This window comes from Noviherbaspirillum denitrificans, assembly GCF_002211445.1.
In the GTDB taxonomy this organism is placed as follows: domain Bacteria; phylum Pseudomonadota; class Gammaproteobacteria; order Burkholderiales; family Burkholderiaceae_D; genus Noviherbaspirillum; species Noviherbaspirillum denitrificans.
On the sequence record NZ_LSTO01000001.1, the window covers coordinates 2,503,412 to 2,561,082 of the forward strand.

Here is a 57,671-nt window from a genome sequence, read left to right on the forward strand (position 1 = left end):
ACGGCTTGACGGGCATTGCCAACCGGCGCCGCTTCGACCTGCACCTGGAAGACGAATTCCGCCGCGCCAAGCGCAATGCATCACCGCTGTCCCTGATCATGATCGATGTCGATTCCTTCAAGGACTACAACGACAACTACGGCCACCAGCGTGGTGACCAGTGCCTGGCGCAGATCGCGGGCGCGCTTGGTGGCGTGCTGAACCGCTCCAGCGACCTCGTGGCGCGTTACGGCGGCGAAGAATTTACTGTCGTGCTTCCTGATACCAATGAAGATGGTGCGATGCAGATCGCCGAGGCGATGCGCGCCGAAATCGAGGCACTCAACATCGAGCACGCCCATTCCCGCGTTGCGAAATTCGTGACGATCAGCCTGGGTGTCAGTACGGTTGTCCCTGAACACCTGTCCAACACCGGCAGCCTGATCCACGCTGCCGACCGCGCGCTCTACCAGGCCAAGCGTTCAGGCCGCAATTGCGTGGTCACGTACAGCGACCGGAAAAACTAGCGCAGCGCGCTCGCCGTGCGCGCCAACTCGGTAATCAGTTTCCAGTCTCCCGACTTCACCGCATTCTTCGGCGTCAGCCAGGAACCGCCGACGCATGCCACGTTCTTGCAGGCGAGGAACTGCGCCGCATTCTCTTGCGAGATGCCGCCGGTCGGACAAAAGGTCACGTCCGGCAACGGACCGGCAATCGCGTTGAGCATGCCGACGCCGCCTGCAGGCACCGCCGGAAACAGTTTCAGCTGTCGGAAACCGGCCTCGCGCGCAGCCATCACTTCGGAAGGCGTCATTACGCCGGGCAGCAAGGGCAAGCCGGACAGCCTGGCCGCGTCGACAAGGCCAGGCGTGAGCCCGGGAGAAACGCCGAATACCGCACCCGCATCCCTCGCCGCAGCAAATTCATCAGGCTGGGTCAGCGTGCCGACACCGACGATGGCATCCGGCACCTCCTTCGCTATTGCGCGAATCGCCGGAACGCCGTGCTCGGTGCGCAGCGTCACCTCAAGCACGCGTATGCCGCCCTCGACCAGCGCCCTGGCAAGGGGAACGGCATGTTCCAGGTTGTCGATGGCAATCACCGGAATGACCGGCGAAGCACGCATGATGTCGAGCAGCGTCATGGCAGTTTTCCTTCTTATCGGCGCGTGACGAGCGAATCCTCGTCCGAATAGGCTTGTTCCTGGGGTACGGAGAGCGGGTTGCCCTGTTCCTGCGGCAGGTGCAGCGGCGGCGGCAGGCCGAAGGTCGCGCCCCCCTCTTCGGCTGCACTCACGTTGCTGCGGAATACGGCGAACAGTTCGCGTCCCATTCCGACATGGCTGGCGGACAGGTCCGCGGGATCGATGCCGCGCACGCTCCATTCCGCCTCGTCCACCAGCGCCCGCAATTCGCCGCTGTTGGCATCAACGCGAATCAGGTCGCCGTCCCGGACTCGCCCCAGCGGACCGCCGGCCAGCACTTCGGGCGACACATGGATCGCCGCCGGCACCTTGCCAGAAGCACCCGACATCCGTCCGTCCGTCACCAGCGCCACGCGACGGCCCGCATCCTGCAGCGTCGCCAGCGCCGGTGTCAGCGCATGCAACTCGGGCATGCCGTTCGCACGCGGCCCCTGGTAACGCACGACCGCCACGAAATCGCGGTCCAGTCGTCCGGCCTTGAAGGCAAGCATGAAATCTTCCTGCGAATTGAACACGATGGCGGGTGCCTCCACCACGCGGTGCTGCGGCTTCACGGCCGAGACCTTGATAACGGCGCGCCCGAGATTGCCGTTCAAAAGACGCAGGCCGCCATCCTTCGAAAACGGCTCCGTCGCCGGGCGCAGCACATCGAGATCGCTGCTCGCAGCCGCTGCCGGCCGCCACACCACCTCCTCGCCCTGCAGGAAGGGCTCGGAGCAATGCGCACGCAGGCCCTTGCCCATCACCGTGGTCACATCTTCATGCAGCAGCCCCGCATCGAGCAGCTCGCGGATCACGAAGCCGGTACCGCCGGCGGCGTGGAAGTGGTTCACATCGGCTTCGCCATTCGGATAGATGCGCGTAAGCAGCGGCACGACCGACGACAAGGCGTCGAAATCATCCCAGTCGATTACGATGCCCGCGGCCTTCGCCATCGCGACGAGGTGCAGTGTATGGTTGGTCGATCCGCCCGTGGCGAGCAGGGCCACGATGGCGTTGACGATAGCCTTCTCGTCGACCACATGGCCGACCGGGATATATTCCTTGCCCTGCGCGCTGATCTCCACGGCCCGGCGTGCGCCGGCCGCAGTCAAGGCATCACGCAGCGGCGTGTTGGGCGTAATGAAGGCCGTGGCGGGCAAGTGCAGGCCCATCACCTCCATCAGCATCTGATTGCTGTTGGCAGTGCCGTAGAACGTGCAGGTACCGGCGCCGTGGTAGGACTGTGCCTCGGACTCCAGCAGCTCCTCGCGTCCGACCTTGCCCTGCGCATACAGTTGGCGCACCTTGGCCTTTTCGGAATTGGAGATACCGGTCGTCATCGGCCCCGCCGGCAGGAACACGGCGGGAAGGTGCCCGAAATGCAGCGCGCCAATCACCAGGCCGGGGACGATCTTGTCGCACACACCAAGGTAGACCGCCGCATCAAACATGTTGTGCGACAGCGCAATCGCCGTCGCCATCGCAATCGTGTCACGGGAAAAGAGGGACAGCTCCATGCCCGGCTGGCCCTGCGTCACGCCATCGCACATCGCCGGCACACCGCCGGCAAATTGCGCCACGCCGCCCGCCGCGCGCACCGCCTCCTTGATGATGGGCGGGAAGCGCTCCAGCGGCTGGTGCGCCGACAACATGTCGTTGTAGGCGGAAACGATGGCGACCGACGGCGCCTTCTGCTCTTTCAGGCGAAGCTTGTCGTTCGCGGGAAAGGCCGCGAAGCCGTGGGCGAGGTTCGTGCAGGCCAGCGCGCCGCGCTGTACGCCTTTCAGCAGCGCGGCATCGAGACGCGCCAGGTAGGCAGATCGGTACGGCCGGCTGCGCTTGAAGATGCGTTCGGTCGTGGAAGCCAGTGCAGGGTGAATGGACATGATGCAATCCTTGACGGTGTTTTCGTAACTTTACTACATATTTTCAATGGACGCTTGATCGATCGCCAACCTTCAGCGCCCGAGAAAGCCCGGCCGCAATAACGCAAAGCCGCACCCATCCTATGCGGAAAAAGGCACCAATGAGCTAGCGCAAGAAAAGCGTGGGCAGGCAAATAAATGTAGTGAATTTACTTAAATCTGTTGTATAGTTGAACAAACTGACGATCCTTCAACATCGCCCCCACCGGAACAGCCAACGCCCACCATGCCACAGCCGAACCTGACCGATGCGCCCGCCTTCCAGGCATTGTCGAAGCATTTTGCCGATGCGAAGGATTGGCAGATGCGTACCCTCTTCACCAGCCAGCCCGACCGCTTCGAACGCTTCTCGATCGATGCTGCCGGCCTCATGCTCGATTACTCGAAGAACCGGGTCGATGGAACGACCTTGGACCTGCTGCTCCAGCTGGCGCGCGAACGCGAACTGGAACAGAAACGCGCGGCAATGTTTTCCGGCGAAAAAATCAACGCCACCGAGAACCGCTCCGTGCTGCATACCGCCCTGCGGCTGCCGCGAACCGCGTCGCTTGTCGTGGATGGACACGACGCGGTGCCGGAGGTTCATGCGGTCCTCGACCATATGCAGGCGTTCAGCGACCGCGTGCGCTCCGGCCAGTGGACCGGTTGCACCGGCGAACCGATCACCGACATCGTCAATATCGGTATCGGCGGCTCGGACCTCGGGCCTGAAATGACCTGCCGCGCACTGCGGCCTTTCGTGCATCCGCGCCTGTCCCTGCACTTCGTCTCCAACGTCGACGGCCACGACCTCGATGCCGTGCTCGCCAAAGTCCGTTCCGAGACAACCCTTTTCATTATCGCCTCGAAGACCTTCACCACACGCGAAACGATGCTCAACGCGCAGTCCGCGCGATCCTGGTTCCTGCGTCACCATGGCGAACGCGACCTGCCCCGGCATTTCGCCGCGGTATCGACGAATACCGATGCAGTGCGCGCCTTCGGCATTGATCCCGAGAACATGTTCCCCTTCTGGGACTGGGTGGGCGGCCGCTATTCGGTCTGGTCTGCCATCGGCCTGCCGCTGGCACTGGCGATCGGTTTCGATGGTTTTTCCGAATTCCTTGGTGGCGCACATGCGATGGACCAGCATTTCCAGACCGCGCCGCTGGACAGGAACATGCCGGTCATCCTCGGCATGCTGGGCATCTGGTACCGCAATTTCTTCGGCAGCAGTTCGGTGTCAATCGCGCCGTATCACCAGGACCTGAGCCAGTTCCCGGCCTATCTCCAGCAATTGGAAATGGAGAGCAACGGCAAGCGCGTCACGCTGGACGGCGCACCGGTTCCCGTAGCAACTTGCCCCATCATCTGGGGCGACGTCGGCACGAACGGGCAGCATGCGTATTTCCAGCTCTTGCATCAAGGTACGGACGTCACGCCGGTTGACTTCATTGCCGCACTGAAGCCGGCGCATGCCCTCGACGGCCACCACATGGTGCTGCTCGCCAATTGCTTTGCGCAATCGGAAGCATTCATGCGCGGCAAGACCGAGGACGAGGTCCGCAACGAGATGCAGGCGCAAAAGATTCCCGACGAGCAGATCCGCGCCGTGCTGCCCCACCGCGTCTTTCCCGGTAACCGTCCGAGCAATACCATCCTGATGGACAAGCTGGCGCCGGCCACGCTGGGCGCACTCATCGCCCTGTACGAGCACAAGGTATTCGTACAGGGCGTTGTGTGGGGCATTAACAGCTTCGACCAGTGGGGTGTGGAATTGGGCAAGGTACTGGCAAAGAACATCGAAACGGAATTGACCGGCCCCGCGCGTCCCGACGCGCACGACGCATCGACCAACGGATTGATTGCGCGTGCGAAAATGGCCCTGTCGGCATAATTTCTCGCGCAAGGCCGAACCCGCACCCGGCTTTGTCATCGAAATTCATTGTCACGCGGCCGTCGTCGGGCGCGGGTGCGTGTTTTCCTGGGTAATCTCTTCTCATCATCATGGCTCTTTCCGATTTCGACCTGGTCCTGTTCGGCGGCGGCGGCGACCTTGCAATGCGCAAACTGTTGCCGGCCCTGTATAACCGCGAACGGGCAAAGGACATTCCGCCGGACGCGCGCATTGTCTGCGTCGGACGGCATGATTGGACGCGCGAGAGCTTCATCGAGGAAGTGAACCGCAGCTCCAGGCCGCACACCGCGTCCGGGTCGCCCGATCCCGCGGTCTGGGACGCGTTCTGCCGCCGCATCGATTATGTGGCGCTGGATGCGACCGATGCCGCGTCCTACGAGCGCCTGGTCAACGCGATGCGCAAGCCTGACGCAAACCGTCCGGTGACGCGCGTGTTCTATCTCGCCACGCCGCCCAGCCTGTTCGCAAAGATCTGCCACAACCTGTCGCAAAGCGGATTGGCCACGCCCGAATCGCGCGTCGTGCTCGAAAAGCCGCTTGGCCGAGACCTCGCCAGCGCCCGGCAAATCAACGCCGAAGTCGGCCGCGTGTTCTCCGAATCGCAAATCTTCCGAATCGACCACTACCTCGGCAAGGAAACGGTCCAGAACCTGCTCGCGCTCCGCTTCGGCAACGTGCTGTTCGAGCCGCTGTGGCGGCGCGAGTGGATTTCCGACGTGCAGATCACGATCGCGGAAGAACTTGGCGTCGGCAACCGCATGGATTACTACGAAACGGCCGGCGCCCTGCGGGACATGCTGCAGAACCACCTTCTGCAGCTGCTGTGCATCGTCGCGATGGAGCCGCCGGTGTCGGCCACGCCCGATGCGGTACGCGATGAAAAGCTCAAGGTGCTGCGTTCGCTGAAACGTTTTACACCGAACAGCATCGCCCAGAACGTGGTTCGCGGCCAGTACCGCTCCGGCCATGTGCAGGGAACGCCGGTTCCCGGCTACCGAAAGGAGCCGGATGCCAACCCCAGCTCACGCACCGAAACCTATGTCGCGCTGAAAGCGGAAATCGATACCTGGCGCTGGGCCGGCGTGCCCTTCTACCTGCGCACCGGCAAGCGCATGGCGGACCAGCTCGCGGAAATCGTGGTGCGCTTCAAGACCATCCCGCATTCCATCTTCGCCCAGCCCAACCGCAGCTTCCAGGCCAACAGCCTGATCATCCGCCTGCAGCCGGACGAAGGCCTGCAGATGAACCTGATGGCCAAGACGCCCGGCGACGGCATGCGCCTGCGTCCGGTCGAACTGGAACTCGACTTCCGCGAAACCTTCAAGATGCCGCGCATGGAAGCCTACGAGCGCCTGCTGCTCGACGTCCTGCGCGGCCAACTCACGCTGTTCATGCGCGCCGACGAACTGGAAGCCGCGTGGGAATGGGTCGAGCCCATCCTCGAATACTGGGAGCAGGAAGGCGACGAACCCATGCCCTACACCTCCGGCACCTGGGGACCGCCCGCGGCAAGCGCGCTGATCGGACGTGACGGATTACAATGGCGGGAAGAAGCGCTGCCGGAGGAATGATGCGGGTGGCGCGGCACTGACTATTCCAATAAACGCCTATGCTGCTCGACTCGATCAAGACCCAGCTTGACGCCCTGTCCAAGTCGGAAAAGAAGGTGGCGATGGCCGTCCTCAAGAATCCCGACTTGGCCGTCTCCGGCAATATCACCGCCCTTGCAAAGAATGCACAGGTCTCCGAGCCGACCGTGGTGCGCTTCTGCCGCGCGCTGGGCTACGACGGCTGGCACGAGTTCAAGCTGAAGCTCGCGCAGACGCTGGCGCTCGCCCTGCCTCAGGCGGACGAGTCGCCGCTGCAGGACGACCTCGCCGCCGACCTCGTCAACAAGATCTGCAGCCGCTCGATCAACACCCTCCTCGACCTGCGCAACAACCTGCAGCCGGCGGCAATTGAAAAGGCGCTGGACGTGCTGGCCCGCTCGACCAAGATCGAGTTCTGGGGCCAGGGCACGTCGGGCATCGTCGCCGCCGATGCGCAGCACAAGTTCTTTCGCTCCGGCGTGCATACCGTCGCCTATGCCGATCCGCACATCCATGCGATCTCGGCTGCCTTGCTGACCAAGGGCGATGCCGTCGTTGCCATCTCACAGCGGGGAAACAGCACGGCCCTGCTGCACAGCGTCCAGCTCGCCCGCAAGGTCGGCGCCGATGTCATTGCGCTCACACCGAGCGGCACACCGCTTGCCGAAGAGGCAACCGTGCTGGTGCCGATCGACCTGAGCTTCAACATCGACCCGTACACGCCGATCTCGGCCCGTCTCGCCCACTTGGTGGTGATCGACATCCTCGCGGTCGGCCTGGCGCTCAAGCGCGGTCCGGAGTTCCGCAAGAAGATGCAAAACGCACAAAAGGCGTTGCAAAAACTCGACATGCAGTTCGATTCTTTCCTGAGGCATCCGCCTAAGCTGTAGATCAAACAGATAAGCGGGGGATGGGGGTATCATTGGCCTTTTTTGCCGCTGACCTTCCCCGTCATGACCCAGCTAGAACAACTCAAGCAGTACACCACGATCGTCGCCGACACCGGCGATTTCCAGTCGATGAAGGCCTTTGCGCCGCGCGACGCCACCACCAACCCCTCCCTGATCCTGAAGGCTGTCCAGAAGGATGAATACAAGCCGCTGCTGGAAAAGGCCGTGCGCGACAATGTGCGCCTGCCGACCGGCGACGTCATCGACCGCCTGCTGATCGCCTTCGGCCTCGAAATCCTGAAGCTGATCCCGGGCCGCGTGTCGACCGAAACCGATGCCCGTCTCTCCTTCGACACCCAGGGCACGATCGACAAGGGCAGCGCCCTGATCGCCCTGTACGAAGCCGCCGGCATTCCGCGCGAACGCGTGCTGATCAAGATCGCCTCCACCTGGGAAGGCATCCAGGCCGCGCAAGTGCTGGAAAAGGAAGGCATCCGTTGCAACATGACATTGCTGTTCGCGCTGCCGCAAGCGATCGCCTGCGCCGACGCCGGCGTGCAACTCATCTCGCCCTTCGTCGGCCGCATCTACGATTGGTACAAGAAGTCCACCGGCCAGGAATACACCGGCGCGGATGACCCGGGCGTGCAATCCGTGAAGCGGATCTACAACTACTACCGCAAGTTCGGCTACAAGACCGAAGTGATGGGCGCCAGCTTCCGCAATACGTCGCAGATCCTCGAACTCGCCGGCTGCGACCTGCTGACCATCAGCCCGGACCTGCTGCAGAAACTCGCCGAGTCCGACGCACCGGTCGCGCGCAAACTGAGCGTCGATGAAGCGCAAGCTTCCGACCTGAAGAAGCTGACGCTCGATGAAAAGGCATTCCGCCTGATGCTGAACGACGACGCGATGGGCACCGAGAAGCTGGCGGAAGGGATCCGCCTGTTCTGCGCCGATGCCGTGAAGCTGGAAAAGATGGTCGAGGCGCTGCGCTAAAACCACTGCGCCGCCGCATTCACCGGCGGCGCATCTTCACCTGCTGACGACAGCCTCGGCCATCACCAGCGCGACATCCCCGCCCTGCGCACGCAATGCGCGCGCCACGCCTTCGCGATTGACCGCCGGCTGGTTCTGGCTCACCTTCCACTTGCCCGCAATCCGCGTCACCGGTATTTCGATGCCGACGATCGCGCCGAGCATTTTTTCGATGTACTCCGGCGGCGCGTCCGAAATCTTCCACGGTTGCGCCTGCCCGGCTTCTTGTCGCGCACTAAGCCTTTCAAGCTGTGCGCGAATCCACTGCGCATCCTGGATGATCCTGAGCGGCCCGTACGCGTGAACAGTCATGTAGTTGTATGTCGGTACGGCACGCCCGTCTTCCTGCTTGGTCGGATACCACCCCGGACTGATATAGCACTGCGCCCCTTGAAAGACGACCAGCGCCTCCACATCCGAGGCGAAATCCGTCCAGAGCGGATTCGCCCGCGCAATATGTGCCCGCAAGGTGCCATGCTCGCCCGCTTCCGCATCGAACTCGAACGGGACATGGTTCGCATTGAGGCCGGATGCGGCAAGGGTCACAAGCGTGCCGAGCGGATGCGCACGCATCAGCGCTTGCAATACCTCGGGCCGCTGTTCGTCGAATTGCCTGGGAATGTACATACCTGCCTCCTCAACCTGCGGGTTCGATGACGATGTCCGATTTCAGGGAATTCGCAATGAAGCACTGCTCATGCGATTCGTGGTGCAGGTGGTCCAGCTCTTCCTGTGTGGGCCGGCGTTCGCCACCGAACACGACATCCGGACGCAAGGTGATGCGCGTCATCGCCATCCGTCCTTCGGCATTCTTTTCCATGACGCCAGATGCCCGGTCCACGTAACTGTCGATCACAAAGCCACGCTTGGCGGCAAAGCTGAGGAAGAACAGCATGTGGCAGCTCGACGTTGCTGCGATGAGGGCTTCCTCCGGATCGACGGCGGATTCGACGGACATCGGCAACGGCACGATGGACGACGATGAAGACGCCTGAATTTCGGCGCCGCCGTCGAATGCCCAGCGATGGCCCCGGCTGTAGCGGTTGTCGGTAAACAACTGGCCGTCACGCCGCCAGGTAATGGTCGCCTCGTACGTGTGCATTTCCGCCCTCTCCTTCGATATTGGGAAAAGCCAAGCGTAATGCCTGGATTGGCTTTTTAAAAGTACCAATAAGTGCTACTTTTAAGATACCAATTGAGGTTTTAAACCATGCACCTGGCCGATTCCCTTGCGACACTCATGCTCACCCCGGCAGCCGGAACCCCGATGTTCCGCCAGTTGTACGAGGGCATCAAGCAATCCGTCCTTTCCGGCAAGATCTCCCCCGGCGCGCAGCTACCACCGACCCGGGAGCTGGCCAGGCAACTCGGCATTTCGCGCCAGACGGTCCTGAACGCTTACGAGCATTTGATGGCGGAAGGCTACCTGTCCGGTACGGTCGGCAAGGGCACATTCATCAGCCGCACGCTTCCGCTGCCGGCACGACCACCGAAAGCCGGGAATCCCCGGGCCCTGCGTCCGTTGTCGGCGCGAGGAGAATGCTTCGTCGGTCCGCAGGCCGCGCTCAATACCCACGAAGGCGCACCCAAGGCTTTCCGCATCGGCATGCCTGGCCTCGACCTCTTCCCTTTCGATGTCTGGGCACGCCTTGAAGCGCGCCGTTGGCGCCACCCGCCGCACGAACTCGGTTACAGCGATCCGATCGGCTACCTTCCTCTGCGAGAAGCATTGGCCGGCTATCTCGGGGCGTCGCGTGGCGTGCACTGCGATCCCGGGCAGATCCTGATCACCGCGGGCTCGCAACAAGCGTTGTTTCTGATCGCGACCCTGCTCCTCGCCCCCGGCGACGCCGCATGGATTGAGGATCCTGGTTATCGGGGCATCAGCGCCTCCCTGCGTGCCGCGCAGGCACATGTTTGCCCGGTGCCCGTGGATGGCGAAGGCATTTCGGTATCGTCGGGGAGAACGTCCTGGCCCGAGGCAAAGCTGGCCTATGTCACACCTTCGCACCAATTGCCTCTCGGCACCACCATGTCATTGACGCGGCGGCTCGACTTGCTGGCATGGGCAAAGGAAAACAAGGCATGGATTGTGGAAGACGACTATGACAGTGAATACCGCTACACCGGCCCGCCGCTGGCTTCATTGCAAAGCCTGGACCAGACGGGCAGCGTGATCTATGTCGGCACGCTGTCGAAGGTGCTGTTCCCTGGCCTGCGGCTCGGCTACATGGTCCTGCCGCCTGCCTTGGTCGACGCCTTCGTGCAGGCCCGGGCAATCATGGACCGGCACGCCGCGATCGTCCCGCAAATCGTGCTCGCCGATTTCATCACGGAAGGACATTTCGGCCGCCATATCAAACGCACGCGCGAAGCATATGCAGAACGCAGGATCGCGCTTCTGGACGCCATCGGCACGCATCTGGCCGGTCATCTCGTGGCCGGCGCGGCGGATGCGGGACTTCAGTTGTCAGCGACCTTTATCAGGCGGAGAGATGACGAAGCGCTCGTACGGCGCGCACGCGAAAAAGGTATTGAATCAAGAGCGCTGTCCGGGTTTTACCTCGATCGCGACAACGCACGCCTGTCCGGGTTAGTGCTGGGCTTTGCGCCCATCTCGGTCGAAGACATTCGTCGCGCCGCGCCTGCCCTGCGTGATGTCCTTGACGAGTAAGCACAGATCGCGACGATCGACTTAAGAGAAGAGATTACTGTTGAAGGTGAAATAACCGGCAAGGAAGAGTACAAGCGCAATTGCGAACTGCTTCCAGAAGTTCTTGTTGAACATGTCGAGGCCTCTTAAATGACTTTGTCTTGCCGGAGTTGCGCAATATCCCGCTCATCATAGCCGAGCCCGCACAACACCTCGTCGTTATGTTCGCCAAGGCTAGGTCCGAGCCATTTCGTTTCACCCGGCGTTTCCGACAGCTTGGGCGTGATGGCTGGCAGCTTGACCGGCGTGCCATCCTTGAACGCATGCTGCTCGAACATGCCGCGCGCCAGGAACTGCGGATCGGTCATCATATCGCGCACCGAATAGATCTTCCCGACCGGGACGTCCGCTGCCTTGAGGATCGCCAGCGCCTCGTCGATGGTTTTCGTATCGCACCAAGCCTGGATTGCACCGTCGATTTCTTCCGTGCGCGGAACACGGCCGTCGTTACGCGCCAACTGCGGATCGTCGGCCATGTCCTGCCGCTCAATCGCTACCATGAGTCGCTTGAAGATCGCGTCGCCATTTCCGGCGATCACGATATTTTCGCCATCGCGCGTCGTATAGGTATTCGACGGCACGATGCCCGGCAGCGCCCCGCCGGTACGGGCACGCACGACACCTGCAAAGTCGTACTCCGGCACCAGCGATTCCATCATGTTGAACACCGCCTCGTACAGCGCCACGTCCACCATCTGCCCCTGGCCTGCGACACATGCCTCACCGGACTTGCCGTTCCAGCGCCCGCCAGTCACGTCGCGATGGCGGAGTGCCATCATCGCACCGATCACGCCATGCAACGCCGCGACGGAATCGCCGATCGACACCCCGATGCGCACCGGCGGGCGGTCGGGATGCCCGGATACATAGCGCATGCCGCCCATGGACTCGCCGATCGCACCGAAGCCGGGCAAATCCTTCATCGGTCCGGTCTGTCCGTAGCCCGACAGGCGAACCATGATCGTGGCCGGATTGACCTTCTTCAGGTCTTCGTAACCGATGCCCCACTTCTCCAGCACGCCGGGGCGATAATTCTCGATGATGATGTCCGCTTCAAGCGCGAGCCGCTTCGCAATCTCCTGCCCGCGCGCGTCCTTCATGTTCAGCGTCACGCTCTTCTTGTTGCGCGACTGGACATACCACCACAGCGAAGTGCCATCCTTCAGCACACGCCATTGGCGGATCGGATCACCACCGTCCGGCGCCTCGACCTTGATCACTTCTGCACCGAACTCCGCCAGCATGCGGGAACAGAACGGGCCGGCGATTAGCGTGCCGAGTTCAAGGACCTTGATGCCGGCGAGCGGGCCGGCCTTTTTTTGTTCTGTCATGTCTTCGGATGGATGTCAGGTCGAACGTCGGTCCAGCATGGCGCGGGCAATCGTGCCTGCATCCACATACTCCAGCTCGCCGCCCACGGGCACGCCGCGCGCCAGCCGGCTGACCTTCAGGCCGCGCGCCTTGAGCGTCTCGCTGATGTAATGGGCGGTTGCCTCGCCCTCGTTGGTGAAATTCGTGGCGAGCACGACCTCGGTCACGTACCCGTCAGTCGCACGCGCAATCAGCTTTTCGAGATGGATGTCCTTTGGGCCGATACCGTCGAGTGGCGACAAACGTCCCATCAGCACGAAATACAGGCCCTTGTATGTCAGGGTCTGCTCGATCATCATCTGATCGGCAGGTGTCTCGACGACGCACAGCAGGCTGGCATCTCGTGCACTGTCGAGACAGGTTTCACAGATCTCGTTCTCGGTGAAGGTATTGCACCTTGCGCAGTGGTGGATGTGTTCGACGGCCTGCGTCAATGCACGCCCGAGCATGGCCGCACCGTCACGGTCATGCTGCATCAGGTGGTAGGCCATGCGCTGCGCCGACTTCGGACCCACGCCCGGCAGGCGGCGCAATGCTTCGGTCAAGAACTCGAGACTGGAGGGAGATTTCACTATCGATCAGAACGGCAGCTTGAAGCCAGGAGGCAGCGGAAGGCCGGCAGTCATGCCCGACATCTTTTCCTGCGAAGTCGCTTCCGCCTTGCGCACAGCGTCGTTGAAAGCAGCCGCGACGAGGTCTTCGAGCATGTCCTTGTCGTCGCCGAGCAGCGACGGATCGATCGCCACGCGCTTGACGTCATATTTGCACGTCATCACAACCTTCACCATGCCGGCACCGGACTGGCCTTCGACTTCGATCGATGCCAGCTGCTCCTGCATCTTCTTCATGTTGTCCTGCATTTGCTGGGCTTGCTTCATCAGCCCTGCGAGTTGGCCCTTCATCATGGTCGTACTCCTTGTTTGTCAAATGGGTTTGATCGATCCCGGCACGATGGTGGCGCCAAATTCACGCATCATCGCCTGCACAAATGGATCACGTTGAAGTTTGTCTTCGGCCTCGCGCAGACGGGCTTCGCGATCGGCGACTGCCTGCGCGTTGGCGGTTTGCTCCACCGCGCCGATCTCCGTGCTCACGCGCGCGTTCTTGCCAAAATGCTCGGTGAGCGCGGCTGCAAGTTTATCGACGGAACCTGCGGAACGCAGCGTATCGAGCGGGATACGCAAGTGGATGGAAACACCTTCGCCCTGATCCTCGCATTTCAGCAGCTCGCTCTGTTGTGCGAGTTGCTGGACGACGCCGCGCAGAGACAGGGATGCAGCCAATGCAGGCCAGTCGCCATCCCAGTTGAGCGAAGGAACAGGTGTAGGCGGAAGTGCCTTCACCCGTGGCGCAGGCGGTTCGGGAGGTGGTGCTGCCGGCACCTCTTCTTCGACGACTGCCGTGTCGCCGAAGGCATCCTCGACCGGTTTCAGTTCAGTTTTTTTTTGAGCCGCTGCCGGAGGTGCAGAGTCGTAATCGCCCCATTCCGATGCCGGCGGCGGGGGATTGTCTTCCCAGGGCGGAACGGATGCAGCAGGAGCCGGTGAATGTACGGGCGCCTGGACCGGCGCGGGCGCCGCAGGACGCGCCGCAACCGGAGCAGACGGTGCCTTACCCGCATTGCGCGCAGCTTCAAGCGCCGCACGTGCCGGGCTCATTGCGCCGGCCGTACGTGACGGTGCCGCGGCAACTGGTGCCGCTTGAACTGGCGCGGCAGGACGTGCAGCAGGTGCCGGAGCTGCCGCGGGAACCGGCGCACGCGCAACCGGCTTCGCTTCTGCGCCACCAATACCCGGACGGAATGCAAGCATGCGCAACAGCGTCATGGAAAAGCCGGCATATTCGTCGGGCGCGAGGCCAAGTTCGTTCCGGCCATGCACAGCGATCTGGTAATACAGCTGGATTTCGTCAGCCTCGAACAAGCCGGCAAGTCGAATGATGTCCTCTCGCTCAGGCACGTCGTCCGGCAGCGCCGCAGGCACAGTCTGCGCAAGCGCGATCCGGTGCAACAGCGTGCCGAGATCCTGCAACGCGGCACTATAGGAAAGGCTGCGCGTCGCCATCTCGTCGGCGACCGTCAGCAATCCTGCCCCATCCTTCGCCGCAAGCGCATCAAGCACACGGATCAGGTAGGACTGGTCAAGCGCCCCGAGCATCCCCTGCACCGATTCAAGCGTCACCTTGCCGGCGGCATAAGCGATGGCCTGGTCCGTCAGCGACAGCGCATCGCGCATCGAACCGTGTGCGCCTTGTGCGAGAAGGCGCAATGCCGGCGGGTCGTAAGCAATGCTTTCCTGACCGAGGATGTTTTCGAGATGCGCGACGATATGCCCAGGCGGCATCTGCTTGAGGTTGAACTGTAGGCAGCGCGACAACACCGTCACCGGAATTTTTTGCGGATCGGTAGTCGCGAGGATGAACTTCACATGCTCCGGCGGTTCCTCCAGCGTCTTCAGCATGGAGTTGAACGCATGGTTGGTCAGCATGTGGACTTCGTCGATCATGTAGACCTTGAAGCGCGCATTCGAGGGCGCGTAAATCGCCTGCTCCAGCAACTGCGCCATTTCATCGACGCCGCGATTCGATGCAGCGTCCATTTCGATGTAGTCGACGAAGCGCCCGGCATCGATAGCCGTGCATGCCTCGCACGTCCCGCACGGTTTCGCAGTGATCCCGGTTTCGCAATTGAGCGACTTGGCGAGGATACGCGACAAGGTCGTCTTGCCGACGCCACGGGTGCCTGTAAACAGATAGGCGTGGTGCAAACGTTGCTGTTCCAGCGCATGCGTGAGCGCCCGCACGACGTGCTCCTGCCCGACGAGCGTTTCAAAGCTCTTGGGACGATACTTTCGGGCGAGAACTTGATAGGACATAGCTGCGCTGGCTGATAAGTGTAGGTCGCATTTTACCTGACCTGTTGCAAGTTATAGCCGGGATTGAGCGATTGACGGCAGAAGCAGTATCCGCTGCGCAAGGAGCGCGATACTGCAATGAAAACGGGGGAAAAAGAAGGGGCGAGCCTTGTCTACGGCACTTGCGGGGAATGGCTGTGGCTGCTTCGTTCCCGACCTGACCAGGTTCACCACGCCGCAATGCGCAGGGGCCCGCCGATCGTCATTCTAACAGCAATACCCGCGGCGCGCCCCTGAATTTCACAGTTGACCATTATCAAAGTTGATTACAGCCCAAGCTCCTGCCAAATACCGTCGACTCTTGCCTTCACCTCTGGCGTCATCTCGATGGTCCGCCCCCACTCACGACTGGTTTCCCCCGGCCACTTGTTTGTCGCATCGATACCCATCTTGCTGCCCAATCCACTCACAGGCGAAGCGAAATCCAGGTAGTCGATCGGTGTGTTGTCGACCAGCGTCGTGTCCCGCATAGGATCCACACGTGTCGTGATAGCCCAGATCACCTCTTTCCAGTCACGCACGTTCACATCGTCATCCACCACGACGATGAACTTCGTATACATGAATTGCCGCAAAAAGCTCCAGACGCCAAACATCACCCGCTTCGCATGCCCCGGATAGGATTTTTTCATTTGCACCACCGCCATGCGATAGCTGCAGCCTTCGGGCGGCAAATAGAAATCCGTGATCTCGGGGAATTGCTTCTGCAGCAGTGGAATAAAGACCTCATTCAGCGCGAGGCCAAGCACTGCAGGCTCATCAGGCGGCTTGCCCGTGTAAGTGGAGTGGTAAATCGGATCGCGGCGCATGGTAATCCGGTCGATGGTAAACACCGGGAACCAATCCTGCTCATTGTAGTACCCAGTGTGGTCACCGTATGGCCCCTCGAGCGCATGCTCATATCCTGACGGATGGGACGGGTCAGGATAGATATGCCCTTCCAAAACAATCTCTGCCGACGCAGGCACACGGAGTTCACTGCCGATCGCCTTGACCAGGTCGGTTCGACTTCCCCTCAACAGACCGGCAAACTGGTATTCGGACAGCGTGTCGGGGACCGGCGTCACCGCGCCCAAAATCGTGGCCGGATCGGCACCGAGCGCTACCGCAATCGGATACGGCTTGCCCTTGTTGACGATACCGTGCTCACGGAAGTCGAGCGCCCCGCCACGGTGAGCCAGCCAACGCATGATGACCTTGTTTCGGCCAATGACCTGCTGACGGTAGATACCCAGATTTTGCCTCTTCTTGTTCGGTCCCTTCGTCACCACCAGACCCCAAGTAATAAGAGGCGCCACATCGCCAGGCCAGCAGTGCTGGATCGGCAGCTTTGCCAGATCGACGTCACCGCCCTCCCACACTACGTCCTGACACGGCGCCGAACGATGCTCCCTTGGCGCCATGTCCCACAAGGATTTCACCATTGATCCGAGTCCGAGCACGTCCTTGAATCCCTTGGGCGGCTCCGGCTCCTTCAGCGTCGATAGCACATGCCCGATCTTCCGTAGCTCGCTGATATCATCCGCCCCCATTCCAAGGGCAACGCGCCTAGTTGTCCCGAACAAGTTGCCGAGAACAGGGATCGAATGGCCGCTCACGCTTTCGAACATGATCGCTGGGCCGCCCGCGCGCAAGGTACGGTCACAGATTTCCGTCATCTCCAGATATGGCGACACAGGAGTCCTGACTCGCTTTAATTCACCCAATTGTTGCAATTGGGAAATAAAATCCCGCAAATCGGAATATTTCATGATTTTTGACAAAGTTTAACGCCGGCTTTTGTTTTTAAAATTCAAGCCCAAGTCATTGATTTTATTGATGTAATGTTGCGCCGCAGCGAGATTTCAAGATTTAAAAGTAATAAAGACTTGATTTTATAGTATTGACTCGATATAAACAGCCCCCTAAAATTCGCCCAACTTGATGAGGAAGCGGGCCGGGGAAGAATGGCTGCGCAACGAGAATCCTCATTACTCACAGGGATCGGGGTCCCGCATGACATTTTAAGGAGTGTTTTCAAAAGGCGTCTGCCTTATCCCCGAAAAAAGTTGCCTGTCGCTGTTTCGGCCCCTTCGCGCCATCAGCCCCGAGCAGGCAATTCCGACGTTTGTCGATTGCGCCGCACGCTATGACAGACGATGTAACTGATTCACGGCAAACACAAGCGTCTACAAGGCTCTGTAGTGGGCTCTTCGCTTGCCGCGACGTTTCAGGGAGGTTCACATGCTTAATCGATTCATCCGGGCGCTATCCGAGCGCCCCCGAAAAAAAACAGGCCAGTCTGCCGCATGGGCAGTTGTCGCCCGCGACACCATCAGCGGGTTCATCACCACGGCCCACCATGCCCTCATGGTGCTAGGAATCCTCGCGATCGCTGCACTGGGCATCATGTTCGTCAAACCCGAGGTTACCGACCACCTTAAGGCACTCTCCCCCTTCGCACAGGAAGAAATGGAAGATGGCGAAGACCTTCCGCAAGTAGCAGGCATGATGGACGACATGCCGCCCCAATTGGAAGCCCGCCAAGGTGTCGCAGTCAAAGCCAACGCCGCAGTTCGCACTGACGAAAAGAACACAGTCGCAAGCGCCCGCCAGCAGCAGTGGGTGACTGCCTGGCTTTCCAAGCGCTACCGAGTCGCGACTGACGCCACCGACATGCTGGTATCCGCGGCTTACTTGACCGCAAAGGAAATCAAGCTCGATCCTTTGCTTATTCTCTCTGTAATGGCGATTGAATCCCGCTTCAACCCGTTTGCAGAAAGCCCGGTAGGCGCACAAGGACTCATGCAAGTGATGTCAAAGGTGCATCGAGACAAGTTTGAAGAGCTGGGTGGCGTCAAGGCAGCACTGAACCCGATCGCCAACATCAAGGTCGGCTCCTTGATACTCAAGGACTATGTGTCGCGTGGCGGCTCCGTCGAAGCTGGACTGAAGCTGTACGTTGGAGCTGGCGCTGCAGATTCTGATGCAGGGTACGGTGCGAAGGTGCTCGCCGAGTATCAGCGCCTCAAGGAAGTCGCTATGGGCAAGAAGGTTCCGGTCTACTCGACTTCCGTGAGCTCCTCCGCACCGAAGTCACGACAGCAAGAACGCAAGTCCGATGCAATCGAAGAAGCAAGCAGTAGAACGCCGGGACAACCACTGGCCCAGGCCGATCATCCTGCTGCCCTGTAATTCATTCGGTTCAAAATCTCCGATCCCCATCCAGGCAAAACTGGATGGGGATTTTTACTTTGCCGGTCGTAAAGTGCGTTGCGTCGCACTAATGCTCATCGCCGTACATCGCGGCGCAACTTAGAGCGCTCCGAGGCCGACCGCCTTAGATGCTTGATCTCATCATAGCGCTGGATAAACAAGTCGAATGCCTGTTCGGGGCCGACCGGTTCAATATGAGGAAATGCGGGTTCCGGCAAATGCCCCCAATCCATCCAGGCCGGAGGCAGCAAATCACGAACCTCCGTAGCCATAGCGACAAGGTCGAATTCCTTTACGACAGGAACATGCAGCTCAAATCCAAAGTGCCGTGCGAGTTCACGCTCAATTGGCTCAAGCTTTCGGTTGACGCTTTCCTTGCCCAAATAGACTTTTAACGGAGACGGCCAGTCCCCCTGAATAAACTCGATCGCATCGTGCCAAAGCGCGTCATATGCAGACTCCTCCGGCACAAGGCGTGAAACCATAACGCTGTGCTCTGCAACCGAATAAAACTTCTTTGTCGCACCACACCAGCGCGGCTGATATGCAAGCGCCCTGGCCACGTCCTCGACGGGCAGACCAGATGCATCCGGACTGTTCAGATCCAGCACAAAGCCTGATGCAGTAACGATTGCCGTCCGCCCACTAGGCTTCATGAACATGTCGAGTTGCTTTCCACCCATCAATTAGCCTTTTAGTCACCGCTGATTTCACGTTCAAGCAGTATATTCCGCGCGCAAAAAAGATGTGTCGGCATGCCGAATTCGTTCCAGATGGCGACAATCAGAACTGAATTTTCTGGCGCCCAAAGCAAAAAGCCCCAACTCGGATGAGCTGGGGCTTATGCATATAACAAGCCTGACGATAACCTACTTTCACACTGGTTGCAGCACTATCATCGGCGCAGAGTCGTTTCACGGTCCTGTTCGGGATGGGAAGGGGTGGTACCAACTCGCTATGGTCATCAGGCATAACTTGTCGATTGCGCGTATCGCCGTTGTTGCTGGCGCGTACGTTCAATCCAATCCAGAAGAAGCAGTTAGGGGTACTACATATATATTTGGCGGGTGTGATGCTCAATCGGGCACACACTCTTGTCTATAACTACCAAGGTTATAGGGACAAGCCGCACGGGCAATTAGTATCAGTTAGCTTAACGCATTACTGCGCTTCCACACCTGACCTATCAACGTCCTGGTCTCGAACGACCCTTCAGGGAGATCAAGTCTCCGGGAAGTCTCATCTTGAGGCAAGTTTCCCGCTTAGATGCTTTCAGCGGTTATCTCTTCCGAACTTAGCTACCCGGCAATGCCACTGGCGTGACAACCGGTACACCAGAGGTTCGTCCACTCCGGTCCTCTCGTACTAGGAGCAGCCCCCCTCAAACTTCCAACGCCCACGGCAGATAGGGACCAAACTGTCTCACGACGTTTTAAACCCAGCTCACGTACCACTTTAAATGGCGAACAGCCATACCCTTGGGACCGGCTACAGCCCCAGGATGTGATGAGCCGACATCGAGGTGCCAAACTCCCCCGTCGATATGAACTCTTGGGAGGAATCAGCCTGTTATCCCCAGAGTACCTTTTATCCGTTGAGCGATGGCCCTTCCATACAGAACCACCGGATCACTATGTCCTACTTTCGTACCTGCTCGACTTGTCAGTCTCGCAGTTAAGCACGCTTATGCCATTGCACTATTAGCACGATGTCCGACCGTACCTAGCGTACCTTCGAACTCCTCCGTTACACTTTGGGAGGAGACCGCCCCAGTCAAACTGCCTACCATGCACTGTCCCCGACCCGGATAACGGGCCAAGGTTAGAACCTCAAACAAACCAGGGTGGTATTTCAAGGACGGCTCCATGGCAACTAGCGTCACCACTTCAAAGCCTCCCACCTATCCTACACAGATTGGTTCAAAGTCCAATGCAAAGCTACAGTAAAGGTTCATGGGGTCTTTCCGTCTAGCCGCGGGTAGATTGCATCATCACAAACACTTCAACTTCGCTGAGTCTCGGGAGGAGACAGTGTGGCCATCGTTACGCCATTCGTGCAGGTCGGAACTTACCCGACAAGGAATTTCGCTACCTTAGGACCGTTATAGTTACGGCCGCCGTTTACTGGGACTTCAATCAAGAGCTTGCACCCCATCATTTAATCTTCCAGCACCGGGCAGGCGTCACACCCTATACGTCCACTTTCGTGTTTGCAGAGTGCTGTGTTTTTATTAAACAGTCGCAGCCACCAGTTTATTGCAACCCCTTCACCCTCCTGGCGCAGGCCAGTCAAGCTACAAGGGCGTACCTTATCCCGAAGTTACGGTACCAATTTGCCGAGTTCCTTCTCCCGAGTTCTCTCAAGCGCCTTAGAATACTCATCTCGCCCACCTGTGTCGGTTTGCGGTACGGTCTCGTTAGACTGAAGCTTAGAGGCTTTTCTTGGAACCACTTCCGATTGCTTCGCGGCATAAAGCCGCTCGTCCCATACCCTTGAATCACGCGCCCGGATTTGCCTAAGCGCCTTCTCTAGTACAGGAACCGGGACATCCAACACCCGGACAACCTTCCGCGATCCGTCCCCCCATCGCATCTAACGACGGTGCAGGAATATTAACCTGCTTCCCATCAGCTACGCATCTCTGCCTCGCCTTAGGGGCCGACTCACCCTGCTCCGATGAACGTTGAACAGGAAACCTTGGGCTTACGGCGTGCGGGCCTTTCACCCGCATTATCGCTACTCATGTCAGCATTCGCACTTCTGATACCTCCAGCATCCTTTACAAGACACCTTCGCAGGCTTACAGAACGCTCTCCTACCATATCCTTGCGGATATCCGCAGCTTCGGTGACTGGCTTAGCCCCGTTACATCTTCCGCGCAGGACGACTCGATCAGTGAGCTATTACGCTTTCTTTAAAGGATGGCTGCTTCTAAGCCAACCTCCTGACTGTTTTAGCCTTCCCACTTCGTTTTCCACTTAGCCAATCTTTGGGACCTTAGCTGGCGGTCTGGGTTGTTTCCCTCTTGACGTCGGACGTTAGCACCCGGCGTCTGTCTCCCAAGCTCGCACTCACCGGTATTCGGAGTTTGCAATGGTTTGGTAAGTCGCGATGACCCCCTAGCCATAACAGTGCTCTACCCCCGGTGGTGATACTTGAGGCACTACCTAAATAGTTTTCGGAGAGAACCAGCTATTTCCAGATTTGTTTAGCCTTTCACCCCTACCCACAGCTCATCCCCTAGTTTTTCAACACTAGTGGGTTCGGACCTCCAGTACCTGTTACGGCACCTTCATCCTGGCCATGGGTAGATCATCTGGTTTCGGGTCTACACCCAGCGACTGAACGCCCTATTCGGACTCGATTTCTCTACGGCTTCCCTATGCGGTTAACCTCGCCACTGAATGTAAGTCGCTGACCCATTATACAAAAGGTACGCAGTCACCCCTTGCGAGGCTCCTACTGTTTGTATGCACACGGTTTCAGGTTCTATTTCACTCCCCTTCCGGGGTTCTTTTCGCCTTTCCCTCACGGTACTGGTTCACTATCGGTCGATATCGAGTATTTAGCCTTGGAGGATGGTCCCCCCATCTTCAGACAGGATTTCACGTGTCCCGCCCTACTTGTCGCAAGCCTAGTTCCACAATACTGATTTCGCATACGGGGCTATCACCCTCTATGGCCGCACTTTCCAGAGCGTCTTGCTATCAATACTGCTAAATCTTGCAGGCTGGTCCCATTTCGCTCGCCACTACTTTGGGAATCTCGGTTGATTTCTTTTCCTGCAGCTACTTAGATGTTTCAGTTCGCCGCGTTCGCTTCCACGTACCTATGTATTCAGTACGGGATGACCTAAAAGGCCGGGTTTCCCCATTCGGAAATCTGCGGATCAAAGCCTGTTTGCTGGCTCCCCGCAGCTTATCGCAAGCTACTACGTCCTTCATCGCCTGATATCGCCAAGGCATCCACCATGTGCACTTAGTCGCTTGTCCCTATAACGTTGGCTCCTGCTTCCAGGATCCGTTATAGAGCTTTTGAGTTTGCGTGCCGTATTCCAGACTACTCGCGCAGTTTTCACCACCACGAGAACTCTTTCATACTTAATATGATTGATGACAATCACAACCCACCAGTCGCAACCAACACGTCATCACAACGCATCAGCTCCAACTGATAAATCTTTACTACTTCTTCCAGATTGTTAAAGAACTGAAACAGCCATTGATCAATAAACGATCAAACCTGAATTGATGGAGCGGGAAAAGAGTCTCGAACTCTCGACCTCAACCTTGGCAAGGTTGCGCTCTACCAACTGAGCTATTCCCGCGCTGTGCGGTCAACTCAGGTTTGATGTTTATTTAAGAAGTGGTAGGTCTGATTGGACTCGAACCAACGACCCCTACCATGTCAAGGTAGTGCTCTAACCAGCTGAGCTACAGACCTGCTTCTTGCTGTTCTAGGAACAGACCGATAAGTGTGAACGCTTGACGTTCGTGCGAACTCTAGAAAGGAGGTGATCCAGCCGCACCTTCCGATACGGCTACCTTGTTACGACTTCACCCCAGTCACGAATCCTACCGTGGTAAGCGCCCTCCTTGCGGTTAGGCTACCTACTTCTGGTAAAACCCGCTCCCATGGTGTGACGGGCGGTGTGTACAAGACCCGGGAACGTATTCACCGCGGCATGCTGATCCGCGATTACTAGCGATTCCAACTTCATGCAGTCGAGTTGCAGACTACAATCCGGACTACGATACACTTTCTGGGATTAGCTCCCCCTCGCGGGTTGGCAGCCCTCTGTATGTACCATTGTATGACGTGTGAAGCCCTACCCATAAGGGCCATGAGGACTTGACGTCATCCCCACCTTCCTCCGGTTTGTCACCGGCAGTCTCATTAGAGTGCCCTTTCGTAGCAACTAATGACAAGGGTTGCGCTCGTTGCGGGACTTAACCCAACATCTCACGACACGAGCTGACGACAGCCATGCAGCACCTGTGCGCCGGTTCTCTTTCGAGCACTCCCAGATCTCCCCAGGATTCCGACCATGTCAAGGGTAGGTAAGGTTTTTCGCGTTGCATCGAATTAATCCACATCATCCACCGCTTGTGCGGGTCCCCGTCAATTCCTTTGAGTTTTAATCTTGCGACCGTACTCCCCAGGCGGTCAACTTCACGCGTTAGCTGCGTTACCAAGGAAATTAATCCCCGACAACTAGTTGACATCGTTTAGGGCGTGGACTACCAGGGTATCTAATCCTGTTTGCTCCCCACGCTTTCGTGCATGAGCGTCAGTGTTATCCCAGGGGGCTGCCTTCGCCATCGGTATTCCTCCACATATCTACGCATTTCACTGCTACACGTGGAATTCTACCCCCCTCTGACACACTCTAGCCGTGCAGTCACAAATGCAGTTCCCAGGTTAAGCCCGGGGATTTCACATCTGTCTTGCACAACCGCCTGCGCACGCTTTACGCCCAGTAATTCCGATTAACGCTTGCACCCTACGTATTACCGCGGCTGCTGGCACGTAGTTAGCCGGTGCTTATTCTTCCGGTACCGTCATCCATCCCAGGTATTAACCAGGACGATTTCTTTCCGAACAAAAGTGCTTTACAACCCGAAGGCCTTCTTCACACACGCGGCATTGCTGGATCAGGGTTGCCCCCATTGTCCAAAATTCCCCACTGCTGCCTCCCGTAGGAGTCTGGGCCGTGTCTCAGTCCCAGTGTGGCTGGTCGTCCTCTCAGACCAGCTACTGATCGTCGCCTTGGTAGGCCTTTACCCCACCAACTAGCTAATCAGATATCGGCCGCTCTAAGAGCATGAGGTCTTGCGATCCCCCACTTTCATCCGTAGATCGTATGCGGTATTAGCCAGTCTTTCGACTGGTTATCCCCCACTCTAAGGCACGTTCCGATATGTTACTCACCCGTTCGCCACTCGCCGCCAGGCCGAAGCCCGCGCTGCCGTTCGACTTGCATGTGTAAGGCATGCCGCCAGCGTTCAATCTGAGCCAGGATCAAACTCTTCAGTTCAATCTCTGTTGTGCCATCTCTGGCAGGTTCCGAAGAACCGTCGCTCACTCAAAATACTGACAGGTAATTATCTTGCGACTCTTACCTATATTTTTTTGTGAGCACTTAATGTTTTAAGTTATTGCGCTGAGTAACCCCAGCGCCGCAACCCCACCAAGCGCCCACACTTATCGGCTGTTATTTTTTAAAGAACACACTCATCCCGCGCACTTTTACTGTCGCGCACCACTGTCAAAGCGTTGTGATTGATAGCGGCTTAACTGGATCAGAGCCCGTTACGTTACTTGACGCATCAGCCCTCGTTTTCGAGAACTTTTCGTTTCGCGTTTCGCGACGGGAGACGAACTATAGCAAAGCATCCGGCACTACGCAATGTTTTTTTCGCGCTTCGATCATTGACCGAAAATACATGCACAAAAAAATTCACACACCATCAGCACTCATGCCACAAGATCGCCGACAACAAAAAGGCCTCCAAGTTGGAGGCCTCTCATGAAGCGTTCTACAACTCTCATCCTTGGCGGAGACGGAGGGATTCGAACCCTCGATACAGGTTTAAGCCCATATGCTTCCTTAGCAGGGAAGTGCCTTCGACCTCTCGGCCACGTCTCCACACATAAAGCGGGGATCAAATCCCCGCTTCAGTGAAGTCACGCATGATAGCTGCTCATGCGCACTTGGTCAACGAAACTCTGCTTGCGAATCGACAACAATCAAGCTTTTTCCAAGTCGAACGCCTTATGCAGCGCTCGAACTGCCAGTTCCATGTATTTCTCGTCGATCAACACGGAAATCTTGATTTCGGAGGTGGAAATCATCTGAATGTTGATGCCCTCTTCCGACAGTGTGCGGAACATCTGCGATGCGATACCAACATGGCTACGCATGCCAACACCAACGACAGATACCTTGGAAACCTTGGAGTCGCCAATGATGCTGGCAGCGCCGATATGCTCCTTGACGCTCTTGTTGAGCACTTCCATTGCCTTCACATACTCACCGCGCGGCACAGTAAAGGTGAAGTCGGTCTTGCCGTCAACGGACTGATTTTGGATGATCATGTCGACTTCGATGTTGGCGTCGGCGACCGGGCCCAGAATCTGGTAAGCGATACCCGGCTTGTCGGGCACGCCCAACACGGTGATCTTCGCTTCGTCGCGATTGAACGCGATACCGGAAATGACGGCTTGTTCCATGTGTGTATCTTCCTCAAACGAAATCAGGGTGCCGGAATTGGCTTCTTCTTCCAGCGGCATCAGCGGATCGGTCAGCGACGACAGGACGCGAGTCGGCACCTTGTAGTTGCCGGCAAATTCGACCGAGCGAATCTGCAGGACTTTCGAGCCAAGCGAGGCGAGCTCGAGCATCTCTTCGAACGTAACGGTCTTCAGGCGACGCGCCTCCGAAACGACACGCGGATCTGTCGTATACACGCCATCAACGTCGGTGTAGATCAGACATTCTGCCGCCTTCAGCGCTGCAGCAACAGCCACTGCCGAGGTGTCGGAACCGCCACGACCAAGCGTCGTAATATTGCCGAGATCGTCCACGCCTTGGAAGCCGGTGATGATCACAATTTTCCCTTCGGAGAGATCCTTGCGCACACGAACATCATCGATCGACTGGATACGCGCTTTGGTGTAGGCGGAGTCGGTCTTGATCGGCACCTGCCAGCCTGCATACGACACAGCCTGCTTGCCGATCGTTTGCAGCGCCATGGACAGCAGCGCAACGGAAACCTGCTCGCCGGTAGAGGCCAGCATGTCAAGTTCGCGCGGGTCCGGCTGAGGCATGATGTCCTTTGCCAGGGCGATAAGGCGGTTGGTCTCGCCGGACATTGCGGAGGGCACCACGACGATCTGGTGACCGGCGTCATGCCACTTGGCGACGCGCTTGGCGACGTTCTTGATGCGCTCGGTCGAGCCCATCGAAGTGCCGCCGTATTTGTGGACGATTAAAGCCATACGGATGAGAAGTTGCGCAAAGGAAGGAAGAAATTTTTGATAAAAATCAACCCTTTACTTTACAGGCCGCAACGCCGGAAGGCAAGTAGGCAGCCGACGAAAAGCGGGTTTTAGAAGTTAAAAGCCGATAAAAATATTGCAAAGCATCATTTAATGTCATTCACCCAATGCATTTGGATCAAACTGCCGGGATTTTTGAGATGACTCAGATGGCTCATCCCGATGCCGGCGGCAAAGACGAGACGGCCTCCTGCGAACACCACAGGCAGACGTTGCCGCTCCCAGGCGGGAATATTCAAGTCTTGATAATGGTGCTTCAAACTGCGGGTCGGCCGACCAGGCGACAGCTTGAGCTTCTCCCCACCTTGGCGATGGCGGATCTCCAGTAACTGCGCCATGAGCCACTCGCTGGACACACCTTCAGCAGCCCCCTCAAAATACAACTCACCTCCGAATGCTGGAAAGGGAATGCGCCCTTGCCCCTGCCACCGGAAGGCCTGCACTTTGGCAGTTTCGATCGGCAGTGGCATGTGACTGACGAGATATGCCCTGCCTCGATACGTGTGCACTTCACACTGGGGATGAACAACTCTCACCTGCGCGTCTTTGCTTGCGCAAAGTAGCTGGGTGCGCATTTCGAACAGCCAAGCCGTTGACGGCATGCGCATCCCATTCTGGGAGAGCCAGTAGCGCAGCAAATTGTATTGTCGGTCCTGGCTGAGCACTGCGAAGCAAGATAAATCGAGCTGACTGCCGGCGCTACAGGATTGCCAATCCATCGCAGCCAGCTCATCGAGCAAGCGCTGTGCAGATTGCGCATGTGCGGCAACGCGAGATAGCCGATGCTGATACCCCGGAAAATATTCATTAAGAACCGGGGTCACTGCATGACGTATTGCGTTGCGCGCGTACCGCAAGTCTTCGTTGGATTCGTCCACAATATGAGAGATGCCGTGGCGCACAGCAAACGCTTCCAGCTCTGCACGGGACCGTTCCAGCAAGGGCCTCGCTAGCAAAGGCGTGTCGAAGCCGAGCAAAGCAGGCGCACCTCCACAGAAAGCCATACCTGACAAGCCCGGCAGACCGGAACCTCGCAACAATTGAAGAAGCACGGTTTCAGCCTGGTCGTCCAGATGATGCGCAGTCAACAGAACATGGACGCCATGGAGACGGCTCAAATCTCCCAATGCCCGATAGCGGCTTGTCCGGGCCGCCTGCTCCAGCCCGTGGCGGTCCACTGACTCTACCGAAACGCGCCGCGCATCGAAACTGACACCTAGTGCGGCACACCCCCGCTCACAATGAGCGAGCCATGCATCGGCATTGTTGCTCAATCCATGGTGAACGTGAAAGGCAATCAGCTCAATGCCATGGACGCGCGCGTACGAAGACGCCAGGTGCAGGAGCACGGCCGAGTCCAACCCTCCGCTGTAGGCAACAGCAAAGCGCGGCGCAGACGCAGAAACGCGCGCCAGGATTTCTCCGAGCGCGCGTTCAAAAGCGCCCTCGATAGACGCTGCCTGCCGGTTTGTCACAGCATTATTCCGGCGAATTGATTTCCTTGAACTTGCCGTAGCCCATAAGCTTTTCGTGGCGAGCGGCAATCAGCTCCTTCGGCTTCAGGCCCTGCAGCTGCCGCAGCGAGTCGGCAAGCGCACGCTTCAACATTGCCGCCATCTGCTTGGGGTCGCGATGGGCGCCACCGAGGGGCTCATTGACAATCTTGTCGATCAGGTTCATTGCCTTGAGGCGATGCGCCGTCAGGCCCAACGCATCTGCCGCATCTGCGGCACGCTCGGAGGTCTTCCAGAGGATGGAGGCACAGCCTTCAGGGGAAATGACGGAATAGGTGGCGTACTGCAGCATCAGCACGGCGTCACCGACGGCAATCGCAAGCGCGCCGCCCGAACCGCCCTCACCGATGATGGTCGCAATCAACGGCACCTTCAGTTCAGCCATCACGTACAGGTTGTGGCCGATCGCTTCGGATTGTCCGCGCTCTTCCGCGTCAATACCCGGAAATGCGCCTGGGGTATCGACAAACGTGAAGATAGGCAGGCCGAACTTTTCGGCCAGCTTCATCAACCGCATGGCTTTGCGATAGCCTTCCGGCTTCGGCATGCCGAAGTTGCGCATGGCACGCTCCTTCGTGTCGCGGCCCTTCTGGTGTCCGATGACCATGCAGGGCTGGCCATTAAAACGGGCAAGGCCACCGATGATGGACAAGTCGTCCGCATAAGTACGGTCGCCGTGAAGTTCGTGGAAATCCGTGAAGATTTCATTCACGTAGTCCATCGTGTAGGGCCGTTGCGGATGCCGCGCGATCTGCGACACTTGCCAGGGTGTCAGCTTGGCGTAGATGTCCTTGGTCAGCTGCTGGCTTTTTTTGGCGAGACGTTCGATCTCTTCGGAGATGTCGACTGCGGAATCATCCTGCACGAAACGCAGTTCTTCGATTTTTCCTTCAAGTTCGGCGATGGGTTGCTCGAACCCGAGAAAAGTTGTTTTGCTCATCGTGCCTCCTTATATCAACACGAGATGGAGTTCAGTAAACTACCGGCGCGGAATCGAGGCTGCGCCATAGATACCATGTCGCGACGGTACGCCACGGCTCCCAGTTGGCGGCGACTTCCCGGACATCGCTACGGGATACGGGTTCGCCGGAAAAATAATTGACGCTGATGCCTTTGAGCAATCCCAGATCGTCCAAAGGCAAGATGTTCGGCCGGAGCAGATTAAATATCAAAAACATCTCCGCTGTCCAGCGGCCGATTCCGCGGATCTGGATCAGCTCGGAGATGACCTCTTCGTCGTCCATCTCCGCCCATTTGTCCGCATGGACGCGCTTGGCCTTGAAATGATCGGCTAAGTCGAGCACATATTCAGCTTTTCTTTTTGACAAGCCGCATGCAGCAAGCGCCTCCGGGCCTGCCTTCAGCACTTGTGCCGGGGTGCACTTCGGACACACGTCGATGAAGCGCTGCCAGACTGCTTCTGCTGCCTTTACGGAAATCTGCTGGCTGACAATCGAGCGTGCAAGTGTTGTGAATGCTTCGCTTTTGCCGACCAACTGCATGTCTCCGAACTGGGGAATGAGCTTGCGCATGATGCGATCGCGCTTCATGAGCTCTTCCTTGGCGTCGTGCCAATACGCAGGCACGCTGATGACTGAAGCGGATTGACGAATTGCAGTCATGCGACTTACGCCCTTCGCCACTCGGTCAAGCCGCCGGGTTTGTCCTCCAGGACAATGCCGCTGGCGAGGAGCTCGGCGCGGATGCGGTCGGCTGACGCGAAATCCTTTGCTTTCTTGGCGGCGGCGCGCGCATCGATCTGCGCGAGAATCTCTGCTTCGCCCAGTGCGCCGCCTTCGGCCGGGCCGGCCTGCAGGAATTCCTGTGGAGAGCGCTGCAGCAAGGCAATTACGCTTGCCAGCGCCTTCAGCTGACGCGCGAGCGCCGGGGACTTCGTCTTGTTCACTTCGTTGGCTAGGTCAAACAGGACAGAGACAGCCACCGGCGTGTTGAAGTCATCGTTCATGGCGTCGGCAAAGCGAGCGGCATGCGATTCATTCCAGTCAAACGGAAGACGGTCCGGCTCCACTTCCTTCAACGCGGTATAGAGTCGGGTCAGTGCATGCTTGGCATCGTCGAGATGCACGTCGGAATAGTTGAGCGGGCTGCGGTAATGCGCACGCAGGATGAAGAAGCGGACTACTTCCGGATCGTACTTCTTGAGCACGTCACGAATGGTAAAGAAATTGCCCAGCGACTTCGACATCTTTTCGTTGTCAACACGAATAAAGCCGTTGTGCATCCAGTAGTTGACGAAAGTGTGTCCGTTCGCGCCTTCAGATTGAGCGATTTCATTCTCATGGTGAGGGAACTGCAGGTCCTCGCCGCCGCCGTGGATATCGAACTGATCACCAAGCAATTCGCAGCCCATTGCAGAACACTCGATATGCCAGCCCGGGCGCCCCTTGCCCCACTGTGATTCCCATTTGACCTCCTCGGGTTCGGACTCCTTCGCCGCCTTCCAGAGGACAAAGTCGAGGGGATCGCGCTTGCCGGTATTCAGTTCGACACGCTCGCCGGCGCGCAAATCATCCAGCGACTTGCCAGAAAGACGGCCGTAGCTGGGAAAATCGCGAACAGAGTAATTGACGTCGCCGTCCTTCGCCTTGTAGGCTAGGCCGTTGCGTTCCAGCTTTTCAATAAGGCCCAGCATCTGGGGGACGTACTGCGTTGCGCGAGGCTCATGGTCGGGTTTCTGCACGCCGAGGGCCGCGGCGTCTTCATCCATTGCATGGATAAAGCGATTCGTCAGTTGCGAAATGGATTCGCCGTTTTCGACGGCGCGCTTGATGATCTTGTCGTCGATGTCCGTGATGTTACGGACGTAAGTCACATCCAGACCCGACGCGCGCAACCACCGCTGCACCATGTCAAAGACCACCATGACACGTGCGTGCCCGAGATGGCAGTAGTCGTACACAGTCATTCCGCATACATACATCCGGACCTTGCCGGCTTGCATGGGGACAAAAGTCTGCTTTTCACGCGCGAGCGTGTTATAGATCTTAAGTGCAGTCATGGGCGGTTTTTCCGTTTCGGCTTGAAATGGCCTGGTTCGCGTAGACAATCGAATGTCTCGCAGAAGGCCGCGCGTGGCGCGATGCAATGGGGCTGCCGAAACCCTTTTGTCATGCTTATTTTGATAAAATGCACGGTTTCGCCTCAGTATAACATTGATGAAACCGCCTTCCTGACCCGCACGGTCAAAGCTGGAGCGGATAGTGCGAATTGCCACAATCCTGTCGGCTGCCGAGCGGCAAGGGGCCACGGAAGATACACAATCGACATTCGCCTGTAAAGAGGAAAGGATACTGGAATGCAAATCACCCGCCGACACGCCATTCATCTGGCCGCCGCCCTCTTCCTGAGTTCGGCACTGCCAGGCGCAATGGCAGCCGATGCACCGCAAGTCTCGCTCAAGACCAGCATGGGTGAAATCGTGCTGGAACTCTACCCGGAGAAAGCGCCCAAGTCGGTCGACAACTTTTTGCAGTACGTGAAGAGCGGTCACTACAATGGCACGATTTTCCATCGCGTAATCAATAACTTTATGATCCAGGGTGGCGGTTTTGACAAGGACATGAACCAGAAGCCCACGCGCGCACCGATCGAGAATGAGGCGAAGAACGGCCTCAAGAATGAACCCTACAGCGTTGCAATGGCACGCACCTCGGCGCCGCACTCGGCATCGGCACAGTTTTTCATCAACGTGAAGAACAACAGCTTCCTCGACTACCCGGGACAGGACGGCTGGGGTTACGCCGTGTTCGGCAAGGTCATCAAAGGCACCGAGGTCGTCGACAAGATCAAGGCAGTCGAAACCGGCGGCAGCGGCATGTTTCGCGACGTTCCGACCAAACCCGTCGTCATCGAATCCGCGACGGTCGTCAAATAACTCACCCTCTTTAGAAGGACTACCATGGCAGTCATCCTCACCACCAACCACGGCACCATCAAGCTGGAACTCGACGCAGAGAAGGCTCCGAAGACCGTCGCCAACTTCCTCGCCTATGTGCAGTCGGGCCACTACAACGGCACCATCTTCCACCGCGTCATCGACGGTTTCATGATCCAGGGCGGCGGTTTCGAGGCGGGCATGAAACAAAAGCCCACCAACGACCCGATCGAGAACGAAGCGAAGAACGGACTGAAGAACGAGCCGTACACCATTGCCATGGCTCGCACCTCGGCACCGCATTCCGCCTCTGCCCAATTCTTCATCAACGTGAAGAACAACAGCTTCCTCGATTATCCGGGCCAGGATGGCTGGGGCTACTGCGTGTTCGGCAAGGTAGTGGAAGGCACCGACGTTGTCGACAAGATCAAGTCCGTCAAAACCACCCGTACCGGCATGCATGCCGACGTGCCGGTTGAGAACGTCGTCATCGAGAAAGCAGAAGTGGTCTGAGTATCACTTCAGTAACCATGCAAGAGCAGCACATGCCTGCACAAAACCAGGAAGCGCAATCCGAAACGGTTGCGCTTTTTGTTTCGGACGTGCACCTGCACGAATCGCTGCCCCGCACGACGAAGGCATTCCTCGACTTCCTCTCGCGACCGGCCAAAGCCGCGCCACGCCTGTACCTGCTTGGTGACCTGTTCGAATACTGGGCGGGCGACGATGACCTCGAAGCGCCGTATCACAGCAGCATTGCGCGCGCGCTGCGCGACGTCAATGAGGCTGGGGTTGCCGTGTTCTGGGTTGCCGGCAATCGTGATTTTCTTGTTGGCCGGGAATTTGCCGTCAAGGCAGGTGTCACGCTGCTTGACGACCCGCATGTAGAAGAAATTGGAGGCACCAGGACTGTCCTTGCACACGGCGACGCGCAATGCACGGATGACCACGCTTACATGACGTTCCGCGCCCAAGTGCGGCAGCCTGAATGGCAGGCGCAATTCCTCGCACAGCCACTATCCAAGCGCAAGGCTTTGATCGAAGGCATGCGTACCGGGAGCCGCGAAGCGCAAAAGGCGAAGTCGTACGAGATCATGGATGTCAATCCTGCGGCAATTACTGCGCTGTTTGAAAGCACGGGTGCATCGGTCATGATTCATGGCCACACACATCGCCCGGCTACCCATATTGCTGAGGACGACGGAAAGATATTTGTTCGCCACGTATTGCCCGATTGGGACTGCGACTCAGGAAAACCGCGAGGCGGATGGCTCGCCTTGCAGGCAAACGGCGGCGTGAAGCGGTATGACGTAGACGGCGCGGAGATATCCGCGCCCATCCTTCGCAACTAATCGAACTGCTTGCGGAAACTGTCGAACTGCTCGCTCAGGCGCTCCACTTCTGCACGCAGGCGAGCCACTTCCGATTCCAGTTCCGCGATGCGATCCTGCCGCCCACCTGCTACCGATGCAGAGACATCTGCTGCACGCTCCGGCACCTGGTCTCCGCTAAGCAGGTGCATGTAGCGCACCTCTTTCTCGCCCGGAGCACGTGGAAGACGCGCCACCAGCGGCGGATATTTGTCGATCAGGAATTGCAATCCTGTTTCCACATCGGCCACTGAGGTGAAATCATGTACACGACCGCTTCGCGAGCGAATTTCCCCCGCCGTCTGTACACCCCGGAGCATCAGCATGACCAGGACTGCGAGCTTATCCTGTTCGAGTGACCATTTCATGCGCATGCGGTGCTCGTATTTCGAGACACGCGCACCGGCTTGCCTTACCTCCGATACAAACTTTTTCTGCGCAAGACGCTGCAGTGCATCGAGAACCGCATCCTCCGTGACGGACATTACGGGATCACGGCTCGTCAGTTGGTTGCAACCGTTGGTAAGGGCATTGAGGGACAGCGGGTAATTGTCGGGTGTCAGCGCTTCCTTTTCGGCCAGCACACCCAAGACCCGCACTTCCACGACATCCAGCAGGATGTCACCCCCAGCCGATGCCGCGCCAGATTCATTCGATACGGATTCAGTCATGATGGCATCCTTCATTCGACTAGTTTGTTGAGTTGTTCGGCGTCGAATTTGTCTTTTGACGGCAGGTCTTCGCAGCCCACCCCGGCCGCCTGCAAGGCAGCAACGATCTTCTGCATCTGCTGTTCCTGCGATACGGCGTGGTCGATAAGCTTGTGCAGCGCAGTGGAAAGAGGATCTTCGTCGCCACTGAGCGTGACGCCATACGCGGCAAATACGCGCGCAGCAGCCTCCTCGCGCTGCTTGCCAGCATCCTTCTGGACGATGTGGGCAGGATTGCCGACAGCGGTCGCTCCCGGCGGCACTTCCTTGACCACCACGGCATTCGAGCCGACCTTGGCCCCCTCCCCCACCGTGAAGCCCCCGAGGACCTTGGCGCCCGCACCGATGATTGCCCCGCGTCCGAGCGTGGGATGGCGTTTTGCCCCCTTGCTCAGCGATGTGCCGCCCAGGGTCACACCCTGATAAATCGTGCAATCGTCGCCGACTTCGGCCGTTTCACCAATGACGACGCCGAACCCGTGATCGATGAAGACGCGCCGGCCAACCGTAGCGCCTGGATGGATTTCAATACCTGTTAGCCCACGTGCGACATGGGAGATGAAACGCCCCAGCCATTTGAGTCCGCGCATCCAGCACCAGTGCGCCCAACGGTGCATCACGATTGCGTGCAGCCCGGGATAGCAGGTCAGCACTTCCCAGCCGGTGCGCGCGGCCGGATCACGATCAATGATGCTGGCGATGTCTTCGCGGATGCGGCTGAACATAGGGGACAGGATTGGTTGCGTGAAGCCGTAATGTTAACCCGTTGCACCCTGCTTGCCTACGCAAGACGGCGGCAGACGGGATTCACTTGACGACCATCATCCGCTGACGCCGCGCTTCATACAGGCAGACGCCCGATGCAACGGACACGTTCAGGCTTTCGACCGCCCCCTCCATTGGAATGCGAACCAGCACATCGCAATTCTCGCGTGTGAGGCGGCGCATACCTTCGCCTTCAGAGCCCATGACGAGTGCCGTCGGAACGGCGAAATCCGCGTCGTACAGCGTCTTTTCAGCATCGTCGGTGGTGCCTGTCAGCCAGATGTCGCGCTCTTTCAAATCCCGCATGGTGCGAGCGAGATTGGTTACCGTAATGTAGGGCACGGTATCGGCGGCTCCGCTGGCCACCTTCGCCGCAGTGGCATTTAGGCCCACGGCCCTGTCCTTGGGCGCTATCACAGCATGGGCACCCGCACCGTCGGCAACGCGTAGACAGGCGCCGAGGTTGTGGGGATCGGTCACACCGTCGAGGATCAACAGCAAGGGCGGACCGGAAATCGCATCGAGGAGTTCGTCGAGATTGCGTGCAAGGGACATTTCCCCCGCCTTGGCTACAACGCCCTGATGCCGGCGCGTGCCGGCCATGCCGTCAAGGCGGCCACCTTCCACATGGATGATACGAACCTTGGCGGCTTCGGCGGCCCGCAGCAACTCCTGCATGCGGCGATCAGTCCGGGCAGCGTCGATATAAATTTCTTCCACAGACGACGCGTCATGGCGCAAGCGCGCCGTCACGGCATGGAAGCCGAATAACAGTTTGTGTTTCATGTCTTATCTTTTCTTTTTGCCTGGCTTTGCGCGCGCCTTGGAGGTGCGTGATGTTTTTGCCGGTGCGGTACGCGTGCCCTTGCCTTTTGCCGTCTTTCCTGTTGCTGCCTTACGGGGCGGCGCAGCCTTGGCCTTCGGCTTCGCTTTCTTTTCCCGCACGGGTTCTGCCTCGGCGCGACGTGCTTCGTTTTTCAGCACCGTCCGTATGTCCGGCGTATTCACCAGGCGAAGGTCGATCTTGCGCGCGTCGAGGTCGACGCGGCTGACCTGCACGGTCACACGGTCCGTGAGCTGATATCGGATGCCAGTGCGTTCACCGCGCAGTTCGTGGCGCACCTCATCATACTGAAAATAATCCGCCCCCAGCTCCGTCACATGTACAAGACCTTCGATGAACAGCGTATCGAGTTGCACGAAAATCCCGAAAGGCGCGACACCCGAAATGGTACCGGTGAACTCTTCACCCAGCTTGTCTCGGATGAAGTAGCACTTCAGCCAAGCCTCCACATCGCGAGACGCCTCATCTGCGCGTCGTTCGTTCGCCGAACAGTGGATGCCGAGTGCTTCCCAGATGGCGAGATCGCCTTCCTTCCGCTTCTTGCCCTCCGCCTTGTCCTGTGCTGCCATCCTGCGCGCTGCAGGCGACAGCATGGTGTTCAGCTGGCTGGTGTCGACGTCCTTCGGTACGTAGCGCTTGCCATGCAAGATCGCCTTGATCGCCCGATGCGTGAGTAGATCGGGATAGCGGCGAATGGGGCTGGTGAAGTGGGCATAGGCCTCGTATGCCAGGCCAAAATGGCCAATGTTGTCCGGACTGTAGACCGCCTGCTGCATGGAACGCAGCAGCATTGTCTGCAACAGGACAGCGTCGGGCCGCAGCTTGATTTTCGGGATCAGCTCGGCGTAATCCGACGCCGTCGGCGAATCGCCGCCGCCCAGGGTCAGTCCCATCTGCTTGAGGAAGGTGCGCACCTGGTTCAGCTTTTCCTTGGATGGTGCAGCGTGTACGCGGTAGACGCCCGGATGCTTGTGACGCGCGAGCAGGTCGGCCGCACACACATTGGCTGCCAGCATGCACTCCTCTATCAGGCGATGCGCGTCGTTGCGGGTGCGCGGGAGGATCTGTTCGATCTTGCCTGCGGCGTTGCAGACGATATAGGTTTCGGTGGTTTCGAAGTCGATCGCACCGCGCTCCTGTCGCGCCTTCAGCAAGGCCTTGAAGACGTCATACAGGTTCAAAAGGTGCGGCACCAGCTGCTGCCGCTTGACCGCTTCCGTCCCCTTCGTGTTGGCGAGGATGGCGGCCACTTCGGTATAGGTCAGCCGCGCGGCCGAGTGCATTACAGCCGGATAAAACTGGTAAGCCTTGATCTCGCCCTTTGCGGTGATGACGGCATCACAGACCAGCGTCAATCGGTCCACCGCAGGGTTCAACGAACACAGTCCGTTGGACAGTTTCTCCGGCAGCATCGGAATGACCCGGCGTGGAAAATAGACCGAGGTGCTTCGCTCGAGCGCGTCATCATCAAGCGCGTCGCCCGGCATCACGTAGTGGCTGACGTCGGCAATCGCAACGATCAGGCGGAACGCCTTGGAACGGCCGATCTTCACGGGCTCGCAATAGACAGCATCATCGAAATCGCGTGCGTCTTCGCCGTCGATGGTGACAAGCGGAATATCACGCAGGTCGACACGGTCGGCGAGGTCTGCGGCACGAACTTCGCTGGGCAATTTAGCGGCGACTTTTTTTGCCGCTTCCGAAAACTCGTGCGGCACACCGTACTTGCGCACGGCGATCTCGATTTCCATGCCAGGGTCATCGATATCGCCCAGAACCTCGACGATCTTGCCGACTGGCTGTGTATAACGTGAAGGCTGCTCGACAAGCTCGACACTGACAACCTGCCCCGTCTTCGCCTTTCCTGGAGATCCAGTCAACAGAATGTCCTGTCCGATACGCTTGTCTTCCGGGGCGACGATCCAGACACCGTTTTCGTTGAGCAGGCGTCCGATTACATGGGTATTGGCGCGCTCAAGTACTTCAACGATCATGCCCTCGGGCCTGCCGCGCCTGTCGGTTCCGGAGATACGGATCTGCACGCGGTCGCCATGCAGGACCTTCTGCATCTCTTTCTCAGGAAGAAAAATGTCCTCGCTGCCGTCCTCCGGGGCAAGGAAACCGTAGCCGTCCCGGTGGCCGTTGACGCGGCCCTCAATGAAATTCGGCTGGTGTGCGAGCTGATAGGCGCCATTGCGGCCCGGCTTGATCTGTCCGTCGCGTTCCATCGCATTCAGGCGGCGCGTGAGGCCGTCCATTTCTTCCGGTTTGACTTCGAGAGCCGTAGCGAGCGATTGCACATCCTGGGGCGTCGCCGCAGTGCGCAGGATGCCGAGAATCTCCTCCCGGCTGGGAATGGTGTATGAATATTGGCTCAAAAGCGTATTTCAGTTCATTATTGTCATGACAGAGCTAGTGTAACGGACTACGTTGTATTTACCTAACACATTGCCCACCCGCCCCCTTGCAATAAAAGTCTGCGCGGGGAATTTGACATATCGAATATTTCCGCTATAATTCTGGTCTTTCGCATCGCCCAGATGGCGGAATTGGTAGACGCACTAGGTTCAGGTCCTAGCGGTGGCAACACTGTGGAGGTTCGAGTCCTCTTCTGGGCACCAGGTTACAAAGGCCCGCTTCGGCGGGCCTTTTCCTTTTGTGCGATCCGAAACTGATCGCTTGATCCTCATGTTTCATCCCCCCAAATAAAAAAACCCGCCGGCTCAGCCAACGGGTTTCACTTTCCGATCCTCGTCCGGCGAATCCAGTCCGTTTGGAGTCTGGATCAACCGGCAAGTTCTCTTCAGCCGACTTCGCCCTTCTTCAGCCATGCAGCCAGCTGATGGGGTCGCAGACTATCGTATTCCTCGAACGGTTGATGGATCCACGGATTCGTCGACAGGAACTGGAAATGGTAGTCCGGACGAACTGCTGAACACGCCTTGCACCAAATCACAGCGGAACGCACCTCTGTCACCGCAGGGAAGTTTTCCTTCAGGTGTCCCTGCACGCGCTGCAGCGTGACGCCTGAATCGACCAGGTCGTCCAGCAGCAGGACCCTGCCGCCCAATGATCCCTTGGTCATGGTGATGTGCTTGGCGATGTCCAGCGAACCCTGGGTCTTTCCGGCATCCTCGCGATACGAACTGGTAGACAGGATTGCCAGTGGCACGTCGAAGATCCGGGAAAAAATATCACCCGGCCGCAGGCCACCCCGTGCCAGGCAGAGCACTTGGTCGAACTGCCAGCCGGAGTCGTGCACCATCCGCGCCAGTCCAACGACTGCGCGGTTGTAATCATCCCAGGAAACCCAGAGATCCTTGTCGTCGGAAACGCCGATAGCCTTGTCAGTCATGTCGCTTCCAATCACACGAAGGGATGGCGAAGGACAATCGTCTCTTCACGATCCGGACCGGTCGAAACCATGTCAACCGGAACGCCGACGAGCTCCTCAATCCGCTTGATATAGGCGCGCGCGTTCGCCGGCAACGCATCCATCGATTTCGCGCCGACGGTCGACTCGGACCAGCCAGGCATCTGCTCATAAATGGGCTCGCAGCGTCCGGCATCTTCGGCGCCAACCGGGAAGATGTCGACGACTTTGCCATCGAGCTTGTAGCCGGTGCACAGTTGCAGATTTTCCAGGCCGTCAAGAACGTCCAGCTTGGTCAGGCACATGCCGGAAACGCCATTGATCTGCACCGAACGGCGCAGCAGCGCCGCATCGAACCAGCCGCAACGGCGCGCACGTCCGGTCACAGTGCCAAACTCATGGCCGACACTCGCCAGGTGCTTGCCGATTCCCTGGTCAGTCGGCAGTTCGGACGGGAACGGTCCCGAGCCGACGCGAGTGGTATAAGCCTTGGTGATGCCCATGATGTAATGCAGCATGTTCGGACCAACGCCCGCCCCCGCCGCCGCATTGCCGGCGACGCAATTGCTGGACGTGACGAAGGGGTACGTACCGTGGTCGACGTCGAGCAAGCTTCCTTGCGCACCTTCAAACAAAAGGTTGCCGCCGGCCTTGTATGCCGCATAGAGGGCGCTGGATACGTCAGCCACCATGGGCGCAATGCGCGGCACGGTCGCCAGCGCGTCATCCAGGGTCTTCTGGTAATCGACCGGCTGTGCCTTCAGATAATTGGCCAGCACGAAGTTGTGGTAGTCCAGATTTTCCTTGAGCTTCTCGGCAAAACGGTTTTCGTTCAGCAGGTCAGCGACACGGATGGCGCGGCGCGCCACCTTGTCTTCATAGGTCGGGCCGATGCCCTTTCCGGTCGTGCCGATCTTTGCCGCGCCGCGCGCTGCCTCACGCGCAGCATCCAGCGCAGTGTGATAAGGCAGGATGACTGGGCAAGCCTCGGATATCTTAAGGCGGGAAACAACCTCAACGCCGATGCCTTGCAGTTTGTCGATTTCACGCAAGAGGTCAGGCACGGACAGCACCACGCCGTTGCCGATGTAGCAAGCCACGCCTGCACGCATGATGCCCGACGGGATCAGCTGGAGGGCCGTTTTCTGCCCGCCGATGACCAGTGTATGGCCGGCGTTGTGTCCACCTTGGAAGCGAACCACACCTTGTGCATGATCAGTCAGCCAATCGACGATCTTGCCTTTTCCTTCATCGCCCCACTGGGTGCCGATGACGACAACGTTCTTTGCCATGCTATTAACCTAGTTTTGTAAGAGTCCAGTTACCGTTTTCAAACACGACTGCACGGTCGCAGTCGAATTCATCCTGATCGTTTTCATGTCCCGGCAGCGCCTGGATGACCACCTCTCCTGCCTTGCGCAGTTCGGCAATCTTCTGGCGCAGGGCCGGCTCGGTTCCCCAAGGCGCCCGGATCGCCCGCTTGCGCTCGGCGATTGGCAGCAAACGCGCCAATTCGCGAAGGTCCATCGAGAAACCAGTTGCGGGACGGGCACGCCCGAACGCCTCGCCGACGTGGTCGTAACGTCCGCCGCGGGCTACCGCATTAGGCAAGCCGGGAACATATGCGGCAAACATGACACCGCTGTGATAATGATAGCCACGCAAGTCCGCAAGATCGATGGTGACGCTGGCCTTGCCCGCTTGACTGGAGAGCAATTCCAGCTCATCCAACGCATTGGCAATGCCCGGCAGGTTGGGGAGCACTTCCCTCGCACGTGCAATAGTAGATGCATCGCCATACAGGCTGGGCAATACCAGCAAGGCTTCACGCGTCGAAACATCGAAATCCTGTGTCAGCACGCGAAGACCGGGAACGTCCTTGCTTTCAAGCAGCGTAAACAATTCATTTTCGCGTTTCTGCGCTTTAGCGTCATTTTCCACGATGGCGCGCAGTACGCCGACGTGACACAAATCCAGACGCACTTCCGTCATCCCTGCCAAGCTCAGCGATGCAAGCGCGAGCTCCTGGATTTCGGCGTCAGCTTCCAAACCCTTGTGGCCATAGATCTCGGCGCCGATCTGCAACGGCTCACGGGTGGCATGCAGCCCGGAGGGGCGCGTGTGGAGCACGCTGCCGGCGTAGCAAAGCCGGGTGACCGATGTGCGATTCAGCAAGTGGGCATCGATACGCGCGACTTGAGTCGTCATGTCGGCACGAATACCCATTGTCCTGCCCGAAAGCTGGTCGACGAGCTTGAAGATCCTCAGGCTCATGTCCTGACCAGCACCAGTCAGGAGGGATTCCAGGTATTCCAGCATCGGCGGCATGACGAGTTCGTAGCCGTACAGACGGAAGTTATCTAGAAGCAAACGTCGCAACTCTTCGATCTTGCGCGCTTCAGACGGCAGCACGTCGGCGATGTTTTCAGGAAGTAGCCAATTCGGCATGACAGGAAATACTGCTTTAAGAAAAAATATGAACCAAGACCAGCACAACCAAACCACATGACAAAGCAACAAGACCGACGAAACGTATTTGTCCGTCGGTCAGTCGGGCGATGCGGTTAATTGTGTCGCGCCAATGTCGGGGGAAAAGAAATGGAATGATACCCTCAAGCACGAGCATCAAGCCAATCGCGACGATCAAGCTTTTCACTTCCAGCCTGAATTATTTTTTCGGACTGGCTGCCGCCCCCGCTCCCGTGCTCTTGAAATACTTGAAGAATTCCGAATTCGGCTCAATGACCATCATGTCACCCCGATTCCTGAAGCTGGCACGATAAGCCTCAAGACTACGGTAAAACTTGAAGAATTCCGGGTTTTGCCCGAACGCTTGGGCGTAGACCTGCGTCGCCTTGGCATCCCCGTCACCGCGGATGTTTTCTGCTTCGCGGTAGGCTTCGGCAAGGATGACTGTCCGCTGACGGTCGGCGTCGGCCCGGATTTTTTCGGATTCTGCAGCACCAGTCGACCTGAGTTCGTTCGCCACGCGTGTACGCTCGGCCTTCATGCGGTCATAGACCGAATTGTTGATCTGCTCTACATAATCCACACGCTTGAGACGGACATCGATGATCTCGACTCCGATCTGCTTGGCTTCGTCGGTAACCTTCTTCTGGATCGCAGCCATCACCTTTCCACGTTCGCCAGAGATCACTTCCCGGACAGTGCGCTTGGTAATTTCCTCGTTCAGGGCAGCCTTGATGATTTGCGACATCCGATCCTGCGCCCGGCGCTCGTCACCCGTAAAGCTGACGAAGTACAGGCGCGGGTCGAGGATACGCCACTTCACATAGGCATCGACCAGGATATTCTTCTTTTCGGCGGTGATGAAGCGATCCGCTTCAGGCGTGTCCAAGGTAAGGATACGCTTGTCAAGGAAAACGACATTCTGGAACGGGGGCGGCAACTTGAAGTGCAAACCCGGCTCGTTAATGACCTTCTTGACCTCACCAAGCGCGAACACGATGGCGTACTGGCGCTGGTCGACAACGAAAAGTGTAGACAGCAGGACCGACAGGAGAATCAGCCCGGCAATGGTGTAGGAAACGAGACGATTCATTATCGCGCCTCCCTGTCACGCGAATCGCGTCCGTCGCGGCTGCGCGAATCTTTTTGTCGTTGTGTTTCCATTGATTGCAGCGGTTCTGGCGTCTGGGGTTGATTCGACGACTGCGGCACGGCTGCGCCACCGGCCTTCGCGGCTTCGCCGGAAACCTGTGACATCAGCTTGTCGAGCGGCAGGTACAACAGGTTGCTGCCACCCTTGCTGTCGACCATGATCTTGGTGGTATTCGTGAAAATTTGCTGCATAGTGTCCAGATACATCCGGTCCCGGGTCACCGCGGGTGCCTTCTGGTACTCTGCAAGAACCTGCTTGAAGCGCGACGCATCGCCCTGCGCATTCGCCACCACGCGGGAACGGTAGGCTTCTGCCTCCTGGATCAGACGGGAAGCTGCACCGCGTGCACGGGGAATCACGTCATTCGCGTATGCCTGCCCCTCGTTCTTCTGGCGCTCGCGATCCTGACCAGCCTTTACGGCATCGTCAAAAGCGGCCTGCACCTGCTCGGGCGGCTGGACGGCCTGCATGGTGACATTCGTGATTTGAACACCGGCCTTGTAGCGATCCGTAATCTGCTGCATCAGCTGGCTCACATCGAACGCAACCTTTTCACGGCCTTCATAGAGAACGAAGTCCATCTTGCTACGGCCGACGATCTCACGAATGGAAGTTTCCGCGACCTGGCGCACAAGCTCATCCTGCTCACGGTTGTTGAAGAGCCACTCGGATGCATTCTTGAGCTTGTACTGGACGGCGAACTGGATGTCGATGATGTTCTCGTCATCGGTCAGCATCAGCGATTCTTTCGCCTGCTTGTTGCGTACCGAAGAGCGGTAGCCTACTTCGACAGTTCTAACCTGCGAGACGTTGACCACCTCATGGCTCTGGATCGGATACGGCCAGCGCCAGTTGAAACCGGCCGGCGTCGAATGACTATATTTACCGAAAGTAAGGACGACGCCCGTCTGGCCTTCCTGGACGATGAAGAAGCCGCTGACAAGCCAGAGGAAGCCGATGATGGCAGCTATCAGGCCCACGCCAATGCCGGCACCTCTCGCGTCCGGATTGAAGCCGCCACCATCACCTCCGCGGCCACCCTTGTTTCCGAACAGGCGATTGAGACGCTGGTTGAACTCGCGCCATAGCTGGTCAAGATCCGGAGGACCGTCACTAGGCCGCTTGCCATCCTGATTTTGGTTCTGGCCGTTGTCCTGAGAGCCGCGGCCCCAACGAGGATCGTTCAGTGAGAACTTCAGGCCGATTTTTTTGAATAGAGGAACGGGCATTCTCTCGTTATCCGGCTTTGTTGTTAATGGGTTGTACAGCTGGCTTTTGTGGAGGCCTCTGACGAAACGGAACGTCCCTATGTTCGTGCGTCGTGTTGCAGGGGAACCGACAGGCGCTCAAGACGCGCCATTGTGCTTGCCTTGGCAAATTCGCTGACGGCTTCACGCAGCAGGTTCAAGCCGGCCCCGGTCCGGGCGCTGATGAAAACACGCCGGATTTTATCATATTCATCACGTTCCAAAGCCGGCTCCAAGCCTGCGGCGTCAATCTTGTTCCACACCAGAATCTGGGGAATATGGTCGGCACCGATTTCCGCAAGTACTGCATTGACCTGCTCGATCTGCTCCATGCGGGACGGACTTGCCGCATCGACGACGTGCAAAAGGACGTCGGCGTGGATGGTTTCTTCCAGGGTCGCGCGGAAAGCGGCGACCAGCTGGTGCGGCAGCTCCCGGATAAATCCGACCGTATCGGAAATCACGATATTCCCGGCGTCGCCCAGGAAGATACGCCTTGATGTCGTATCCAGCGTGGCAAAGAGCTGATCCGCGGCATATGCCTGGGCCTTGGTGAGCGAATTGAACAGGGTGGACTTGCCTGCATTCGTATAACCGACCAGAGACACAGAGAAGGTGTTATTGCGCCCGCGGGCGCGCCTCTGGGTTTCGCGCTGACGTTGCAGCTTGTCGAGACGGGTTCGGAGCATCTTGACCCTGTCACCGAGCAGCCGGCGGTCAGTTTCGAGCTGAGTTTCGCCCGGACCGCGCAGGCCGATACCACCCTTCTGTCGCTCAAGGTGCGTCCATCCGCGTACAAGACGAGTCGCCAAGTGCTGAAGCTGCGCCAGCTCGACCTGCACCTTGCCCTCATGACTCTGCGCGCGCTGGGCGAAGATGTCGAGAATCAGGCTGGTTCGATCGATCACGCGCGTCTTGAGCTGACGCTCGAGGTTGCGTTGCTGTGCCGGCGAGAGCGCATGATTGAAGATGACAATGTCGAGACGCTCGCGCGTGACGGCGTCCGAAATTTCATCCGCCTTGCCGGCGCCGACGAATAGTGCGGCATCCGGGCTGGAGCGTTTTCCGGTGATGGTTACAACGGGCTCTGCCCCGGCCGACTTTGACAGTAGGGACAGCTCTTCAAGGCTTGCGGCAAAGTCGCCCTTGCCGAAATCGACGCCGACTAAGGCAGCGCGCATAAGGGGGGAAGACGAGGCAACGATATCTTATTCCGCGTCGGATTCGACATTGATATTGACGGCACGAGCCGGCACCACCGTCGAAATGGCGTGCTTGTAGACCATCTGCGTCACGGTGTTGCGGAGAAGTACGACGTACTGGTCGAACGACTCGATATGTCCCTGCAGCTTGATTCCGTTAACGAGGTAAATCGAAACAGGGACGTGCTCTTTGCGTAAGGCGTTGAGGAACGGGTCTTGTAACAGTTGCCCTTTATTGCTCATAACAGCTCCATTGTGTTGTTTTGTGATGTGGAGTTGGGTGCACTCCGATGAAATTCAAGTGCTTCCCTGAATTACGAATGTAATCGATTTTTGCGTTTCCTGCCAAGCGAAAGACTATTTGTCCGACTTGGTGAAGGGATTCTTGCTTGAACGCAGTTCGATACGTAATGGAGTGCCCACCAACGAAAAAGTTTCGCGGAAGTGTTTCTCCAGATAACGCTTGTAATTGTCGTCGATCGACTCTAGCGCGTTTCCGTGGATAACGACGACCGGCGGATTTTGCCCGCCCTGGTGTGCATAGCGCAGCTTGGGCCGGATCGAGCCCTTGCGGCGTGGCTGCTGGTGTTCGACCGCTTCGATCAGAGCACGCGTCAGGCGTGGAGTCGATAGCTTTGCCATTGCGGCCGAATAGGCAGAATCGATGGACTTCATCATCGGCGCGATGCCTGAGCCCTTGAGGGCCGAAATGAAGTGGAACTTGGCGAAAAACAGGAAGTTGAGCTTGCGCTCAATATCGATCTTGATCTCGTCGCGCCGGTCCGATTCCAGTCCATCCCATTTGTTCACCGCAACAACAAGCGCGCGGCCGGATTCGAGGACGAACCCGGCGATATGTGCGTCCTGCTCGGAGATGTCCTGCTGCGCATCGAGCAACAGGAGAACCACGTTGGCCTCCGAGATCGATTGCAGGGTTTTGACGACCGAGAACTTCTCGATAGCCTCGAACACCTTGCCGCGCCTGCGAATGCCGGCAGTATCGATCAGTGTGTAGTGCTTGCCGTCACGCTCGAACGGGATTTCGATAGCGTCGCGAGTCGTGCCCGGCATATCGAAGGCAATCACGCGGTCTTCGCCGAGCAGGGTGTTGACTAGCGTGGACTTGCCGACATTCGGACGACCGACGATGGCTATCTTGGTGCCCCTTTTCCCGGGCTCGACCGGCACTTCCTCGGCGGGCTTCTGCGCAATAGCGAGGTCCAACGCCTCATTGACGAGATCTGCCACCCCGTCGCCGTGGGCAGCGGAAATGACATAAGGGTCGCCAAGGCCGAGTTCATAGAAATCTGCGGTGACCGAGGTGTACTTCATGCCTTCGGCCTTGTTCACCACCAGCATGACAGGACGGCCGGATTTACGCAGAAAATCGGTAATTGTCTTGTCGTGCGGGGTCAGTCCCTGGCGACCGTCAACGATGAAGACAACGACATCCGCTTCGACCACAGCCTGCTTGGTCTGCTTGGCCATCTCGTGCATGATGCCTTCCTTGGCCACCGGCTCGAAGCCGCCGGTATCGATGACCAGGAAGGGGCGTTCGCCGACACGACCTTCACCATAGTGGCGATCGCGCGTAAGTCCGGGGAGGTCCGCAACCAATGCATCGCGCGACCGGGTCAGCCGGTTGAACAACGTGGATTTGCCGACGTTCGGTCGGCCTACTAATGCAATAACCGGCTTCATTCAATACTCACTCTGTTGCCAAAGCAACAATTGTCCCCGCCTGGGTCTGGAAAATGCCGCTATTGGCCGAGAGCGGGGTGACGGCAACCACGCGGCTGCCATCCGTCGGTACACGGGCGAGGAACGCGCCATCTTCGCGCGACAGGAAATGGATGTAACCCTGGGCGTCGCCAACGGCAAGCGCCCGCGACATGACAACAGGGGCGGACAGGCGGCGGTTGGCCAGCTTGTTGTTACGCCAGGCACCGGAACCGGTATCCCGAGCAAATGCCGTAACGGCGCCTTGCTCGTCGGCAGCGTACACATTGCGCTCGTCGACGGCCAGCCCAACTTCACTGGACAAATCCTTGGCCCAACGGGCAGTGCCATTGCTGCTATCGAAGCAGGCCACGCGCCCCTGGTAGGCAACCGCACACACGTCGCGACCAGCGACGAAGGGCGTGCCAGACAAATCGGCAATACGCTCAAGTTCGGTCGTCCCGCGCGGATCGCCAACGGCGACTTCCCAGCGCGCGCCACCATTGCTAAGGGCAAGCGCAAGCAGCCTGCCGCCCGGCAAAGCGACGAATGCCGACGTACCGGAAATCGCGATGCCCGGTGCCGAACGCAGCGTCAGCGGCGGCGAGGTGCGCTGTACGACCCAGCGGCGTGAGCCGGTTTCGGCGTCATAGGCGGCGACACGATTATCGACACTACGCACAACAACAACGCCCTGCCCCACTGCGGGTGTCGACAGGATTTCGCTCGATGCCTGGACCTTCCAGCGCAGCTTGCCGTCGGCATCGTATGCGAGCAGCACGCCCTTTTCTGCTGCAACTGCCACGGTACGGCCATCGCTGCCAACACCCGCCGTCAGGCGCGCGTCGGCATTAATGCGCCATACAGTACGTCCGCTCGCGCCTTCGATTCGGACAATTGTGCCGTCGGCAGCGGCAGCAAATACGCTATCACCGGAAACAGCCGGAGAGAATACGAATTCACCCGCATTACCGATCGAGGTGGACCACGCGGTGCGTACGCCGAGCGTTTGCTTGAAATCCTCCAGCGCTGCCGGCGGATTGCGCGGCGCCGGCTTGCTCGCGAATGGGTTCAACGAAGAGCAGCCCGCCACAAGGGCGACCATTCCGACGCACGTCAGCTTTACGGCAATACGCATTTCTTCCCCTTGTCGTTGTTCTTGTTACGCAGCGCCCTTGGCCTGCTCGCCGCCCAGTGCATCCAGCTTCAACTGGATCAACTGGCGTGCAGGATTCTTTTGATCGGTCTTCTCGAGCGCGTCCTTGTAGGCAGCACGCGCGTCCTCGACCTTGGACTGAGCGACCAGGATATCCCCCTTGCGATCCGCGACCGGGCCGGCGAACTGAGCGGGAAATTCCCCGGCGAGCAGTTTCAGGCCTTCGTCATAAGCCTTTTCATCAAGCAGGATGCCGGCCAGGCGAATCTTGGCGATGGCCTTGTACTCGTCGGTCGAGCCGTTCTCGACAACCCATTGCAGCTGCGTCTTGGCCGTCTTCAAGTCGTTGGCGTCGAATGCGCTCTTTGCTGCGGCCAACGCTGCCATCTGGGCATATGCCGTACGGCCGAACTTTCCGGTCATGTCGGTTGCCGCACGCTGGACCTTGCCGTTGTCCTTGGATGCGATCGCCTTCTGCAGTTCTTCATAAAGCTGGCTGGCCTGGACCGCCTGCGAACGCTGGTAGTAGTTCCATCCGGTCCAGCCCGCGTACGCGGCCAGGCCGATGATCAGCAGCCATGTAACGAGATTGCCATACTGGTTCCACCATGCCTTGAGGGTGGCTAGCTGTTCTTGTTCTTCGAGATCGTATGCCATGATGTCCTGGTATCAGTGGTGGTGATGCGTCGGATCGTCACACTCGTCGCCGCAGATGATCTGCTCCACGATATGGTTGATGACGGATTCGAACGGGATCGTTGTCTGGTTGTTTTCAATGTCGTCGGAACGCAAGTTCTTGACGGCGACGATACCTTTGGCAACCTCGTCATCGCCGATGATGACGGCAAAGCTCGCACCGCTCGCATCGGCGCGCTTCATCTGCGACTTGAAGCTGGCACCGCCATTCGACGACGCGCAATTCAGCACCACATCGAGGCCGGCATCACGCAGGCGCTCAGCCACAACGAATGCCTGCATCTGCGCAGCTTCGCCCTGGTGCACCACGTAGACGTCGCACTGGTTGGGCGTGAACTGCTCACCCGATGCCTTGATCAGCTCGAGCAGGCGCTCGACACCGATTGCAAAACCGCAGGCCGGAGTCGGCTTGCCGCCAAACATTTCGATCAGGGGATCGTAACGTCCACCGCCGCACACGGTCCCCTGGGAGCCGAGCTGATCGGTCACCCATTCGAACACCGTGCGGTTGTAGTAATCCATGCCGCGGACGAGGCGCGGATTAATGGTGAAAGGAATGCTGTTGTTGCGCAGGATACGCTGCACGCCTTCGAAGTGCGCGCGCGATTCCTCTCCGAGGTAGTCGAGCAGTTGCGGCGCCTTGTTGACCATGTCCTGCATTGCAGGATTTTTGGTGTCGAGGATGCGCAGCGGATTGGAATGCAGACGGCGCTGTGCGTCCGCATCGAGCAGGTCCTTGTGCTGCTCGAAGTACGCGATCAGATCCGTACGGTGGCGGTTGCGCTCTTCGGCATTACCGATCGAATTCAGCTCGAGGCGGATGTTCTCGAGGCCGAGGTCGTCCCAAAGGCGCTGGCAAAGCATGATGAGTTCGGCGTCGATATCCGGACCGGTAAAGCCGATCGCTTCCGCACCGACTTGATGAAACTGGCGGTAGCGGCCGCGTTGCGGCTTTTCGTGGCGGAACATTGGGCCTGCGTACCAGAGACGCTTCGGCCCTTCGTACGTGAGGTTGTGCTCCAGCACCGAGCGGACGACACCCGCTGTGCTCTCCGGGCGGAGCGTGAGCTGGTCGCCGTTCATCGAGTCGACGAAGGAATACATTTCCTTCTCGACGATGTCCGTGACTGCGCCGAGGCCGCGCGCGAACAGCGGGGTCGGTTCGACGATCGGGGTACGGATCTGCTGGTAGCCATAGCTCTTCAACACCGATTGCACAGTGTTTTCGAACAGCTCCCACAACGGTGCGTCGGCGGGCAGGATGTCATTCATCCCTTTAACGCCGAGGATCTTCTCTGCTTTCTTGTTCTCAGACATGCTCTTGGGGGCAATGCGCGTCGGTCAATTATTGACGACTGCACTACCGTAACGGGTTTTCACATAATCCAGGACGATGGCCTGGAACTCTTCTGCAATACGGTCGCCGCGCAGCGTGACCTTCTTTTCTCCATCCACAAATACCGGCGCCGCCGGCGATTCGCCGGTGCCTGGAAGGCTGATGCCGATGTTGGCGTGTTTCGATTCGCCCGGGCCATTGACGATGCAGCCCATGACGGCGACGTTCATGTTCTCGACGCCGGGGTACTGTTTTTTCCACTCCGGCATCTGGTCCCGCAGGTAGGTCTGGATGCGGTCGGCCAGCTCCTGAAACACGGTCGAGGTCGTACGGCCGCACCCCGGACAGGCGATGACCATGGGCGTGAACTTGCGCAAGCCCATGGTTTGCAGGATTTCCTGCCCCACCACGACTTCCTTCGTACGGTCACCGCCCGGCTCGGGTGTGAGCGAAATGCGGATCGTGTCGCCGATCCCTTCCTGCAGCAGCACGGACAGCGCCGCGGTGGAAGCCACAATACCCTTGCTGCCCATTCCCGCTTCGGTCAGACCGAGGTGCAGCGGGTAATCACAACGGCGCGCCAGTTCACGATATACCGCGATCAGATCCTGCACACCCGACACCTTGCAGGACAGAATGATCTTGTCCCCCGCCAGGCCCAGTTCTTCCGCGCGGCGCGCGTTTTCAACCGCGGATGTGACAAGGGCTTCATACATCACTGCCTGCGCGTCCCACGGATCGGCGCGCTGCGCATTCTCGTCCATGATGCGTGCCAGCAGGTCCTGGTCCAGGCTGCCCCAGTTCACACCGATCCGCACCGGCTTGTCGTACTTGCAGGCGATTTCGATCATCTGAGCGAACTGGGTGTCACGCTTGGCGCCCTGCCCCACGTTGCCGGGATTGATGCGGTACTTCGACAGGGCCTGGGCGCACTCCGGAAAATCGCTCAGGAGCTTGTGGCCGTTGTAGTGGAAATCGCCGACGAGCGGCACATCGACGCCCATCTTGTCGAGCTGCTCGCGGATCGCGATGACAGCGGCAGCCGCTTCCGGATTGTTGACCGTGATGCGGACAATTTCCGAACCCGCGCGCGCCAGGTCCTTGATCTGGATTGCGGTGCCGATCGCGTCAGCGGTATCGGTATTAGTCATCGACTGGACCATGACCGGCGCGCCTCCGCCGACCATCACAGTCTTGCTCCCGTAACGGATAGCCACCGAGCGGGTCGTGTGCCGCTGCAGCGGGCCGGAGTCGATTGGTCGATTCGGAAGTGCCATGCGAAACCTACTTCACGGTTAAACGAGCAATGTTGTTCTTGGCGCCTGCTTTCAACTCCAAGGGAGCGCCGCGCAAGCTGGCATCCACGCCCGATGCGTTGCCGATCACGACGGAAACCGGCTCCGTCACCAGCACGGTCTCGGTCTCGCCTGCCTTCAGGAGACGCGACAGAAGCACGCTGTTGTCGCGGCCGCGACGTATCTCGACCCAGGACTCTTCGCGTACTTTCAACTGCAGTGCATCCGTAGCGGACGCCACGGCGGTTTCCGGCGCTGCCGGGGCTACCGGTTGTGCGGGCGCGGCAGGTGAGTTTGACTGCGTTGCAGGAGGCTGTACCGGTGCGTCGTTCACGACGGGAGCGGGCGCCGTGTTTTCGGCAGGAGGATTGGCGAGCGGCTCTGGCTTTGATTCGAGAGCCGCCTTGGGTTCGTCCGCGCCGGCCATGCTGGCCACGCCGTCCTTCACTGCTGTTGTAGCTGCCTGGGGAATGGACGAGGACTCACCGCCATGACGGGTCGCCCAGATTCCAACACCCAGCAGGACCGCCAGCAACGCTCCGACCACCCACTTGGACGAAAGCCCGGGACGCTCGGTCATGGACGGCATGCGTGAGTCGGCGAAAGGCGTCGACAGTGATTTTTGCGGTGTCAGTGAGTCATGCACCAGCACGGTTTCGCCGCCGAGGTCGGCGAGCAAGGGCGTCGCATCAATTTTCAACAGCTTGGCGTAGGCGCGTACGAATCCTCGCGTGATGGCCATTCCCGGCAAAGCCGGATAGTCGTCGCGCTCAATCGCAGCAACCTGTCGCGGGGCGAGATTGAGCTGGCTTGCCACCTGCTCGACGCTCCATCCGCGCTCCTCGCGCAACGTCGCGAGCCGCGCGCCAGGGGAAATCTTCGGCAGCCGGCCCTCCGGTTCACTGGAGGCCAGCTGGTCATTTACTCCGGAATCACTCATCAAATGCTCCGCGTTGATACGCCGCGAATTCTGCAGAGCCGCCATGGCGGCGGCGCAATTGCGTTACCAGGCTGGATTCGGCCGCACGATCGCCAAGCTTGCGCTCGACCTTGATCGCGAGCCACAGCACGTCGGCAGTCATGACATCCGACTTCATTACGCGGCCGATATAGAAGCGGGCGCGCTCGTAGTCGCCTTGGTCGTAATAAATGCGGGCCAAGTTAGTGTTGGTCGTCGGATTGCCCGGGTCGTACTGGAAGGCCTGCGAGAAATACCGCTCTGCCGCAGTCTTGTTCTTCAGCTTCATGCTGCAGATCCCCGCGTTGTTCAGTGCCTTGCCTGGCGACTGGTACGCGCGGTTCTTCAATGCAGCATCGAAATAGGCGATGGATTCCTTTTCCTTGCCGTTCTGGCAAAGAAACCATCCGTAGTTGTTGTTGAAATCGGGATTATTCGGAGACAGTTTGATGGCCTGCTGGAAGTTTTCCTCAGCGAGCTTGTTTTCACCCATGTCCATGTAGATCAACGCACGCATGACGTAAGCTTCGGCGAATGCCGGGTCTGCAGCGAGCGCCTGACGAATCTCGTCCAGGGCTACGGCAGACTGACGTTGCTCGTAGTACCCCACGGCGAGCTGCAGGCGAATGCGGGCACGGCGCTGACCTTCGGTCTGCTCCGACGCCACCGGAGACTCGCCAGGCGGTACGGCAGCAGGTCCGGTTGCACAGCCGGCGAGGAATGCCGCAGCCACAAGCGCAGCCGCAAGCCATGCATTAACCCGACGAACGGTCACCTGGGCACCTCGACGATACGACCAAAATTCTTGCCGAATTTTTGCTGATATTCCGCCATTTTCTGCATGCGCTCCTGCACACGCGTCCGGTCCTGCACTTCTCCGGCCAGCTGGCCACAGGCGGCATCGATGTCGTCGCCGCGTGTCTTGCGGATGGTCGTTACGATACCGGCGTCGATGAGAACCTGTGCGAAGGCCTTGATGCGGACATTGTTCGAACGCACGAGGCCCGACTCGGGGAAAGGATTGAACGGAATCAGGTTGAACTTGCACGGCACGGATTCCGCACCGTTCTGTACGAGGGCGACGAGTTCCCGTGCATGGGTATCCGTGTCGTTGACACCATCCAGCATGCAGTATTCGAAGGTGATGAAGTCACGCGGCGCAAATTCAAGGTAACGTCGGCATGCCGCCATCAGGTCCTTCAGGGGGTATTTCTTGTTGAGGGGCACAAGACCGTCGCGTAGCGGGTCGTTGGACGCGTGCAGGGATACCGCCAGGGCGACCGGGCAATCCTGCGACAGCTTGTCGATCATGGGCACGACGCCGCTGGTCGACACGGTCACACGCCGGCGCGAAAGACCATAGGCGTTATCGTCCAGCATCAGCCTGAGCGCGGTCACCGTGGGTTCGAAGTTCAGCAGCGGCTCGCCCATGCCCATCATCACCACATTCGTGATTTGGCGCTCGCCTTTCGGCCCCGGCTCGATGCCTTTGGAACGGCGCAACTCGAATTCAGCCATCCACAACTGGCCGATGATTTCACCCACTGTGAGGTTACGGCTGAAACCCTGCTTCCCCGTCGAGCAGAAACGGCAATTGACCGCACAACCCGCCTGCGTCGAGACGCACAGCGTGCCGCGGTTTTCCTCGGGGATGAATACGGTCTCGACCGCATTTCCCTGGCCAACGTCCAGCAGCCACTTGCGCGTGCCGTCGGAGGAAATGTGATCGCTGATGACTGCGGGCGCGGCTATCGTCGCACGCGCTTTAAGCTTTTCCCGCAAGGATTTTGCGAGATCAGTCATCGCATCGAAATCGCTGGCGCCGAATTGGTGGATCCAGCGCTGCAATTGCTTTGCGCGAAACGGCTTCTCACCCAACTCGCCGCAGTAAGCGACGAGTTGCGCGGGATCGAGATCCAGCAGGTTGGTGAGAGCTGTCATAGGTGTATTTCATTCTGCGCTCATCCTTGAAAGTAAACAATCCATCAAGGTGAACGCGATGTCAAATTAGCGGGAGTAGACGTTCAGCGCCGGGAAGAAATACGCGATTTCGACCTTGGCGGTGTCGGCGCCGTCGGAACCGTGGACAGCGTTGGCGTCGATCGAATCAGCGAAGTCAGCGCGGATGGTGCCCTTGTCAGCCTTCTTCGGGTCGGTTGCGCCCATCAGTTCGCGGTTCTTGGCGATGGCGTTTTCGCCTTCCAGCACCTGGATCATGACCGGACCGGAAACCATGAAGTCAACCAGGTCCTTGAAGAAAGGACGCTCACGGTGCACGGCGTAGAAGCCTTCGGCTTCAGCGCGGGACAGTTGCGCCATGCGGGAAGCAACGATCTTCAGGCCGGCGTTTTCGAAACGGGTATAGATCTGGCCGATCACGTTCTTTGCAACTGCGTCCGGTTTGATGATCGACAGGGTGCGTTCGATTGCCATCTGTAAAAACTCCAATAAAAATAAAGGGTTAAGGTTATCAATTGAGAAATCAACTAACCTTCTATTGTAGCATGAAAGCCCAGGAGAACACGTTCTTGCGGGGTCGGCGGCGAACTTGGCCTCTTCGCAAGCATCCTATACTGTAGACGTGCATGTTATGCTTTTGCCACTTCAACTTTGCAACATGTCGCTGGAGGCAATATGGACCACAATCTGCAACATACTTACAACGCGCCTGCCGAAGCATTGGTCGTCCGCAATCGCGTGCTGCGCAATACCTACTGGCTGCTGGCGCTGTCCATGATCCCGACCGTCCTGGGCGCGTGGCTTGGCGTGCAACTGAAGTTCAGCTTCTTTGCCGGCAGCCCATTTGTCGGCTTCATGGTGTTCCTGGCCATTGCATTTGGTTTCTTTTATGCAATTGAAAAGACCAAGAATTCCGGACTGGGCGTAGCGATCCTGCTGGGTTTCACTTTCTTCATGGGCCTGATGCTATCGCGCCTGATCGGCCACATTCTCGGCTTCTCCAATGGGGCAACGCTCATCATGACCGCATTTGGCGGAACCGCAGCGATTTTTACCGGCATGGCATCTATCGCCACCGTCACAAAGCGGGATTTCTCCAATATGGGCAAATGGCTGTTCGCGGGCGTCCTGGTCATCCTGGTTGCGGCGCTGGCAAATGTCTTCCTGCAGTTGCCTGCGCTTTACCTGGCGGTTTCGGTACTCGCCATCGGCATTTTCTCCGCCTTCATCCTGTATGACGTGCAGCAGATCGTGAACGGCGGCGAAACCAACTACATCACGGCAACGCTGGCGATCTATCTGGATGTGTACAACATCTTCAGCAACCTGTTGTCGCTGCTTGGCATCTTCGGTGGCGACAGCGACTGACAACACTGTATTTCGATCGAAAGCCGGCTGCCCAGCCGGCTTTTTTTATTCCGCCTTCAAGAAGGCAGCTCGAACACTGCGATGGATTCCACATGGGCTGTGTGAGGGAACATGTTGACCACGCCCGCTTGGCGCAGGACGTAACCACCTTGGTTGACAAGGTAGCCCGCATCCCTTGCCAAGGTCGAGGGACTGCATGACACGTACACGATGCGCTTTGGTTTCATTTCCAGATTTTGCTCGCCAAGGGCGACAATCGCTTGGCAAACGGCAATCGCCCCTTCTCGCGGCGGGTCGATCAGCATGCGGTCGAACTTGCCCAGGGCAGCAAAGTCCTCTGCCGTCGCTTCGAAGAGATTGCGGCAATAGAATGTCGTCTTGCCATCCAATCCGTTGGCTCGTGCATTGTCGAGCGCGCGCTCGGTCAACGCGGTACTGCCTTCGATGCCCACCACTTCCCTCGCCAGGGTCGCGAGTGGCAGGGTGAAATTGCCAAGGCCGCAAAACAGGTCGGCAATCCGCTCGCCCGGCTGAACATCAAGAAGCTTTAGCGCCTTTGCCACTAGTACGCGGTTGATGTGGTGATTGACCTGCGTAAAGTCGGTCGGCTTGAATGGCATGCGGACGCCGAATTCGGGAAGCACGTATTCGAGGCTGACATTGGTCGGGTAGAACGGATAGACGGTGTCGGGGCCCTTCGGCTGCAGCCACCACTGGATACGGTATTCATCGGCGAAAACGCGCAACTTGTGCTCATCTTCCTCCGTCAGCGGCGCCATGATACGCAGCACCAGCGCGGTCACACTCTCGCCGACCGCCAGTTCAATCTGCGGCATTTGCTCGAAGATAGTCAGCGACTCGACGAGATGGCGCAATGGCACCAGCATTGCGGAAACATGCGGCGGGAGGATCTCGCAAGTCTTCATGTCGGCAATGAAGGACGATTTCCGCTCGTGGAAGCCGACCAGCACGCCGCCCTTCTTCTGCACATTGCGCACCGACAGGCGCGCGCGATAGCGGTATCCCCATGTCGGCCCGAAAATCGGGCGCATGACGCGCTCTGCCCGGACCTTGCCGATATGCCACAGGTTATCTTCCAGCACGCGCTGCTTGATCGCGACTTGGGCGGATGGCTCGAGGTGCTGCATGGCGCAGCCGCCGCAGATACCGAAATAGGTGCACTTGGGATCGACGCGCAGCGAGGATTCCTTGTGCAGCTCGGTCAGGGTGGCGGCCTCCCATTTCGGTTTCTTGCGGAAGGACTGAAAGCTGACACGCTCTCCCGGCAATCCGCCTTCAACGAAAATGACCTTGCCCGGCGTGCCGTCCTCATTGGTCAGGTGACCGACGCCCCGGCCTTCCATGTCGAGGGATTCGATATCGATGATGTTCTGCTGCATGGCTACAAAAATGAAATGCCGGGCGCACGAGAGCCCGGGGATAAAAGTAATCGGATAATTTCAGACCGCCCTCAGGACGGCTGCCAGACGGAGAGGTATTCTTTCCAGTGCGGGCCGTCGAGCAGCGCCAGTGACGACCTGACGAGGTCAATTTCGGCATTGTACGCCTCGCGCGCCATGACACCGCGCATCAGCAGGTAGCGGCAATAGACGAGGTAGGTGTTGACCACGTCGGTTTCGCAATAGTCGCGGATTTCGCCGAGCCGGCCTTCCTGGAACAGCGCCCACACCTGCGAACCGTCGACGCCAAGCTTTCCCGGGAACCCGCACAGTTTGGCGAGGTCATCAAGCGGCGCGTTGGCGCGGCCGGTGTACAAGGCCAGGTGGTCCATGAGGTCAAGGTGGCGCGTATGATAGCGGCTCAGGTAGTTGTTCCACTTGAAGTCGCGATCGTCGTCGCCCATTTCCCAGTAACGGGACGCAACG

The 57,671-nt window shown here is 58.5% G+C and carries 49 protein-coding genes, 4 tRNA genes, 3 rRNA genes and 1 other RNA gene (1 of these 57 cut by a window edge); 12 read left to right on the plus strand and 45 right to left on the minus strand.

Annotated elements, in window-relative coordinates:
- The coding region (locus AYR66_RS28875; RefSeq protein WP_170942305.1) for a diguanylate cyclase at window positions 1-506 on the plus strand (506 nt) is incomplete at its 5' end.
- Here AYR66_RS28875 and AYR66_RS12240 read toward each other — a convergent pair.
- Together AYR66_RS12240 and edd are read right to left on the minus strand one after the other, a co-directional pair.
- Complete coding sequence (locus AYR66_RS12240; RefSeq protein ID WP_088707705.1) at window positions 503-1,123, minus strand: bifunctional 4-hydroxy-2-oxoglutarate aldolase/2-dehydro-3-deoxy-phosphogluconate aldolase; 621 nt, start codon at window positions 1,121-1,123, stop codon at window positions 503-505. The two genes, AYR66_RS28875 and AYR66_RS12240, sit on opposite strands and share 4 nt — an antisense overlap.
- A 14-nt stretch (window positions 1,124-1,137) precedes the next feature.
- Complete coding sequence (gene edd, locus AYR66_RS12245) at window positions 1,138-3,051, minus strand: phosphogluconate dehydratase (protein WP_088707706.1); 1,914 nt, start codon at window positions 3,049-3,051, stop codon at window positions 1,138-1,140.
- Between the two features lie 265 nt (window positions 3,052-3,316).
- Here edd and pgi point away from each other — a divergent pair, with 265 nt between their 5' ends.
- The 4 genes from pgi to tal all read left to right on the plus strand — a co-directional run bounded on the left by pgi (window position 3,317) and on the right by tal (window position 8,465).
- Window positions 3,317-4,966 (plus strand): glucose-6-phosphate isomerase, encoded by a 1,650-nt coding sequence (gene pgi, locus AYR66_RS12250; RefSeq protein ID WP_088707707.1) that lies wholly within the window; start codon window positions 3,317-3,319, stop codon window positions 4,964-4,966.
- 110 nt (window positions 4,967-5,076) lie between these two features.
- On the plus strand, window positions 5,077-6,558 hold the full coding sequence (gene zwf / locus AYR66_RS12255; RefSeq protein WP_088707708.1) for a glucose-6-phosphate dehydrogenase: 1,482 nt from the start codon (window positions 5,077-5,079) through the stop codon (window positions 6,556-6,558).
- A gap of 38 nt (window positions 6,559-6,596) precedes the next feature.
- Window positions 6,597-7,466 carry an SIS domain-containing protein gene (locus AYR66_RS12260; RefSeq protein ID WP_088707709.1) on the plus strand — a complete coding sequence of 290 codons (870 nt, stop codon included), beginning with the start codon at window positions 6,597-6,599 and terminating at the stop codon, window positions 7,464-7,466.
- Window positions 7,467-7,529: 63 nt separating this feature from the next.
- Window positions 7,530-8,465 (plus strand): transaldolase, encoded by a 936-nt coding sequence (gene tal / locus AYR66_RS12265; protein WP_088709778.1) that lies wholly within the window; start codon window positions 7,530-7,532, stop codon window positions 8,463-8,465.
- A 36-nt stretch (window positions 8,466-8,501) separates the two neighbouring features.
- On the opposite strand, the gene AYR66_RS12270 is transcribed toward tal, so the two are convergent.
- A complete protein-coding gene (locus AYR66_RS12270; RefSeq protein WP_088707710.1) occupies window positions 8,502-9,131 on the minus strand; it encodes an FMN-binding negative transcriptional regulator in 630 nt (209 codons plus the stop codon).
- A gap of 10 nt (window positions 9,132-9,141) precedes the next feature.
- The gene (locus AYR66_RS12275) at window positions 9,142-9,606 is read right to left on the minus strand and encodes an OsmC family protein (protein ID WP_088707711.1); all 465 of its coding nucleotides are present in this window, start codon (window positions 9,604-9,606) and stop codon (window positions 9,142-9,144) included.
- Between the two features lie 138 nt (window positions 9,607-9,744).
- On the opposite strand from AYR66_RS12275, the gene pdxR reads away from it, so the two are divergent.
- The gene (gene pdxR / locus AYR66_RS12280) at window positions 9,745-11,178 is read left to right on the plus strand and encodes a MocR-like pyridoxine biosynthesis transcription factor PdxR (RefSeq protein ID WP_234814888.1); all 1,434 of its coding nucleotides are present in this window, start codon (window positions 9,745-9,747) and stop codon (window positions 11,176-11,178) included.
- 125 nt (window positions 11,179-11,303) lie between these two features.
- Here the strand turns inward: pdxR and AYR66_RS12285 are convergent, their stop codons facing one another.
- The 6 genes from AYR66_RS12285 to ubiD form a co-directional block, all read right to left on the minus strand.
- Entirely contained in the window at window positions 11,304-12,548 is a 1,245-nt protein-coding gene (locus AYR66_RS12285; RefSeq protein WP_088707713.1) for a CaiB/BaiF CoA transferase family protein, read from the minus strand.
- Between the two features lie 15 nt (window positions 12,549-12,563).
- A complete protein-coding gene (gene recR, locus AYR66_RS12290) occupies window positions 12,564-13,160 on the minus strand; it encodes a recombination mediator RecR (RefSeq protein WP_088707714.1) in 597 nt (198 codons plus the stop codon).
- 6 nt (window positions 13,161-13,166) lie between these two features.
- Window positions 13,167-13,493 (minus strand): YbaB/EbfC family nucleoid-associated protein, encoded by a 327-nt coding sequence (locus tag AYR66_RS12295; RefSeq protein ID WP_088707715.1) that lies wholly within the window; start codon window positions 13,491-13,493, stop codon window positions 13,167-13,169.
- Window positions 13,494-13,511: 18 nt separating this feature from the next.
- Window positions 13,512-15,461, minus strand: coding sequence for a DNA polymerase III subunit gamma/tau (locus tag AYR66_RS12300; RefSeq protein WP_088707716.1), 1,950 nt, complete (start codon window positions 15,459-15,461; stop codon window positions 13,512-13,514).
- Between the two features lie 137 nt (window positions 15,462-15,598).
- Window positions 15,599-15,697: signal recognition particle sRNA small type (gene ffs / locus AYR66_RS12305), an RNA gene on the minus strand.
- Window positions 15,698-15,766: 69 nt separating this feature from the next.
- Entirely contained in the window at window positions 15,767-17,251 is a 1,485-nt protein-coding gene (gene ubiD, locus AYR66_RS12310) for a 4-hydroxy-3-polyprenylbenzoate decarboxylase (protein ID WP_088707717.1), read from the minus strand.
- Between the two features lie 472 nt (window positions 17,252-17,723).
- Here ubiD and AYR66_RS12315 point away from each other — a divergent pair, with 472 nt between their 5' ends.
- Complete coding sequence (locus tag AYR66_RS12315) at window positions 17,724-18,674, plus strand: transglycosylase SLT domain-containing protein (RefSeq protein WP_088707718.1); 951 nt, start codon at window positions 17,724-17,726, stop codon at window positions 18,672-18,674.
- 95 nt (window positions 18,675-18,769) lie between these two features.
- Here AYR66_RS12315 and AYR66_RS12320 read toward each other — a convergent pair whose 3' ends face one another.
- The 12 genes from AYR66_RS12320 to cysS form a co-directional block, all read right to left on the minus strand.
- On the minus strand, window positions 18,770-19,378 hold the full coding sequence (locus tag AYR66_RS12320) for a hydrolase (protein WP_088707719.1): 609 nt from the start codon (window positions 19,376-19,378) through the stop codon (window positions 18,770-18,772).
- A gap of 173 nt (window positions 19,379-19,551) precedes the next feature.
- Window positions 19,552-19,664 (minus strand): 5S ribosomal RNA (gene rrf / locus AYR66_RS12325).
- A 148-nt stretch (window positions 19,665-19,812) separates the two neighbouring features.
- A 23S ribosomal RNA gene (locus AYR66_RS12330) occupies window positions 19,813-22,687 on the minus strand.
- A gap of 259 nt (window positions 22,688-22,946) precedes the next feature.
- Window positions 22,947-23,022 (minus strand) — tRNA-Gly (locus AYR66_RS12335).
- A 39-nt stretch (window positions 23,023-23,061) separates the two neighbouring features.
- Window positions 23,062-23,138: transfer RNA gene (locus AYR66_RS12340), tRNA-Val, on the minus strand.
- Between the two features lie 63 nt (window positions 23,139-23,201).
- Window positions 23,202-24,732: ribosomal RNA gene (locus AYR66_RS12345) — 16S ribosomal RNA — on the minus strand.
- The 16S, 23S and 5S rRNA genes sit together here with 2 tRNA genes alongside, the layout of an rRNA operon.
- Window positions 24,733-25,250: 518 nt before the next feature.
- Window positions 25,251-25,344: transfer RNA gene (locus AYR66_RS12350), tRNA-Ser, on the minus strand.
- Between the two features lie 101 nt (window positions 25,345-25,445).
- Entirely contained in the window at window positions 25,446-26,696 is a 1,251-nt protein-coding gene (locus tag AYR66_RS12355; RefSeq protein WP_088707720.1) for an aspartate kinase, read from the minus strand.
- A 146-nt stretch (window positions 26,697-26,842) separates the two neighbouring features.
- Window positions 26,843-28,231, minus strand: a complete 1,389-nt coding sequence (gene tilS, locus AYR66_RS12360) for a tRNA lysidine(34) synthetase TilS (RefSeq protein WP_088707721.1) — start codon at window positions 28,229-28,231, stop codon at window positions 26,843-26,845.
- A gap of 4 nt (window positions 28,232-28,235) precedes the next feature.
- Window positions 28,236-29,210 carry an acetyl-CoA carboxylase carboxyltransferase subunit alpha gene (locus AYR66_RS12365; protein WP_088707722.1) on the minus strand — a complete coding sequence of 325 codons (975 nt, stop codon included), beginning with the start codon at window positions 29,208-29,210 and terminating at the stop codon, window positions 28,236-28,238.
- A gap of 31 nt (window positions 29,211-29,241) precedes the next feature.
- Window positions 29,242-29,892 (minus strand): DNA-3-methyladenine glycosylase family protein, encoded by a 651-nt coding sequence (locus AYR66_RS12370; RefSeq protein WP_088707723.1) that lies wholly within the window; start codon window positions 29,890-29,892, stop codon window positions 29,242-29,244.
- 5 nt (window positions 29,893-29,897) lie between these two features.
- Entirely contained in the window at window positions 29,898-31,289 is a 1,392-nt protein-coding gene (gene cysS, locus AYR66_RS12375; RefSeq protein WP_088707724.1) for a cysteine--tRNA ligase, read from the minus strand.
- Between the two features lie 297 nt (window positions 31,290-31,586).
- Between cysS and AYR66_RS12380 the strand changes: the two genes are divergently transcribed.
- From AYR66_RS12380 to AYR66_RS12390, 3 genes are read left to right on the plus strand one after another with little or no spacing between them, the layout of a single operon-like run.
- Complete coding sequence (locus AYR66_RS12380) at window positions 31,587-32,165, plus strand: peptidylprolyl isomerase (RefSeq protein ID WP_088707725.1); 579 nt, start codon at window positions 31,587-31,589, stop codon at window positions 32,163-32,165.
- 24 nt (window positions 32,166-32,189) lie between these two features.
- Window positions 32,190-32,678 (plus strand): peptidylprolyl isomerase, encoded by a 489-nt coding sequence (locus AYR66_RS12385; protein WP_088707726.1) that lies wholly within the window; start codon window positions 32,190-32,192, stop codon window positions 32,676-32,678.
- A gap of 32 nt (window positions 32,679-32,710) precedes the next feature.
- The gene (locus tag AYR66_RS12390) at window positions 32,711-33,517 is read left to right on the plus strand and encodes a UDP-2,3-diacylglucosamine diphosphatase (protein ID WP_088709779.1); all 807 of its coding nucleotides are present in this window, start codon (window positions 32,711-32,713) and stop codon (window positions 33,515-33,517) included.
- Here the strand turns inward: AYR66_RS12390 and AYR66_RS12395 are convergent.
- The 4 genes from AYR66_RS12395 to rnr all read right to left on the minus strand — a co-directional run bounded on the left by AYR66_RS12395 (window position 33,514) and on the right by rnr (window position 38,232).
- On the minus strand, window positions 33,514-34,206 hold the full coding sequence (locus AYR66_RS12395; protein WP_088709780.1) for a YceH family protein: 693 nt from the start codon (window positions 34,204-34,206) through the stop codon (window positions 33,514-33,516). The genes AYR66_RS12390 and AYR66_RS12395 overlap by 4 nt on opposite strands.
- 11 nt (window positions 34,207-34,217) lie before the next feature.
- A complete protein-coding gene (gene cysE, locus AYR66_RS12400) occupies window positions 34,218-34,970 on the minus strand; it encodes a serine O-acetyltransferase (RefSeq protein ID WP_088707727.1) in 753 nt (250 codons plus the stop codon).
- 82 nt (window positions 34,971-35,052) lie between these two features.
- Entirely contained in the window at window positions 35,053-35,796 is a 744-nt protein-coding gene (gene rlmB / locus AYR66_RS12405; RefSeq protein ID WP_088707728.1) for a 23S rRNA (guanosine(2251)-2'-O)-methyltransferase RlmB, read from the minus strand.
- Between the two features lie 3 nt (window positions 35,797-35,799).
- On the minus strand, window positions 35,800-38,232 hold the full coding sequence (gene rnr / locus AYR66_RS12410; RefSeq protein ID WP_088707729.1) for a ribonuclease R: 2,433 nt from the start codon (window positions 38,230-38,232) through the stop codon (window positions 35,800-35,802).
- A gap of 156 nt (window positions 38,233-38,388) precedes the next feature.
- Here rnr and AYR66_RS12415 point away from each other — a divergent pair.
- Window positions 38,389-38,475: transfer RNA gene (locus AYR66_RS12415), tRNA-Leu, on the plus strand.
- A 182-nt stretch (window positions 38,476-38,657) separates the two neighbouring features.
- Here the strand turns inward: AYR66_RS12415 and AYR66_RS12420 are convergent.
- The 17 genes from AYR66_RS12420 to ndk all read right to left on the minus strand — a co-directional run bounded on the left by AYR66_RS12420 (window position 38,658) and on the right by ndk (window position 54,891).
- Entirely contained in the window at window positions 38,658-39,194 is a 537-nt protein-coding gene (locus AYR66_RS12420) for a phosphoribosyltransferase (RefSeq protein WP_088709781.1), read from the minus strand.
- Between the two features lie 26 nt (window positions 39,195-39,220).
- Entirely contained in the window at window positions 39,221-40,519 is a 1,299-nt protein-coding gene (locus AYR66_RS12425) for an adenylosuccinate synthase (RefSeq protein ID WP_088707730.1), read from the minus strand.
- A gap of 4 nt (window positions 40,520-40,523) precedes the next feature.
- Complete coding sequence (locus AYR66_RS12430) at window positions 40,524-41,675, minus strand: ATP phosphoribosyltransferase regulatory subunit (protein ID WP_088707731.1); 1,152 nt, start codon at window positions 41,673-41,675, stop codon at window positions 40,524-40,526.
- Window positions 41,676-41,691: 16 nt separating this feature from the next.
- Window positions 41,692-41,874 (minus strand): DUF2065 domain-containing protein, encoded by a 183-nt coding sequence (locus AYR66_RS12435; protein WP_272938338.1) that lies wholly within the window; start codon window positions 41,872-41,874, stop codon window positions 41,692-41,694.
- Between the two features lie 21 nt (window positions 41,875-41,895).
- Window positions 41,896-42,789 carry a protease modulator HflC gene (gene hflC, locus AYR66_RS12440; RefSeq protein WP_088707733.1) on the minus strand — a complete coding sequence of 298 codons (894 nt, stop codon included), beginning with the start codon at window positions 42,787-42,789 and terminating at the stop codon, window positions 41,896-41,898.
- Window positions 42,789-44,078, minus strand: coding sequence for an FtsH protease activity modulator HflK (gene hflK / locus AYR66_RS12445; RefSeq protein WP_088707734.1), 1,290 nt, complete (start codon window positions 44,076-44,078; stop codon window positions 42,789-42,791). The genes hflC and hflK overlap by 1 nt, the downstream gene beginning before the upstream one ends.
- A 77-nt stretch (window positions 44,079-44,155) precedes the next feature.
- A complete protein-coding gene (gene hflX, locus AYR66_RS12450) occupies window positions 44,156-45,277 on the minus strand; it encodes a GTPase HflX (protein WP_088707735.1) in 1,122 nt (373 codons plus the stop codon).
- Between the two features lie 27 nt (window positions 45,278-45,304).
- Window positions 45,305-45,541, minus strand: coding sequence for an RNA chaperone Hfq (hfq, locus tag AYR66_RS12455; protein WP_057291543.1), 237 nt, complete (start codon window positions 45,539-45,541; stop codon window positions 45,305-45,307).
- Between the two features lie 114 nt (window positions 45,542-45,655).
- On the minus strand, window positions 45,656-46,999 hold the full coding sequence (gene der, locus AYR66_RS12460) for a ribosome biogenesis GTPase Der (RefSeq protein ID WP_088707736.1): 1,344 nt from the start codon (window positions 46,997-46,999) through the stop codon (window positions 45,656-45,658).
- 7 nt (window positions 47,000-47,006) lie between these two features.
- Window positions 47,007-48,155, minus strand: a complete 1,149-nt coding sequence (gene bamB, locus AYR66_RS12465) for an outer membrane protein assembly factor BamB (protein ID WP_088707737.1) — start codon at window positions 48,153-48,155, stop codon at window positions 47,007-47,009.
- A gap of 24 nt (window positions 48,156-48,179) precedes the next feature.
- Window positions 48,180-48,830, minus strand: a complete 651-nt coding sequence (locus AYR66_RS12470) for a YfgM family protein (protein WP_088707738.1) — start codon at window positions 48,828-48,830, stop codon at window positions 48,180-48,182.
- Window positions 48,831-48,842: 12 nt separating this feature from the next.
- On the minus strand, window positions 48,843-50,186 hold the full coding sequence (gene hisS, locus AYR66_RS12475) for a histidine--tRNA ligase (RefSeq protein WP_088707739.1): 1,344 nt from the start codon (window positions 50,184-50,186) through the stop codon (window positions 48,843-48,845).
- A gap of 24 nt (window positions 50,187-50,210) precedes the next feature.
- Window positions 50,211-51,482: a flavodoxin-dependent (E)-4-hydroxy-3-methylbut-2-enyl-diphosphate synthase gene (gene ispG, locus AYR66_RS12480; protein WP_088707740.1), complete on the minus strand. Its 1,272-nt coding sequence runs from the start codon at window positions 51,480-51,482 to the stop codon at window positions 50,211-50,213.
- Between the two features lie 7 nt (window positions 51,483-51,489).
- Entirely contained in the window at window positions 51,490-52,440 is a 951-nt protein-coding gene (locus AYR66_RS12485; protein WP_088707741.1) for a helix-turn-helix domain-containing protein, read from the minus strand.
- Window positions 52,433-53,233: a type IV pilus biogenesis/stability protein PilW gene (pilW, locus tag AYR66_RS12490; RefSeq protein ID WP_088707742.1), complete on the minus strand. Its 801-nt coding sequence runs from the start codon at window positions 53,231-53,233 to the stop codon at window positions 52,433-52,435. The genes AYR66_RS12485 and pilW overlap by 8 nt, the downstream gene beginning before the upstream one ends.
- Window positions 53,230-54,399, minus strand: a complete 1,170-nt coding sequence (gene rlmN / locus AYR66_RS12495) for a dual-specificity RNA methyltransferase RlmN (RefSeq protein ID WP_088707743.1) — start codon at window positions 54,397-54,399, stop codon at window positions 53,230-53,232. Before rlmN ends, pilW begins: the two co-directional genes overlap by 4 nt.
- Before the next feature lie 66 nt (window positions 54,400-54,465).
- Window positions 54,466-54,891 carry a nucleoside-diphosphate kinase gene (gene ndk / locus AYR66_RS12500; RefSeq protein WP_088707744.1) on the minus strand — a complete coding sequence of 142 codons (426 nt, stop codon included), beginning with the start codon at window positions 54,889-54,891 and terminating at the stop codon, window positions 54,466-54,468.
- A 201-nt stretch (window positions 54,892-55,092) separates the two neighbouring features.
- On the opposite strand from ndk, the gene AYR66_RS12505 reads away from it, so the two are divergent.
- Window positions 55,093-55,785, plus strand: coding sequence for a Bax inhibitor-1/YccA family protein (locus AYR66_RS12505; protein ID WP_088707745.1), 693 nt, complete (start codon window positions 55,093-55,095; stop codon window positions 55,783-55,785).
- A gap of 56 nt (window positions 55,786-55,841) precedes the next feature.
- Here the strand turns inward: AYR66_RS12505 and rlmD are convergent, their stop codons facing one another.
- The gene (gene rlmD, locus AYR66_RS12510; protein ID WP_088707746.1) at window positions 55,842-57,185 is read right to left on the minus strand and encodes a 23S rRNA (uracil(1939)-C(5))-methyltransferase RlmD; all 1,344 of its coding nucleotides are present in this window, start codon (window positions 57,183-57,185) and stop codon (window positions 55,842-55,844) included.
- Window positions 57,186-57,256: 71 nt separating this feature from the next.
- Window positions 57,257-57,671, minus strand: partial view of a 3'-5' exonuclease gene (locus AYR66_RS12515; protein WP_088707747.1) — the 3' portion only. The gene runs 365 nt beyond the window's last position; 415 of the gene's 780 nt are visible here — the last part of the coding sequence; its start codon lies off the right edge, out of view — the gene reads right to left on this strand; its stop codon occupies window positions 57,257-57,259.

Coding starts and splice junctions, on each gene's coding strand:
- rlmN (WP_088707743.1), bottom strand. CDS start 54,399: ATGACAGCTCTCACCAACCTGCTGGATCTCGATCCCGCGCAACTCGTC.
- AYR66_RS12470 (WP_088707738.1), bottom strand. CDS start 48,830: ATGGCATACGATCTCGAAGAACAAGAACAGCTAGCCACCCTCAAGGCA.
- hfq (WP_057291543.1), bottom strand. CDS start 45,541: ATGAGCAATAAAGGGCAACTGTTACAAGACCCGTTCCTCAACGCCTTA.
- cysE (WP_088707727.1), bottom strand. CDS start 34,970: ATGTTCAGCCGCATCCGCGAAGACATCGCCAGCATCATTGATCGTGAT.
- hflC (WP_088707733.1), bottom strand. CDS start 42,789: ATGAATCGTCTCGTTTCCTACACCATTGCCGGGCTGATTCTCCTGTCG.
- ispG (WP_088707740.1), bottom strand. CDS start 51,482: ATGGCACTTCCGAATCGACCAATCGACTCCGGCCCGCTGCAGCGGCAC.
- AYR66_RS12505 (WP_088707745.1), top strand. CDS start 55,093: ATGGACCACAATCTGCAACATACTTACAACGCGCCTGCCGAAGCATTG.
- AYR66_RS12395 (WP_088709780.1), bottom strand. CDS start 34,206: ATGACTGAATCCGTATCGAATGAATCTGGCGCGGCATCGGCTGGGGGT.
- AYR66_RS12295 (WP_088707715.1), bottom strand. CDS start 13,493: ATGATGAAGGGCCAACTCGCAGGGCTGATGAAGCAAGCCCAGCAAATG.
- hflX (WP_088707735.1), bottom strand. CDS start 45,277: ATGCGCGCTGCCTTAGTCGGCGTCGATTTCGGCAAGGGCGACTTTGCC.
- AYR66_RS12485 (WP_088707741.1), bottom strand. CDS start 52,440: ATGAGTGATTCCGGAGTAAATGACCAGCTGGCCTCCAGTGAACCGGAG.
- rlmB (WP_088707728.1), bottom strand. CDS start 35,796: ATGAAACACAAACTGTTATTCGGCTTCCATGCCGTGACGGCGCGCTTG.
- AYR66_RS12355 (WP_088707720.1), bottom strand. CDS start 26,696: ATGGCTTTAATCGTCCACAAATACGGCGGCACTTCGATGGGCTCGACC.
- AYR66_RS12390 (WP_088709779.1), top strand. CDS start 32,711: ATGCCTGCACAAAACCAGGAAGCGCAATCCGAAACGGTTGCGCTTTTT.
- hflK (WP_088707734.1), bottom strand. CDS start 44,078: ATGCCCGTTCCTCTATTCAAAAAAATCGGCCTGAAGTTCTCACTGAAC.
- AYR66_RS12260 (WP_088707709.1), top strand. CDS start 6,597: ATGCTGCTCGACTCGATCAAGACCCAGCTTGACGCCCTGTCCAAGTCG.
- pdxR (WP_234814888.1), top strand. CDS start 9,745: ATGCTCACCCCGGCAGCCGGAACCCCGATGTTCCGCCAGTTGTACGAG.
- zwf (WP_088707708.1), top strand. CDS start 5,077: ATGGCTCTTTCCGATTTCGACCTGGTCCTGTTCGGCGGCGGCGGCGAC.
- ubiD (WP_088707717.1), bottom strand. CDS start 17,251: ATGAAATATTCCGATTTGCGGGATTTTATTTCCCAATTGCAACAATTG.
- AYR66_RS12380 (WP_088707725.1), top strand. CDS start 31,587: ATGCAAATCACCCGCCGACACGCCATTCATCTGGCCGCCGCCCTCTTC.
- rlmD (WP_088707746.1), bottom strand. CDS start 57,185: ATGCAGCAGAACATCATCGATATCGAATCCCTCGACATGGAAGGCCGG.
- hisS (WP_088707739.1), bottom strand. CDS start 50,186: ATGTCTGAGAACAAGAAAGCAGAGAAGATCCTCGGCGTTAAAGGGATG.
- pgi (WP_088707707.1), top strand. CDS start 3,317: ATGCCACAGCCGAACCTGACCGATGCGCCCGCCTTCCAGGCATTGTCG.
- edd (WP_088707706.1), bottom strand. CDS start 3,051: ATGTCCATTCACCCTGCACTGGCTTCCACGACCGAACGCATCTTCAAG.
- cysS (WP_088707724.1), bottom strand. CDS start 31,289: ATGACTGCACTTAAGATCTATAACACGCTCGCGCGTGAAAAGCAGACT.
- AYR66_RS12270 (WP_088707710.1), bottom strand. CDS start 9,131: ATGTACATTCCCAGGCAATTCGACGAACAGCGGCCCGAGGTATTGCAA.
- AYR66_RS12320 (WP_088707719.1), bottom strand. CDS start 19,378: ATGGGTGGAAAGCAACTCGACATGTTCATGAAGCCTAGTGGGCGGACG.
- AYR66_RS12300 (WP_088707716.1), bottom strand. CDS start 15,461: ATGTCCTATCAAGTTCTCGCCCGAAAGTATCGTCCCAAGAGCTTTGAA.
- AYR66_RS12425 (WP_088707730.1), bottom strand. CDS start 40,519: ATGGCAAAGAACGTTGTCGTCATCGGCACCCAGTGGGGCGATGAAGGA.
- AYR66_RS12240 (WP_088707705.1), bottom strand. CDS start 1,123: ATGACGCTGCTCGACATCATGCGTGCTTCGCCGGTCATTCCGGTGATT.
- tal (WP_088709778.1), top strand. CDS start 7,530: ATGACCCAGCTAGAACAACTCAAGCAGTACACCACGATCGTCGCCGAC.
- AYR66_RS12285 (WP_088707713.1), bottom strand. CDS start 12,548: ATGACAGAACAAAAAAAGGCCGGCCCGCTCGCCGGCATCAAGGTCCTT.
- AYR66_RS12385 (WP_088707726.1), top strand. CDS start 32,190: ATGGCAGTCATCCTCACCACCAACCACGGCACCATCAAGCTGGAACTC.
- AYR66_RS12370 (WP_088707723.1), bottom strand. CDS start 29,892: ATGACTGCAATTCGTCAATCCGCTTCAGTCATCAGCGTGCCTGCGTAT.
- AYR66_RS12430 (WP_088707731.1), bottom strand. CDS start 41,675: ATGCCGAATTGGCTACTTCCTGAAAACATCGCCGACGTGCTGCCGTCT.
- AYR66_RS12315 (WP_088707718.1), top strand. CDS start 17,724: ATGCTTAATCGATTCATCCGGGCGCTATCCGAGCGCCCCCGAAAAAAA.
- ndk (WP_088707744.1), bottom strand. CDS start 54,891: ATGGCAATCGAACGCACCCTGTCGATCATCAAACCGGACGCAGTTGCA.
- der (WP_088707736.1), bottom strand. CDS start 46,999: ATGAAGCCGGTTATTGCATTAGTAGGCCGACCGAACGTCGGCAAATCC.
- AYR66_RS12275 (WP_088707711.1), bottom strand. CDS start 9,606: ATGCACACGTACGAGGCGACCATTACCTGGCGGCGTGACGGCCAGTTG.
- bamB (WP_088707737.1), bottom strand. CDS start 48,155: ATGCGTATTGCCGTAAAGCTGACGTGCGTCGGAATGGTCGCCCTTGTG.
- AYR66_RS12365 (WP_088707722.1), bottom strand. CDS start 29,210: ATGAGCAAAACAACTTTTCTCGGGTTCGAGCAACCCATCGCCGAACTT.